The organism is Streptomyces changanensis, from assembly GCF_024600715.1.
In the GTDB taxonomy this organism is placed as follows: Bacteria; Actinomycetota; Actinomycetes; order Streptomycetales; family Streptomycetaceae; genus Streptomyces; species Streptomyces changanensis.
This window is the reverse complement of sequence record NZ_CP102332.1, coordinates 5,023,744-5,081,283: the sequence shown is the minus strand read 5'-3', so window position 1 is coordinate 5,081,283 and position 57,540 is coordinate 5,023,744. Positions and strand designations below refer to the sequence as shown.

General features: G+C 73.9%; 45 protein-coding genes and 1 pseudogene (1 of these 46 only partly in view). 20 read left to right on the top strand and 26 right to left on the bottom strand.

All coding sequences use genetic code 11. The annotated features are described in order from the left end of the window. Positions 1-95 precede the first annotated feature (95 nt). Positions 96-2,267 (top strand): RecQ family ATP-dependent DNA helicase, encoded by a 2,172-nt coding sequence (locus NRO40_RS22525; protein ID WP_058943275.1) that lies wholly within the window; start codon positions 96-98, stop codon positions 2,265-2,267. Positions 2,268-2,484: 217 nt separating this feature from the next. Continuing rightward, the gene (locus NRO40_RS22520) at positions 2,485-3,114 is read left to right on the top strand and encodes a hypothetical protein (protein WP_058943274.1); all 630 of its coding nucleotides are present in this window, start codon (positions 2,485-2,487) and stop codon (positions 3,112-3,114) included. Between the two features lie 165 nt (positions 3,115-3,279). Here NRO40_RS22520 and NRO40_RS22515 read toward each other — a convergent pair whose 3' ends face one another. The 4 genes from NRO40_RS22515 to NRO40_RS22500 form a co-directional block, all read right to left on the bottom strand. Then, positions 3,280-3,912, bottom strand: a complete 633-nt coding sequence (locus tag NRO40_RS22515; protein ID WP_058943273.1) for a hypothetical protein — start codon at positions 3,910-3,912, stop codon at positions 3,280-3,282. 91 nt (positions 3,913-4,003) lie between these two features. After that, on the bottom strand, positions 4,004-4,714 hold the full coding sequence (locus tag NRO40_RS22510) for a ribonuclease HII (RefSeq protein WP_058943272.1): 711 nt from the start codon (positions 4,712-4,714) through the stop codon (positions 4,004-4,006). Between the two features lie 369 nt (positions 4,715-5,083). Beyond that, complete coding sequence (locus tag NRO40_RS22505; protein WP_058943271.1) at positions 5,084-5,995, bottom strand: ADP-ribosylglycohydrolase family protein; 912 nt, start codon at positions 5,993-5,995, stop codon at positions 5,084-5,086. 41 nt (positions 5,996-6,036) lie between these two features. Further along, positions 6,037-7,644 carry an ABC-F family ATP-binding cassette domain-containing protein gene (locus NRO40_RS22500; RefSeq protein WP_058943270.1) on the bottom strand — a complete coding sequence of 536 codons (1,608 nt, stop codon included), beginning with the start codon at positions 7,642-7,644 and terminating at the stop codon, positions 6,037-6,039. 152 nt (positions 7,645-7,796) lie between these two features. On the opposite strand from NRO40_RS22500, the gene NRO40_RS22490 reads away from it, so the two are divergent. Beyond that, entirely contained in the window at positions 7,797-8,420 is a 624-nt protein-coding gene (locus tag NRO40_RS22490) for a TetR/AcrR family transcriptional regulator (RefSeq protein ID WP_058943288.1), read from the top strand. Positions 8,421-8,432: 12 nt separating this feature from the next. Here NRO40_RS22490 and NRO40_RS22485 read toward each other — a convergent pair whose 3' ends face one another. Next, positions 8,433-9,038, bottom strand: a complete 606-nt coding sequence (locus tag NRO40_RS22485; protein ID WP_058943287.1) for a YdbC family protein — start codon at positions 9,036-9,038, stop codon at positions 8,433-8,435. Positions 9,039-9,274: 236 nt separating this feature from the next. Between NRO40_RS22485 and NRO40_RS22480 the strand changes: the two genes are divergently transcribed. Beyond that, positions 9,275-9,802 (top strand): TerD family protein, encoded by a 528-nt coding sequence (locus NRO40_RS22480; protein ID WP_058943269.1) that lies wholly within the window; start codon positions 9,275-9,277, stop codon positions 9,800-9,802. Between the two features lie 194 nt (positions 9,803-9,996). On the opposite strand, the gene NRO40_RS22475 is transcribed toward NRO40_RS22480, so the two are convergent. Further along, positions 9,997-12,876: a vitamin B12-dependent ribonucleotide reductase gene (locus NRO40_RS22475; RefSeq protein WP_058943268.1), complete on the bottom strand. Its 2,880-nt coding sequence runs from the start codon at positions 12,874-12,876 to the stop codon at positions 9,997-9,999. A 154-nt stretch (positions 12,877-13,030) separates the two neighbouring features. Then, on the bottom strand, positions 13,031-13,543 hold the full coding sequence (gene nrdR / locus NRO40_RS22470) for a transcriptional regulator NrdR (RefSeq protein WP_058943267.1): 513 nt from the start codon (positions 13,541-13,543) through the stop codon (positions 13,031-13,033). Between the two features lie 692 nt (positions 13,544-14,235). Between nrdR and lexA the strand changes: the two genes are divergently transcribed. Then, positions 14,236-15,036 (top strand): transcriptional repressor LexA, encoded by an 801-nt coding sequence (gene lexA, locus NRO40_RS22465; RefSeq protein WP_058943266.1) that lies wholly within the window; start codon positions 14,236-14,238, stop codon positions 15,034-15,036. 309 nt (positions 15,037-15,345) lie between these two features. Here lexA and NRO40_RS22460 read toward each other — a convergent pair whose 3' ends face one another. Both NRO40_RS22460 and NRO40_RS22455 read right to left on the bottom strand, forming a co-directional pair. Beyond that, entirely contained in the window at positions 15,346-17,313 is a 1,968-nt protein-coding gene (locus tag NRO40_RS22460; protein ID WP_058943265.1) for an ATP-dependent DNA helicase, read from the bottom strand. Between the two features lie 219 nt (positions 17,314-17,532). After that, positions 17,533-18,879, bottom strand: a complete 1,347-nt coding sequence (locus tag NRO40_RS22455) for an aminotransferase class III-fold pyridoxal phosphate-dependent enzyme (protein WP_058943264.1) — start codon at positions 18,877-18,879, stop codon at positions 17,533-17,535. 449 nt (positions 18,880-19,328) lie between these two features. Between NRO40_RS22455 and NRO40_RS22450 the strand changes: the two genes are divergently transcribed. Next, positions 19,329-20,516, top strand: coding sequence for a trypsin-like serine peptidase (locus NRO40_RS22450; RefSeq protein ID WP_198549388.1), 1,188 nt, complete (start codon positions 19,329-19,331; stop codon positions 20,514-20,516). 126 nt (positions 20,517-20,642) lie between these two features. Here NRO40_RS22450 and hflX read toward each other — a convergent pair whose 3' ends face one another. The 6 genes from hflX to miaA form a co-directional block, all read right to left on the bottom strand. Further along, entirely contained in the window at positions 20,643-22,136 is a 1,494-nt protein-coding gene (gene hflX / locus NRO40_RS22445; protein WP_058943262.1) for a GTPase HflX, read from the bottom strand. 138 nt (positions 22,137-22,274) lie between these two features. Then, positions 22,275-23,735 carry a M1 family metallopeptidase gene (locus tag NRO40_RS22440; protein ID WP_058943261.1) on the bottom strand — a complete coding sequence of 487 codons (1,461 nt, stop codon included), beginning with the start codon at positions 23,733-23,735 and terminating at the stop codon, positions 22,275-22,277. 164 nt (positions 23,736-23,899) lie between these two features. Further along, positions 23,900-25,987 (bottom strand): RelA/SpoT family protein, encoded by a 2,088-nt coding sequence (locus NRO40_RS22435; protein ID WP_058943260.1) that lies wholly within the window; start codon positions 25,985-25,987, stop codon positions 23,900-23,902. Between the two features lie 291 nt (positions 25,988-26,278). Next, positions 26,279-27,151, bottom strand: coding sequence for a diaminopimelate epimerase (dapF, locus tag NRO40_RS22430; protein ID WP_058943259.1), 873 nt, complete (start codon positions 27,149-27,151; stop codon positions 26,279-26,281). A 207-nt stretch (positions 27,152-27,358) separates the two neighbouring features. Next, on the bottom strand, positions 27,359-27,829 hold the full coding sequence (locus NRO40_RS22425; protein WP_107115141.1) for a hypothetical protein: 471 nt from the start codon (positions 27,827-27,829) through the stop codon (positions 27,359-27,361). 106 nt (positions 27,830-27,935) lie between these two features. After that, positions 27,936-28,874 carry a tRNA (adenosine(37)-N6)-dimethylallyltransferase MiaA gene (gene miaA / locus NRO40_RS22420; protein ID WP_058943257.1) on the bottom strand — a complete coding sequence of 313 codons (939 nt, stop codon included), beginning with the start codon at positions 28,872-28,874 and terminating at the stop codon, positions 27,936-27,938. A gap of 183 nt (positions 28,875-29,057) precedes the next feature. Here miaA and NRO40_RS22415 point away from each other — a divergent pair, with 183 nt between their 5' ends. Both NRO40_RS22415 and NRO40_RS22410 read left to right on the top strand, forming a co-directional pair. Continuing rightward, positions 29,058-29,384 (top strand): hypothetical protein, encoded by a 327-nt coding sequence (locus NRO40_RS22415; RefSeq protein WP_058943256.1) that lies wholly within the window; start codon positions 29,058-29,060, stop codon positions 29,382-29,384. 41 nt (positions 29,385-29,425) lie between these two features. After that, positions 29,426-29,695 (top strand): antitoxin, encoded by a 270-nt coding sequence (locus tag NRO40_RS22410; protein ID WP_058943255.1) that lies wholly within the window; start codon positions 29,426-29,428, stop codon positions 29,693-29,695. A gap of 285 nt (positions 29,696-29,980) precedes the next feature. On the opposite strand, the gene NRO40_RS22405 is transcribed toward NRO40_RS22410, so the two are convergent. Next, complete coding sequence (locus NRO40_RS22405; RefSeq protein WP_058945172.1) at positions 29,981-30,739, bottom strand: class III extradiol dioxygenase subunit B-like domain-containing protein; 759 nt, start codon at positions 30,737-30,739, stop codon at positions 29,981-29,983. Between the two features lie 124 nt (positions 30,740-30,863). Next, the gene (miaB, locus tag NRO40_RS22400; RefSeq protein ID WP_058945173.1) at positions 30,864-32,381 is read right to left on the bottom strand and encodes a tRNA (N6-isopentenyl adenosine(37)-C2)-methylthiotransferase MiaB; all 1,518 of its coding nucleotides are present in this window, start codon (positions 32,379-32,381) and stop codon (positions 30,864-30,866) included. A gap of 217 nt (positions 32,382-32,598) precedes the next feature. Here miaB and NRO40_RS22395 point away from each other — a divergent pair, with 217 nt between their 5' ends. Further along, the gene (locus NRO40_RS22395; RefSeq protein ID WP_058945174.1) at positions 32,599-33,615 is read left to right on the top strand and encodes a TAXI family TRAP transporter solute-binding subunit; all 1,017 of its coding nucleotides are present in this window, start codon (positions 32,599-32,601) and stop codon (positions 33,613-33,615) included. Here the strand turns inward: NRO40_RS22395 and NRO40_RS22390 are convergent. Both NRO40_RS22390 and NRO40_RS22385 read right to left on the bottom strand, forming a co-directional pair. Beyond that, a complete protein-coding gene (locus tag NRO40_RS22390) occupies positions 33,594-35,018 on the bottom strand; it encodes a sensor histidine kinase (RefSeq protein ID WP_058945175.1) in 1,425 nt (474 codons plus the stop codon). The genes NRO40_RS22395 and NRO40_RS22390 overlap by 22 nt on opposite strands. A gap of 228 nt (positions 35,019-35,246) precedes the next feature. Further along, a pseudogene (locus NRO40_RS22385) lies at positions 35,247-35,963 on the bottom strand (response regulator transcription factor); the annotation flags it as partial. 412 nt (positions 35,964-36,375) lie between these two features. Here NRO40_RS22385 and NRO40_RS22380 point away from each other — a divergent pair. The 5 genes from NRO40_RS22380 to NRO40_RS22360 all read left to right on the top strand — a co-directional run bounded on the left by NRO40_RS22380 (position 36,376) and on the right by NRO40_RS22360 (position 41,831). After that, positions 36,376-37,161, top strand: coding sequence for an amino acid ABC transporter ATP-binding protein (locus NRO40_RS22380; protein ID WP_058945176.1), 786 nt, complete (start codon positions 36,376-36,378; stop codon positions 37,159-37,161). A gap of 53 nt (positions 37,162-37,214) precedes the next feature. Then, entirely contained in the window at positions 37,215-38,030 is an 816-nt protein-coding gene (locus NRO40_RS22375) for a glutamate ABC transporter substrate-binding protein (RefSeq protein WP_058945182.1), read from the top strand. A gap of 146 nt (positions 38,031-38,176) precedes the next feature. After that, positions 38,177-38,851 carry an amino acid ABC transporter permease gene (locus NRO40_RS22370; RefSeq protein ID WP_058945177.1) on the top strand — a complete coding sequence of 225 codons (675 nt, stop codon included), beginning with the start codon at positions 38,177-38,179 and terminating at the stop codon, positions 38,849-38,851. Beyond that, a complete protein-coding gene (locus NRO40_RS22365) occupies positions 38,848-39,768 on the top strand; it encodes an amino acid ABC transporter permease (protein ID WP_058945178.1) in 921 nt (306 codons plus the stop codon). The genes NRO40_RS22370 and NRO40_RS22365 overlap by 4 nt, the downstream gene beginning before the upstream one ends. Before the next feature lie 236 nt (positions 39,769-40,004). Next, positions 40,005-41,831, top strand: coding sequence for an FAD-dependent monooxygenase (locus NRO40_RS22360; protein ID WP_058945179.1), 1,827 nt, complete (start codon positions 40,005-40,007; stop codon positions 41,829-41,831). Between the two features lie 258 nt (positions 41,832-42,089). On the opposite strand, the gene recX is transcribed toward NRO40_RS22360, so the two are convergent. Both recX and recA read right to left on the bottom strand, forming a co-directional pair. Continuing rightward, positions 42,090-42,659 (bottom strand): recombination regulator RecX, encoded by a 570-nt coding sequence (gene recX, locus NRO40_RS22355; protein WP_058945180.1) that lies wholly within the window; start codon positions 42,657-42,659, stop codon positions 42,090-42,092. A gap of 3 nt (positions 42,660-42,662) precedes the next feature. Continuing rightward, positions 42,663-43,805, bottom strand: a complete 1,143-nt coding sequence (gene recA / locus NRO40_RS22350; protein ID WP_058945181.1) for a recombinase RecA — start codon at positions 43,803-43,805, stop codon at positions 42,663-42,665. Positions 43,806-44,169: 364 nt separating this feature from the next. Here recA and NRO40_RS22345 point away from each other — a divergent pair, with 364 nt between their 5' ends. From NRO40_RS22345 to NRO40_RS22330, 4 genes are all read left to right on the top strand, one after another. Continuing rightward, positions 44,170-45,447 carry a sensor histidine kinase gene (locus tag NRO40_RS22345; RefSeq protein WP_079047370.1) on the top strand — a complete coding sequence of 426 codons (1,278 nt, stop codon included), beginning with the start codon at positions 44,170-44,172 and terminating at the stop codon, positions 45,445-45,447. After that, complete coding sequence (locus NRO40_RS22340) at positions 45,444-46,109, top strand: response regulator (protein ID WP_058944295.1); 666 nt, start codon at positions 45,444-45,446, stop codon at positions 46,107-46,109. Before NRO40_RS22345 ends, NRO40_RS22340 begins: the two co-directional genes overlap by 4 nt. A gap of 255 nt (positions 46,110-46,364) precedes the next feature. Then, entirely contained in the window at positions 46,365-47,789 is a 1,425-nt protein-coding gene (locus NRO40_RS22335; protein ID WP_079047372.1) for a cytochrome ubiquinol oxidase subunit I, read from the top strand. Positions 47,790-47,811: 22 nt separating this feature from the next. Continuing rightward, positions 47,812-48,597 (top strand): cytochrome d ubiquinol oxidase subunit II, encoded by a 786-nt coding sequence (locus NRO40_RS22330; protein WP_058944294.1) that lies wholly within the window; start codon positions 47,812-47,814, stop codon positions 48,595-48,597. A gap of 34 nt (positions 48,598-48,631) precedes the next feature. On the opposite strand, the gene NRO40_RS22325 is transcribed toward NRO40_RS22330, so the two are convergent. Continuing rightward, entirely contained in the window at positions 48,632-49,768 is a 1,137-nt protein-coding gene (locus NRO40_RS22325; RefSeq protein ID WP_058944300.1) for an AI-2E family transporter, read from the bottom strand. Positions 49,769-50,291: 523 nt separating this feature from the next. Next, positions 50,292-50,486 carry a DUF3046 domain-containing protein gene (locus NRO40_RS22320; protein ID WP_058944293.1) on the bottom strand — a complete coding sequence of 65 codons (195 nt, stop codon included), beginning with the start codon at positions 50,484-50,486 and terminating at the stop codon, positions 50,292-50,294. A gap of 91 nt (positions 50,487-50,577) precedes the next feature. Here NRO40_RS22320 and NRO40_RS22315 point away from each other — a divergent pair, with 91 nt between their 5' ends. Further along, the gene (locus tag NRO40_RS22315; RefSeq protein WP_058944292.1) at positions 50,578-51,492 is read left to right on the top strand and encodes a hypothetical protein; all 915 of its coding nucleotides are present in this window, start codon (positions 50,578-50,580) and stop codon (positions 51,490-51,492) included. 106 nt (positions 51,493-51,598) lie between these two features. Here the strand turns inward: NRO40_RS22315 and NRO40_RS22310 are convergent, their stop codons facing one another. The 3 genes from NRO40_RS22310 to NRO40_RS22300 are packed head-to-tail and all read right to left on the bottom strand — an operon-like array spanning position 51,599 to position 53,647. Beyond that, complete coding sequence (locus NRO40_RS22310) at positions 51,599-51,916, bottom strand: AzlD domain-containing protein (protein WP_058944291.1); 318 nt, start codon at positions 51,914-51,916, stop codon at positions 51,599-51,601. Continuing rightward, complete coding sequence (locus NRO40_RS22305; protein ID WP_408057040.1) at positions 51,913-52,764, bottom strand: AzlC family ABC transporter permease; 852 nt, start codon at positions 52,762-52,764, stop codon at positions 51,913-51,915. Before NRO40_RS22305 ends, NRO40_RS22310 begins: the two co-directional genes overlap by 4 nt. Before the next feature lie 10 nt (positions 52,765-52,774). After that, the gene (locus tag NRO40_RS22300; RefSeq protein WP_058944290.1) at positions 52,775-53,647 is read right to left on the bottom strand and encodes an AraC family transcriptional regulator; all 873 of its coding nucleotides are present in this window, start codon (positions 53,645-53,647) and stop codon (positions 52,775-52,777) included. Positions 53,648-53,738: 91 nt separating this feature from the next. Here NRO40_RS22300 and NRO40_RS22295 point away from each other — a divergent pair, with 91 nt between their 5' ends. Beyond that, positions 53,739-57,540 carry the 5' portion of an Lhr family ATP-dependent helicase gene (locus NRO40_RS22295; protein ID WP_058944298.1) on the top strand. The gene runs 845 nt beyond the window's last position, so 3,802 of the gene's 4,647 nt are visible here — the first part of the coding sequence; it begins with the start codon at positions 53,739-53,741; its stop codon lies off the right edge, out of view.

Below are 57,540 nucleotides of genomic sequence, written 5' to 3'. Positions count from 1 at the left end.
CGGCCCGTCGATCCGTCGACCCCTGTGGATAACTTTGTCCACAGGCTTCCCGGTGCGTTCGCCGGTTGTCGGTGCGGTGCTGTTCCATGTGAGGCATGGAGCAGACGAACGACGAAGACCTGCGTTCCGCGGCCGACGCTGTGCTGGCCCGCCTGGTCGGTGACGCCACCGGCGCGGCGAGGCTGCGCGAGGACCAGTGGCGGGCCATCGAGGCGCTGGTCGCGCACGGCAGACGGGCGCTGGTCGTGCAGCGCACCGGCTGGGGCAAGTCCGCCGTCTACTTCGTGGCCACGGCGCTGCTGCGGGCGCGGGGTGCGGGGCCCACGGTGATCGTCTCGCCGCTGCTGGCGCTCATGCGGAACCAGGTGGACGCCGCGGCTCGGGCGGGCATCCACGCCCGGACGATCAATTCGTCGAACATGGAGGAGTGGCAGACGGTCCAGGAGGAGATCGCCGCAGGTCGGGTCGATGTGCTGCTGGTGTCGCCGGAGCGTCTGAACAACCCCGACTTCCGTGACGAGGTGCTGCCCGCGCTGGCGGCGGCGACGGGGCTGCTGGTGGTCGACGAGGCCCACTGCATTTCCGACTGGGGGCACGATTTCCGCCCGGACTACCGGCGGCTGCGCACGATGCTGGCGGAGCTGCCGTCCGGTGTCCCGGTGCTGGCGACGACGGCGACGGCGAACGCTCGGGTGACGGCGGACGTGGCCGAGCAGCTCGGCACGGCGGCGGGATCGGACGCGCTGGTGCTGCGTGGTGCGCTGGACCGCGAGAGCCTGCGGCTGGGTGTCGTGCGTCTCCCGGACGCGGCGCACCGGCTGGCCTGGCTCGCCGAGCACCTGGGGGAGCTGCCGGGTTCGGGGATCGTCTACACGCTCACGGTCGCGGCGGCCGAGGAGGTGGCGGCGCACCTCCGTCAGTGCGGTTACGAGGTGGCGTCCTACACGGGGCGCACGGAGAACGCCGACCGGCGGCAGGCCGAGGAGGACCTGCTGGCGAACCGGGTGAAGGCGCTAGTCGCCACGTCCGCGCTGGGCATGGGATTCGACAAGCCGGACCTCGGGTTCGTGGTGCACATGGGCTCCCCGTCGTCGCCGATCGCCTATTACCAGCAGGTGGGTCGCGCCGGGCGCGGTGTGGCGAGTGCGGAGGTGTTGCTCCTGCCCGGCCCGGAGGACGAGGCGATCTGGCAGTACTTCGCCTCGGTGGCCTTCCCGCCCGAGGAGCAGGTGCGGCGCACGCTCGACGTGCTGGCGCGCTCGGAGGGCCCGGTGTCCCTGCCCGCGCTGGAGCCTTTGGTGGAGCTGCGGCGCACCCGGCTGGAGACGATGTTGAAGGTCCTCGACGTGGACGGCGCGGTGCGCCGGGTGAAGGGCGGGTGGACGAGCACGGGGCGCCCGTGGACGTACGACACGGAGCGGTACGCGTGGGTGGCGCGGCAGCGGGCCGCGGAGCAGCAGGCCATGCGGGACTACGTGACGACGGCGGAGTGCCGCATGGAGTTCCTGCGGCGGCAGCTGGACGACGAGGAGGCGGCACCGTGCGGCCGCTGCGACAACTGCGCCGGGCCGCGCTTCGACGCCAAGGTGTCCGCCACGACCTTGGACGCGGCGCGGGGCGAGCTGAGCAGGCCGGGGGTGGAGGTCGAGCCGCGCAGGATGTGGCCGACCGGTCTGCCGGCGGTCGGTGTCGACCTCAAGGGCCGCATCCCGGCCGGGGAGCAGTCGGCCGCGGGACGGGCGTTGGGGCGCCTGTCGGATATCGGTTGGGGCAACCGGCTGCGGCCGATGCTGACGGATCGGGCGCCGGACGGGGCGGTGCCGGACGACGTGGTGGACGCCGTGGTGCGCGTGCTGGCCGACTGGGCGAAGGGTCCCGGGGGCTGGGCGTCCGGTGCGTCGGACGCGCCGCCCCGCCCGGCGGGTGTGGTGACGGTCGCCTCGCGGAGTCGTCCGCAGCTCGTGGGTTCGCTGGGCGCGCGGATCGCGGAGGTGGGGCGGATGCCGCTGCTCGGTTCCGTCGAGTACGCGCCGGAGGCGGTGGACACGCGCATCTCGCGGACCAACAGCGCGCAGCGGGTGTGCGGTCTGCACCGGGCCCTGACCGTCCCGGTCGGTCTGGCCGAGCGGCTGTCGTCGGCGGGCGGTCCGGTGCTGCTGGTCGACGATTTCTCGGACAGCGGATGGACGCTCGCGGTGGCGGCGCGGCTGCTTCGCCGCGCGGGAGCACCGGGGGTGTTTCCGCTGGTCCTCGCGGTGGCGGGTTGATCGGGTCGTCACGGGGAATTCTTGTGGTCGGGAATTGGGTGGCATAACAGCCCATTCCCGTCAGCGGTCCCAATTGCTCGTTGCCGCCTGCCCATGCCGCCCGCAAGAATTGGATCCCGCCCCAGCACGGCTCGTTCGCGGTCCGGAAGGGCCTTGCCGCGGCGCGCCCTCACCCGACCCTGCCCGCTCCTGTGGGCGCGTATGCGAAGGGAGGATCGTGACCTTCGGATTCGCTCCGTCCGCAGCCTCCTCGTTCACCACACCGGCCGCCTCCGCCAGCCGTCTCGCCCGCATGCTGGAACCCGCCGAGTGGGCGGAGGCCGGCATCCCCCTGTTGCGCAGTCCCCGTGACGTGGTCACGGGTCTGCACGCTCGTCACGCGCCGGGGCCGGCGACCGCCGTGGTCGCCGTGCTGGATCACGAGGAACGGCTGATCGCCAGTGCGTCGTTCACACCGAGACCGGTGCCGGCGGACGGCTGGGACTTCCGCAACGCGCTCCTGGCGCACCTGCGCCGGGTCATCCCGCACGACCTGCGACGCCGCAGCCCGGTACGTACGGCCGTCCTGCTCAACTGCCGCGAGGGCAGCGGGAAGTGGACGGAGGAGGACGGGGCGTGGATGTGGGGCCTCCGGGACGCGTGCACGCTGCACGGGCTCCGTTGCGGCGCCTACATCACGCTGACCCGCGACGGGTGGCAGGTGGCGGGTGACGACCGAGGTGGCCGGCATCCCCACTCGGCGTCACCGCCGTCGGACATATCCGGTGCCGACGGGCAGGACGCGCCGGCGCCACCACGCATGGTGAGCGGCTCGGGCGAGCCGCTGCGCCGTACGGCCGCCCGCTGACGACGAAGAGCGCGGCTCGGGGGAGCCGCCGCGCCGTTCGGCCCGCCCGCTGACGGCCCCGGCGGACCGGTGCCGGCCGGTGCGGGCCGCGCCGACTCGGGCGGCCCGTGGTGGCCGGTGGGCCGGACGGCGGTGCTGCCGTCCGGCCACCTGGCTGGCGTTCCGTCAGAGGGCGGTGCCCAGCACGCCGTTGATGCGGGCGGGGTCACCGCACACGATGAGCAGCGTGTCGGCGCGGTTCAAGGCGGCGGGCAGCGCCCGGGCGGTGACGGCGTCGTCGCCGCCGTTGACCGCGACGACGACCACGGGCCGGGCGGCGGCACGGTCCGCGGCGGACGCGGCGGCGAAGAACACGTCGTCGCGTGCGTCGTGCTGGGCCCAGTAGGCGGCCTCGCCGAAGGACAGCTCGTGGGCCGCCCAGGGGTGCTGCTCGCCGGTGGTCAGGACCAGGATGTCGCCGGGGGCGCGGCCGCTCTCCAGCAGGAGGTCGACCGCCTCTTCGGCGGCGTCGATCGCGCCGTCCAGCGGGGCCGGGATCAGCTGGATCCGCGGCGTGGTGCGGGCGTCAGCGGAACGATTCTCCTGCCGGGCCGCGGGCTGTCCGCCCGGGGTGTGCTGGCGGGGGGCCGGCGGTGCGGGCCTGGCGGGGCCGGGACCCGGGCGGCCGGGGCGGGGCGAGGCCGCGGTACGCGGGCCGGGTACGGGTCGGGGGGTCGGCGCGGGGCGGCCTGCGGCCGGCGTGACGCGGGGACCCTGGGCACTCTCGTGAATCTGAGGCTCCTCGGGTATGAGAGGCATAAGGGATGTGTATCAAACGCCGGTGCGATGGGCATCGGCGGGTGGCTCGTATGTGCGGTCCGCGACGGGCGGCCGCGCCCCGTTCGGGCGGTCAGAAGTCGAAGCCGAGCTGGCCCCCGCTTTCGAGTTCGGCCGCCTCCGGGGAGACGCGGTACTTCCTCAGGTGCCGCCACCGGGGCAGCGCGTCGAGGAAGGCCCAGGTCATGCGGTGGTGGGGGGTGGGGCCCCACTCGGCGAGAGCGGCCTTGTGCACCGGGGACGGGTAGCCGGCGTTGGCGGAGAAGCCGAACGGCGCGTACCTGTCGGACTGCGCCTCCAGTTCGCTCATCATCGCGTCCCGCCGGACCTTGGCGATCACCGACGCCGCCGCGACGGCGACGCAGGAACGATCCCCCTTGATCACCGTGCGGACCTGCCAGGGGTCTCCCAGGTAGTCGTGCTTGCCGTCGAGGATGACCGCGTCCGGTCGGACCGGCAGGGCCTCCAGAGCCCGTACGGCGGCCAGCCGCAGCGCCGCGGTCATGCCGAGCTCGTCTATCTCCTCGGGGCCGGCGTGCCCGAGCGCGTGGGCCGTGACCCACCGTTCGAGCTCCGCGGCGAGTTCGGTGCGGCGCCGGGGGGTGAGGAGCTTGGAGTCGGTGAGTCCGTCCGGCGGCCGACGCAGTCCGGTGACGGCCGCGCAGACGGTGACGGGCCCTGCCCACGCCCCGCGGCCGACTTCGTCGACTCCGGCGATGATCCTGGCGCCGGTTGTCGCTCGGATCGAGCGCTCGACGGTGTGTGTGGGTGCTTCGTACGGCATGGCGCCTGACAGGTTACGCCGCTTGTCCCCTCCGGCGACACCCGGATTGGCATCCCGTGCCATCTCCCTTCCGTTCGAAGGGCGGTGGCGGGACCTCCCGGGAGCCGCGGCGGCGGTGGTGCGGAGCCCTTCGGCGGCCTCCCACCTGCCCTACCGGGCCGCCGTCAGGGCCACCACCCACAAGCAGGGGCCGGTGTACGTGGGGGTGGCGTCCGCCGGGGACGGGGCACTGGAGGACACCCGGCCGGACAGGGCGGACGGGGCGGACAGGCCGCCAGGGCGGGCCCCGAGCGGACCCCTGCCCCGGCCCCGGCCGCGCGGCAGCCCGGCCGCGCGGCAGCCGGGGGCCGAGGGCCCGGGCCCTCGGGATCAGTGGGCGGCGCGCGCCGGGAGCCAGGCGGGCAGGTCCTCGGTGCGGGCGAGCCACTCGGCGGGCGGCGCGCCCGCCTGCGCGGCGGCGACCACGCCACCGACGATGGCGCAGGTGGTGTCGACGTCCCCGCCGGCCTGGGCGGTCGTCCAGAAGGCACGCTCGTAGTCGTCGAGGGAGCGGGCGGCGGACCACAGGGCGAACGGCACGGTGTCGTGCGCGCTCGTCCGCCGTCCGCAGCCGAGGACGGCGGCGACGGTCTGGGTGTCGCCGTAGTCGAGCATGTCGCGGGCGCGCCGCAGTCCCGCGCCGACGGCGCTGCGGGGGACGAGGGCGACGACCGCGTCGAGGAAGTCGGTGGCCTTGGGTGGTCCGTCCGGCGCCGCGGCGAGTGCGGCGGCGGCCGCGACCGCCATGCAGCCGACGACGGCCTCGCGGTGCTGGTGGGTCGTGTACGAGGAGATCTCGGCCTGGTGGGTGGCCTGCTCGGGGTCGTCTGCGTACCAGGCGCCGAGGGGCGCGATGCGCATGGCGGCGCCGTTGCCCCAGGAGCCCTGCCCCTGGAAGAGGCCGGCGGCCAGCTCCCGCCAGTCCCCGCCTTCCCGGATCAGCCGGAGCATCCGGTTGACCGCGGGGCCGTAGCCGCGGTCGAAGTCGTGGTGGTCGGCGAAGGAGCGGGCGAGGGCGTCCTGGTCGATGCGGCCGTGCGAGACGAGCACGGCCAGCACGGAGCAGGCCATCTCGGTGTCGTCGGTCCACTGCCAGGAGCCCGGTGGGAGCTCGCGCCGTTTCAGCAGGGGGTAGTGGGAGGGGACGAAGAACTGGGAGCCGAGGGCGTCGCCCACGGCCAGCCCGCGGAGGCTGGCGAGGGCGCGTTCGAAGCGCCGGTCGAGGGAGGAGTCAGCGGTCATCGCCCTGCCACTCTAACCGGTGGCGCCGCCCGTTTCCCGGGTCAGCCGACGAGGCGTCCGGCCTCCAGCCGGTGCGTCCGGCCGGTGAAGCGGCGACGCAGGAGCCGGTCGTGGGAGACGACGACGAGGGCGCCGGTCCAGCGGTCGAGCGCGGCCTCCAGCTCCTCCACGAGGCCGAGCGCGAGGTGGTTCGCCGGTTCGTCGAGGAGCAGGAGGTCGGCGGGGCGGGCGAGGAGCCGGGCGAGGGCGAGCCGGCGGCGCTGTCCGGCCGAGAGAGCGCCCACGGGGGTGTGGAGGTCGCGGGGGCGGAACAGTCCGTACGACAGGAGGAGTTCCTCGCGCTCGTCGTCGGTGAGCGGGAGGCCGCGGCCGAAGGCGGTGAGGAGCCGCTCCGCCGGGCGGTCGGCGGGTATCTCCTGGGCGAGGTGGCCGATGGCGCCCCGGCGGGTGACGGTCCCCGTGTCGGGTGCGAGGTGTCCTGCCATGACGCGCAGCAGGGTGGACTTGCCCGCGCCGTTGCCCCCGTGCACCAGGAGCTTCTCCCCCGCCGCGACGGTGAGGTGGTCGACGGCGAGCCTGTCCCCCACGCGCACGTCCGTGAGGGTCACGAGGTCGCCGTCGGTGGCGCCCGCGATCGGGCGGGCGGCGAAGGAGAGCGGTCGGGGCGGGCGGGGTACCGGGTCCTCCCGAAGCCTGCGGAGCCTTTCGCGCGCGCTGCGGACACGCCCGGCGACCGACGCCTGGACCCGGCCGCCGGCCCGGTCGTACGCCATCTTGTTGTTGTCCCTGATGGGGCGGCCGGCGACGCCGTGGGCGGCGGTCTCGGCGTACGCCTCCAGCCGGGACGTCTCGTCGCACCAGTCGGCGTAGGCCTGCTCCCAGCGGCGGCGCGCGGCCGCCCGCTCTTCGCGGTACCCGGCGTAGCCGTTCCCGTGGCGGACGACGGTGCGGCGGTCGGCGTCCACGTCGAGCACGGTGGTGGCGACGCGCTCCAGGAAAGTCCGGTCGTGGGACACGGCGACGACGGTGCCCCGGTGGGCGAGCAGCGCCTCCTCCAGCCAGCCGAGGGCCCCCTCGTCGAGGTGGTTGGTCGGTTCGTCCAGCAGCATGACCTCGGGGGCCGCGGCGATCAGGCAGGCGATGCCGAGTCGGGCCTGTTCACCGCCGGAGAGGCTGCCGAGGGTACGGGAGCGGCCGGTGCCGGCCAGTCCGAGAGCGTGGAGCGCCTTGTCGACCCGGGCGTCCGCCTCGTACCCGCCGCGCAGCTCGTAGGCGGTGAGCAGTTCGCCGTACTCGGCGAGGGTGGTGTCGTCGGCGTCGGCGAGCGTGGCTTCGAGGGCACGCAGGCGGGCCTCCATGGCGCGCAGTTCGTGCAGGGCGGTGTCGACGGCGTCGCCCACGGTGCGGTGCGGCGGGAGCTGCGGCGTCTGGGCGAGCAATCCCACACCGTGCTCGGCGACCGTCACGACATCGCCCTCGTCGGGCCGCTCGGTGCCGGCGAGGAGGTGCAGGAGCGTGGACTTGCCCGCGCCGTTCTCCCCCACGATGCCGATCCGTTCGCCCGGGCGCACGGTGAGGGAGACGTCGTCGAGGAGCAGTCGCTCGCCGCGGGCCTTGGTGACGTGACGGAGGGAGATCTGCGTGGGCAAGGGCGCCTCCGAGTGGGATCCCGAGGAGAGGGGTCGGGAGGAGAGAGGGGTCGGCAACGAACGCTCGATAACGCAACTTCCGTGGCGTTAAGGTGAGTGTGGCACACTCGTCCTGCCTAACGCAACAGGAGTAGCAATTGACCGAGAACCCGATGCCGGCGCCGTCCGACCCCGGACCCGGCTCCCGGCGTCCCGGCGGCCGCACGGCGCGAACCCGCGCGGCGGTGCGCGACGCCGTGCTGACCGGTCTGGCCGAACACGGCTACCCGGGCCTGACCGTCGAGTTCGTCGCCGAGCGGTCGGGGGTCCACAAGACGACGCTGTACCGCAGGTGGGGTGGGCTCGAAGGGCTCGTCGCGGACGCCCTCGACCTCGCGGGCGAGGACGGCTGGACCCCACCCGACACGGGCACACTGGCGGGTGACCTGCGGGCGCTCGCCCGGGAGGTGTGCGACTCGTTCGCCGACCCGGCGGCTGCCGCCGCGCCCACGGCGTTCGTCGCCGCCGCCTTCCAGTCGGAGCGCGCGGCGGACGCCCTGCGCGCCTTCTACGCGGAACGGTTCGGCCGGTGCGAGGCCGTGGTGGAGCGCGCGGTGGAGCGCGGCGAGGCACCGCCCGGCACGGACGCGGGCGCGGTGGTGCGCGCGGTCTCCGCCCCGCTGTTCCTCCGGCTCTTCGTGACGCGGGAACCGGTCGACGCGGAACTCGCCGACCAGGCGGCCGCGGCGGCCCTCGCGGCCGTCCACGCGGGCGCGTTCACCGGCGCGCGCCGCTGAGGACGACGCCTGTCAGACCGTCCAGGCCGGTTCCAGGTCGACGACGTCCCCCGTCAGGGCGACGACGTCCGCCGCGATCTGCGCGCGCAGGGCGAGCCGTTCGACCCGCTCCGTCCGGTACTTGCCGTGCTCGGCCGCCGACTTCCACATGGACAGCACCAGGAACTCGTTGCCCGGCGCCTCGCCGAACAGCCCCCGCAGCATGCCGGGGGATCCGGCCATCGCGGGGTTCCACACCTTCTCCTGCATCAGCGCGTAGTGCTCCACCCGGTCCTCGCGGATCCGGCTGTGGGCGACCCGCACCACGTCGGCGTCGGTGAAACGCGGCTCGAAGCCGGTCTTCACGTCGAAGCGGTAGTCGAAGAGCTTGACCTGTGCGCCCTTGAAGGTGCCGGCCTGCGCGGCGGCCAGTCTGGCGTGTGACCGCGCCATGAACGAATCGTAGAAGGGACGGCTCTCCCAGAAGGAGAACACGTGGGCCACACCGGGCCGCAGACGGCTCCACCCGCCGCCCTGCCCCCGGAAGCCGGGTTCCCCCGGCAGCCCCGCCCATTTCCGCTGCCCCCGCTCGAACCCGCGACGGTCCACGACGGTGCAGCGAATCCACTTGACCAGCACCGCGCCATCGTACGGCGCGGCGGCCCGGGCGGTGCCGGCCCGACGGAACCCGCTCCCGACCGCCGGGGGCACGCCCGGAGCACCCGGCGCGGGGACGGTCCCCACCCGGGCCCTCGGGCGCATTCCGCACGGACGCGCTGACGGTCCTGACGCTCCGTGACACCATGGTCGAGCAGGCGGGCACCGGAGGGGAGTTGCCTCCGGCCCCGTGCCAGTGGCGCAGAGAGGGGGAAAGGGTGAGCACGCTGAACAAGGGCGTGGCCAAGGTCGAGGTGGCCCTGAAGTGGGACCCGAGCACGGGTGGCGGCCCGGTGCACGACCTCGACATCATCGCCGCCGTCTATCCCACGGCGGACCCGTACGGCGAGCCGGTCTACCTCGTGCACTTCGACAGCCGGTCGCCCGACGGCACGATCACGCTCAACCGCGACAGCCGTACGGGACAGGGGTTCGGCATCGACGAGGCGATGACGCTGGAGCTGACCCGACTGTCCCCCGACTACGCGCGCGTGGTGGTGGGCATCGCCATACAGCAGAGCGGCGGGCCCGTGACCTTCGGGGACGTGCCCAACACGAAGGTACTGGTGCGAGAGGGCTACGAGGAACTGGACAACGACGACCTTGCGGGCGTGGCCGGCGCCACCGCGGCGACCATCGCCGAGTTCGTCCGCGAGGACGCCGACACCTGGCGGTACCGGCGGCTGCTGCACGGCTTCGACACCGACCCGCAGTCCTTCAGCCGTGTGATGGGCGCCCGCCGCTGAGCCGGCCGGCGTGATGGGCGTCCGCCGCCGGCGGTGGGCGTGATGGGCGCCCGCCGAGCCGTCCGCAGCGCCGCGGCACCCCGCCCCGTACGCGAGAGGTGGGGAGGTCTCCCGGGAGACCTCCCCACCTCAGCGGGTCACCGTGCCCGCCCCGCCGACCCCCACCCCGTCACCGGCGCGGGCGGTCGGGCGGTTCAGCTGCAGCCGCTGGTCGAGCCGCAGCCCTCGCAGATGTAGCAGGAACCGGCGCGCTGCATCTTCGTTCCGCAGGAGAAGCACAGCGGGGCGTCGGCCTGGATGCCGAGCTGCATCTCGACCAGTTCGGCCGAGGTGTGGGCCTGCTTGGGGGCCGGGAGCTCGACCGGCTCCGCCTTGGGGGCGGCGGCCTTCGGGGCCTCCTGCTGGCGCGGGGCCGACTGGGCGAGGCCCTCGACGTCCACGTCCTCGTCCTCGACGGACTGCTCGTACGAGCCGGTCTCCAGGTGCCGCTGGCGCTCCTCGGCGGAGTGGATGCCGAGCGCCGAGCGGGTCTCGAAGGGCAGGAAGTCCAGCGCCAGGCGGCGGAAGATGTAGTCGACGATCGACTGCGCCATCCGCACGTCCGGGTCGTCCGTCATGCCGGCCGGCTCGAAGCGCATGTTGGTGAACTTCGAGACGTACGTCTCCAGCGGGACGCCGTACTGCAGGCCGACGGAGACCGCGATGGAGAAGGCGTCCATCATGCCCGCGAGGGTCGAGCCCTGCTTGGACATCTTGAGGAAGACCTCGCCGAGACCGTCGTCCGGGTAGGAGTTGGCGGTCATGTACCCCTCGGCACCGCCCACCGTGAAGGAGGTGGTGATCCCGGGGCGGCCCTTGGGGAGCCGCTTGCGGACCGGGCGGTACTCGACGACCTTCTCGACCTTCGTCGGCTCGACCGCGGCCTTCTTCTCCTCCTCCTTCTTCTTGGCGGAGAGAGGCTGGCCGACCTTGCAGTTGTCGCGGTAGATGGCGAGCGCCTTGACGCCCATCTTCCACGCCTCGAAGTAGACCTCCTCGACGTCCTCGACGGTGGCCGTCTCGGGGAGGTTGACCGTCTTGGACAGCGCGCCGGAGATCCAGGGCTGGATGGCGGCCATCATGCGGACGTGGCCCATCGCGGAGATGGAACGCTCGCCCATGGCGCAGTCGAAGACCTCGTAGTGCTCCTGCTTGAGGCCGGGCGCGTCGATCACGTTGCCGTGCTCGGCGATGTGGGCGACGATCGCCTCGATCTGCTCCTCCTGGTAGCCCAGGCGGCGCAGGGCCTGCGGGACCGTGCCGTTGACGATCTGCATGGAGCCGCCGCCGACCAGCTTCTTGAACTTGACCAGGGCGAGGTCGGGCTCGAGGCCGGTGGTGTCACAGGACATCGCGAGACCGATGGTGCCGGTCGGGGCGATGACGGACGCCTGCGCGTTGCGGAAGCCGTTCTTCTCGCCGAGGCGGATCACGTCCTGCCAGGCCTCCGTGGCGGCGGCCCAGATCGGCGAGTCGAGGTCGTCCACGCGGACGGCGGCGGTGTTCGCGTCGGCGTGCTGCTTCATGACGCGGTTGTGCGCCCCGGCGTTGCGGGCGTAGCCATCGTACGGGCCGACGACCGCGGCGAGCTCGGCGGAGCGGCGGTAGGAGGTGCCCGTCATCAGCGAGGTGATGGCGCCGGCGAGGGCGCGACCGCCGTCGGAGTCGTACGCGTGGCCGGTGGCCATCAGCAGGGCGCCGAGGTTGGCGTAGCCGATGCCCAGCTGGCGGAAGGCGCGGGTGTTCTCACCGATCTTCTGGGTGGGGAAGTCGGCGAAGCAGATGGAGATGTCCATCGCGGTGATGACGAGCTCGACGACCTTCGCGAAGCGCTCGACCTCGAAGGACTGGTTGCCCTTGCCGTCGTCCTTCAAAAACTTCATCAGGTTCAGCGAGGCGAGGTTGCACGAGGTGTTGTCCAGGTGCATGTACTCGCTGCACGGGTTCGAGCCGTTGATCCGGCCGGACTCGGGGCAGGTGTGCCAGCGGTTGATGGTGTCGTCGTACTGGATGCCCGGGTCGGCGCAGGCCCAGGCGGCCTGGGCCATCTTGCGGAAGAGCGCCTTGGCGTCGACCTCCTCGATGACCTCACCGGTCATGCGGGCGCGCAGGCCGAACTTGCCGCCGGTCTCCACGGCCTTCATGAACTCGTCGTTCACGCGGACGGAGTTGTTGGCGTTCTGGTACTGGACGGACGTGATGTCGTCGCCGCCCAGGTCCATGTCGAAGCCCGCGTCGCGCAGGGCGCGGATCTTCTCCTCCTCCTTGACCTTCGTCTCGATGAAGTCCTCGATGTCGGGGTGGTCGACGTCGAGGATCACCATCTTGGCCGCGCGGCGGGTCGCGCCGCCCGACTTGATCGTCCCGGCGGAGGCGTCGGCGCCGCGCATGAAGGAGACGGGGCCGGAGGCGTTGCCACCGGAGGAGAGGAGCTCCTTGGAGGAGCGGATGCGGGAGAGGTTCAGGCCGGCGCCGGAGCCGCCCTTGAAGATCATGCCCTCTTCCTTGTACCAGTCGAGGATCGACTCCATGGAGTCGTCGACGGACAGGATGAAGCAGGCGGAGACCTGCTGGGGCTGCGGCGTGCCGACGTTGAACCACACCGGGGAGTTGAAGCTGAAGATCTGGTGCAGGAGGGCGTAGGCGAGCTCGTGCTCGAAGATCTCCGCGTCGGCGGGGGACGAGAAGTAGTTGTACTCCTCACCGGCCTTGCGGTAGGTCTTCACGATGCGGTCGATGAGCTGCTTCAGGCCCGTCTCGCGCTGCGGGGTGCCGACGGCGCCCCGGAAGTACTTGCTGGTGACGATGTTGACCGCGTTCACCGACCAGAAGTCGGGGAACTCGACGCCACGCTGCTCGAAGTTGACCGAGCCGTCACGCCAGTTGGTCATGACGACGTCACGGCGCTCCCAGACGACCTCGTCGTACGGGTGCACGCCCGGCGTCGTGTGGATGCGCTCGATGCGCAGGCCCTTGCCCGCCTTGGACCCCTTGGCTCGGGAGCCTCGTGCCGGGCCGCTCGTCGTCTCTGTCATGCCGCCTCCCATATACGGGCAAAAACGCCCTGATGTGCCCAGATCTTCCCAAGGCACGGTGTCTGTCTGTCGCCGCGGGCGCTGCGGGCAGCGCCCCCGGCTGGTCGATTGGCCGCCGCGCGGCCGGCAACCGGACCCCGGTCCGGCGGGCCGGTCAGTCGGCGGGGCCGGCGGGCACCGGGACCTCGGGGGTCGCACCGGTGCCGCCCTGGTCCACGGGGGGCCGCCGCTCGCGCAGCTCCGCGATGGCGGCCTCGAAGTCCTCCAGCGTGTCGAACGCCCGGTACACGGACGCGAAGCGCAGGTACGCGACGAGGTCGAGCTCCCGCAGCGGGCCGAGTATGGCGAGGCCGACGTCGTGCGTCGTGAGCTCGGCGCTGCCGGTGGCGCGCACGGCCTCCTCGACCCGCTGGCCCAGCTGCGCGAGGGCGTCCTCGGTGACGGGCCGCCCCTGGCATGCCTTGCGCACGCCGTTGATGACCTTGGTCCGACTGAACGGCTCGGTCACCCCGCTGCGCTTCACGACCATGAGGGAGCAGGTCTCCACGGTGGTGAAGCGGCGGGAGCAGTCGGGGCACTGACGGCGGCGTCGGATGGACGTCCCGTCGTCGGTGGTGCGACTGTCGACGACGCGGCTGTCGGGGTGCCTGCAGAAGGGGCAGTGCATGGTCCCAACCCTCCTTCACAAGCACGACTGAATAGCCTCGCCGCGTCCTCCCGGACCCGTGCGAAGCAGGCACCAGCATAGGCGATGGCCGCCCTCCCCACTGACCGGGGACCACAACTTCTGGGCGGCTGTGACCATGCAACCACTACATGTAGGGTCTGACGCCCATTCGCCCCGTGGCGCGTGTCGTGCCGCCCGCGGGCCTGCGGCCGACCGAGAGCCTACGGCACGGGCGGTCCGGGAGAGCGTCGGGGCACGGGCGCGACAGGCCGCCATGGGCGCACTTCCCGCACCGCGCGCCTACCCCGGGCTCCCCTCCGCACGCCCCCTCCGATCGCCTTTCGGACGTCGCCCGAGATCCCTCCGAGCTCCCCTCGGAGGCCTCCACACAGCTCCCCGGAAGACCCCTCGGGCGCCCCCTCGAGAACGCTCCGGCGCCGCCCCCGGCACCCGCGGACGCCTCGCAACCGTTCCGGGGAACGGCGGAGTGACCACCCCGGGCGCGATGGGCGCGACGGCGAGGGTTACCGTAATGGCCCGAATTGCCACGGCGCCGAAAAGGTCGCAGATACACCTAGGTTCACGCACACGTAAGTCATTCCTTGTTTTTTCACTCGAACGTGTGTTTGGCGCAACCTTTCGAAAGCAACTACCGTTGTGCCAGCCAGGGAGACCATTCGAGAGGGGCCGACGTGACCACCACCGCAGACAGCGCCACCATCACCGCCCAGGACCGCTCCCAGGGCCGATTCGAGCCGGTGCATGCCATGACCGTGAAGAACGTGAACGAGGCGAGCGCGACCCCCGAGCCTCCCAAGCCCGCACGCTCGCTGCCCGGCCGACCTCCCGGCATCCGCGCCGACAGCTCCGGCCTCACGGACCGCCAGCGGCGCGTGATCGAGGTGATCCGCGACTCGGTGCAGCGGCGGGGGTACCCGCCGTCGATGCGTGAGATCGGCCAGGCGGTGGGGCTGTCCAGCACGTCCTCCGTCGCCCACCAGCTGATGGCGCTGGAGCGGAAGGGCTTCCTGCGGCGGGACCCGCACCGGCCCCGCGCCTATGAGGTCCGCGGCTCCGACCAGCCGAGCACCCAGCCCGCCGACACCACGGGCAAGCCCGCGGCGTCGTACGTGCCGCTCGTCGGCCGGATCGCCGCCGGTGGCCCGATCCTCGCCGAGGAGTCCGTCGAGGACGTCTTCCCCCTCCCCCGGCAGCTCGTCGGCGACGGTGAGCTCTTCGTGCTGAAGGTCGTCGGCGACTCGATGATCGAGGCCGCGATCTGCGACGGCGACTGGGTCACCGTGCGCCGCCAGCCCGTCGCGGAGAACGGCGACATCGTGGCCGCCATGCTCGACGGCGAGGCCACCGTCAAGCGCTTCAAGCGGGAGGACGGCCACGTCTGGCTGCTCCCGCACAACGCCGCCTACCAACCCATCCCCGGTGACGAGGCGACCATCCTCGGCAAGGTGGTGGCGGTTCTGCGACGGGTGTGACGCTCACCCGCCGGCCCGAACCGGCCCCGGGACCTCTGCGCCGGTCCCGGGGCCTTGCTGTGCCACCGGGCCGCCGGGCCGCCGTGAAGACGGGCGGACGAGCCGGCCCGCGAGCAGGCAGGGCGAGGCGGCGGGACGGCTGAGCCCGGTGGGCCGAGCACCCCAGGCCCGAGCGACCTCCAGGACCGGGCGGCCCCAGACCGGCGACCCGAGACCGGGCGGCCCAGGCCGGAGCACCATCCAGGACCGGGCGCCCCCGGGACCGGGCGACCCGGAGAACCGAGCGCGCCGGTCCGGGTCGGAGCCCGCCTACCCCGCCGTCCGCGCCGCCGCGTCGATCGCCGCCAGGGAGCGGCGGACCTGGTTGCGGTCCGTCGTGTACCAGAAGTCGGGCAGGGAGGCCCGCAGGAAGCTGCCGTACCGGGCGTTCGCCAGCCGCGGGTCCAGGACGGCCACGACGCCCCGGTCCCCCGTCGCGCGCACCAGACGGCCCGCACCTTGGGCCATGAGCAGCGCCGCGTGCGTCGCGGCGACCGCCATGAAGCCGTTGCCGCCGGCCTCCTCCACGGCCTTCTGCCGGGCGCTCATCAGCGGGTCGTCCGGCCGCGGGAACGGGATGCGGTCCATGACCACCAGCTGGCAGTTCGGCCCCGGGACGTCCACGCCCTGCCACAGGGACAGCGTGCCGAAGAGGCAGGTGGCGGCATCCCCCGCGAACGTCTTGATCAGCTCGCCGAGGGTGTCCTCGCCCTGGAGCAGCACCGGCTGGTCGAGCCTGCCCCGCAGCTCCTCGGCGGCGGCCTGCGCGGCCCGCATCGAGGAGAAGAGGCCCAGCGTACGGCCCCCGGCCGCCTGGATCAGCTCCGCCAGCTCGTCCATCATGTCGTCCCGGCTGCCCTCGCGGCCCGGGGTGGCGAGGTGCCGAGCGACGTAGAGGATGCCCTGTTTGCGGTAGTCGAACGGGGAGCCGACGTCGATGCCCTTCCAGACCGGCAGGTCCTCGCCCTCGACGCCCTCCGCGGCCAGGCCGAGCGAGGCGCCCACGCCGTTGAAGTCGCCGCCGAGCTTGAGCGTCGCGGAGGTCAGGACGACCGACCGGTCGGCGAAGAGCTTCTCGCGCAGCAGCCCGGACACGGACAGCGGGGCCACCCGCAGGGACGCGCCGAACCGGTCGTGCCGCTCGTACCAGACCACGTCGTACTCGGAGCCGTTCGCGATGCGCTCCGCCACCGTGTGGACGTTCTCCACGGCGGCGAGGGCCTGCTTGCGGACGGCGTCCTCGTCCTGCACGGACCGGTCGCGGGTGCTGCCGATGGCCGTGATCACCGCACGGGCGGCGTCCCGCAGGGCCATCAACGCGTAGGCGAGGTCCTCGGGCAGCTCCTGGAGCCGGCCGGGCAGGGCCAGCTCCATCAGCTTCTCGAACCCCTCGGCGGCGGTCTGGAGCTGGTCGGCGGCCTTCTCGTCGACGAGCTTCGCCGCCCGGCGCACGGCGCGGTTGACCTGCCCGGGGGTGAGCTCGCCGGTGGCGACGCCCGTGACGCGGGAGACCAGCTCGTGGGCCTCGTCCACGATCAGCACGTCGTGCTGCGGGACGACCGGCGCGCCCTCGATGGCGTCGATCGCCAGCAGCGCGTGGTTGGTGACGACGACGTCGGCGAGCTTGGCCCGCTCGCGGGCCGCCTCGGCGAAGCACTCCGCGCCGTACGCGCACTTCGTCGCCCCGAGGCACTCCCGCGAGGTGACCGAGACCTGTCCCCAGGCGCGGTCGGAGACGCCCGGCGTCAGATCGTCACGGTCGCCCGTCTCCGTCTCGTCGGACCAGTCGCGCAGGCGCATGAGGTCCTGGCCGAGCTTGCTGGTGGGGGCCGCCGCCTCGAGCGGGTCGAAGAGCCCCTCCTCGTCGTCCTGCGGGACGCCCTCGTGCAGCCGGTGGAGGCACAGGTAGTTGGAGCGGCCCTTGAGCATCGCGAACTCCGGGCGCCGGCGCAGCAGCGGGTGCAGCGCCTCGACCGTGCGGGGCAGGTCCCGCTCGACGAGCTGCCGCTGGAGGGCGAGCGTGGCCGTCGCCACCACGACCCGGTCGCCGTGGGCCAAGGCGGGCACCAGGTAGCCGAGGGACTTGCCGGTGCCGGTGCCGGCCTGGACGAGCAGGTGCGTACCGTCGTCGATGGCCTGGCCGACGGCCTCGGCCATGGTGACCTGGCCGGGCCTTTCCGCGCCGCCGACGGCGGCGACGGCGGCGTGGAGGAGCTCGGGGAGGGATGGCTTCGTCATAGCCCGTCCACCCTAAGGGGCCCCACCGACAGTCGGTTCCCGTCGGAGTCACCCGCCGTCCGCTTCCGGCCGACGAGCGGGGTGGTCGTCCCCGGACCGGACCGCTCCCCACTCGTACGGGTGAGCCGCGCCGCGCGATGGACGCCGGTGGCCGGAGGGGGAAGCCGGCGGGCTCCGCGGGCTGCGGGTGCGGCCGGCCGGGGCGCGTTCGATGCGGACTCAGTGGGGCTGTGTCCGCTCGGTGGCGGCGACGGCGTCGGCGAAGCGGTCGAGGACGGCGGCGGCCTGCCCGTCGGTGAGCGTCAGCGGCGGCAGCAGCCGCACGACACCGGAGGCGCGCCCACCGGTGGTCACGATGAGGCCCCGGTCCAGGCACTCCCGCCGTACGGCCTCCGCGCGGTCGGCGGCGGTGCGCAGGAACGGGGTCGTCGCGCGCGGCGGCGTGTCGCCGGTAGGGGACGGAGCGGCCAGTTCCACCCCGATCATGAGGCCGCGGCCCCGCACGCCGGCCACGCAGGGGTGGGCGGCCGCCAGCCCCCGCAGGTCGGCGAGGAGTCGCGCGCCGAGGGTGGCGGCGCGTTCGGCGAGCCGGTTCCCGCGGACGTACGCGAGGGTGGCGGTACCGGCGGCCATGGCGAGCTGGTTGCCGCGCGGGGCGCCGGCGGGGCGGTCCCGCCGGCCGTGGTCGAGGCCCGCCCGGTAGACGATCACGGACAGCGGGAGCGAAGCGCCGAGGGCCTCCGGCATGACCATCACGTCGGGGACGACACCGCTGTGTCCGACCGCCCAGAACGACCCGGTACGGCCGAGTCCCGTCAGCCTCTCGTCGGCGATCAGCGGGACGGACGACTCCGCGGTGAGCCCGCGCACCCGCCGCAGCCAGTCGTCCGGCGCGGGCACCACGTCCCGGGCGCCCCGGACCGGTTCGACGATGACGGCCGCCGGCGTGGCGATCCCGCCTTCCGCGCCGCGCGGGCCGTGTGGTGCCCCGCCGTCGCCGTCCGGCGGGTGACGCCCGTCGCGCGGGTACGGCAGCCAGGTGACCGGTACGTCACCGTCCGGCCCTGGTCCCGCCGGTCGGCCGGGAGCGGCCGGGGCGTGGGGCCCGTAACCGGCGCAGGCGAGCACCCGAGAGCGGCCCGTGGCCGTGCGCGCGAGCGCGAGCGCGGCGGCGACGGCGTCCCCGGGGGCGGGCCCGCAGAACCGGACGCGGGCGTCGGCGGCGAGCGCGGCCGGCAGGGTGGTGAACAGTTCGGTCGTGAAGGCGTCCCGGACCGGGGTGGCGAGGCCGTGGACGTCCAGGGGCGCCCCCGAGTCGATGACCCGCTTGATCGCTTCCAGGACGACCGGGTGGTTGTGGCCGAGGACCAGGATGCCGGCGCCGGACGTGCAGTCCAGGTAGCGGCGGCCGTCGGCGCCCTCGATGGTGACCCCGCGGGCCCGTACCGGGACGACCGGCAGGGAGCGGGCGTAGGTGCGGGCGGCGGGTTCGCGCAGCGCCTGGCGGCGCATGATCCCCTCATGCCCGGCGGTCGGCCCCGCCGGGGCCGGTTCGGTCGCGGCCACGTCTCTGCTGTCCTCCCGGTGGCGAAGGCTGGTGGTGGGCGTGCGGGTACGTACGGCCCGAGCGCGGGGACCGAGGTGCGTGCGGTAGGCGGCGTACCCGTGCCGCCCATCGGTACGTCGCCCGTGCGTCCCGCGTTCGCCCCGCGCCGGGAGCGTGCCCGTCGCGTGTGGTCCGCCGCGCGTTCCGTCCCCGCCCGCGGGGTCCCCGCGCGTGGTGCTCCGCACGTACCAACGACGACATCTGCGGGCGATCACGGGCATGTCGAGGATCCTTGCGCCGGGGAACCGCGGACCTGCCGCACGCCGTCCCCCTCGGCACCGGCATAGTGGGGGCCGCACCGCGGCGCCCGAGGACGGGCACCGGCCCGGTGTGCCGGCGTCAGGAAGTACCGCGTCCGGAAGGCGTTTCCGCCGGAGCGCCCGGTCACGAAGTCCCAGGGGGATCACTCATGCGATCGTTTCGTCCGTTGCTCGCCCCGGCCGCCGTCGCGGCCGCGCTGGCGCTGACCGCCACGGGCTGCGGCCCGGGCGAGGACGCGCCGGGCGGCTCGCCGAGCGCCTCGGCGGCCCAGACCCCGGGCGGGGCCGGGGCCGGGAAGATAACCATCCCGGAGGACCTGAAGGGCCGGCTCAAGGAGCACGGGATCGACCTGGACAAGTGGCGCGGCGGCGAGTGGCGGAACTGGGACAAGGACAAGTGGCTGCGCGAGGCGCAGGACTTCGTCAACCCGATCATCGAGGACCTGTGGGACCCGGACCGCATGCGCGAGGCGGAGGAACCGGACCGTCCGGTCGACGACGGCGACCTCTCCGGTGACGAGGGCGTCACGGACCCGACGCCCCGGCGCGTCGAGGCCACGCGGGTCGCCACGCCGTACCACGGCAGTGCGCCGGAGGCGGGCAAGCTCCTCTTCGACGGGCCGAAGGGGTCGATGGTGTGCTCGGCGACCGTCGTGAAGGACCCGGCGCACCCGGGCAAGTCGAACCTCGTGTGGACGGCGGGCCACTGCGTCCACGCGGGCAAGAACGGCGGCTGGTACCGGAACATCGCGTTCGTCCCCTCGTACAACGACAAGGGCCTGTCGACGGACCGGTCGGAGGCGGCGACCCGTGAGGACGTCGCCCCCTACGGCGTGTGGTGGGGTGACTGGGCGCAGACCTCGGAGCAGTGGATCGACCAGGGCGCCCCGGTGGGCGGCCAGGGGGCGCCGTACGACTTCGCGGTCGTCCACGTGACGCCGGAGAAGGGCAGCGGCGGCAAGTCGCTGGAGGAGACGGTCGGTTCGGCGCTGCCGGTCGACTTCGCGGCGCCCGCGGCGGCGGGGATCGCGGAGATGGAGGCGACCGGGTACCCGGCGGCTCCGCCGTACGACGGGGAGAAGCTCTACCGGTGCGCGGACAAGCCGGGCCGGCTGTCGCTGAAGGCCGGGCAGCCGACGATGTACCGCATCGGTTGCAGCATGACCGGTGGGTCGTCGGGCGGTGGCTGGGTGGCCACCGGCGGCAACGGTGAGCCGGCTCTCGTCTCGAACACGTCGATCGGTCCCGTGACGGCGGGCTGGCTGGCCGGGCCGCGGCTCGGCGCGGAGGCGAAGGGCGTCTACACCGCGGTCAGCGAGAAGTTCGCCGGCCGGTAGGCGGGCGCACGTCGTCCCGGGCGCGCAAAACGGCGGGCGCCCCCATGGGGCGCCCGCCGCCGGAAACGCGGAAGCGGGTGGTCCCGGGCCGGAGCGCCCGGGACCACCCGCTTCCCCGTCGCGTCGTCAGGCCGTGACGGGACTGAACGGGGCGAGCAGCGCGGCGAGCTCGCTGTGCACCCGCGCCTTGATCAGCGTGCCGTCGGCGGTGTGCTCCTCGGAGAGGACCTCGCCCTCGGCATGCACCCGCGAGACCAGCCCGCCCTGGGTGTACGGCACGAGCGCCTCGATCTCGACCTCGGGGCGGGGCAGCTCGGCGTCGATCAACGCGAGCAGTTCCGCGATGCCCGCGCCGGTGCGCGCCGAGACGGCGATGGCGTGCTTCTCGACCCGCAGCAGCCGCTGGAGTACCAGCGGGTCGGCCGCGTCCGCCTTGTTGACCACGACGATCTCGCGCACGTTCGTCGCGCCCACGTCGCGGATCACCTCGCGCACGGCGGCCAACTGCTCCTCCGGGGCGGGGTGCGCGCCGTCCACCACGTGGAGGATCAGGTCGGACTCGCCGACCTCCTCCATGGTGGAGCGAAACGCCTCGACCAGATGGTGCGGCAGGTGCCGGACGAACCCGACCGTGTCCACCAGCGTGTACAGGCGGCCGCTCGGCGTCTCGGCCCGGCGGACCGTCGGGTCGAGGGTGGCGAACAGCGCGTTCTCCACCAGCACGCCCGCGCCGGTCAGACGGTTGAGCAGGGACGACTTGCCGGCGTTGGTGTACCCGGCGATGGCGACCGACGGCACCTTGTTGCGCCGGCGCTCCTGCCGCTTGATGTCGCGGCCGGTCTTCATCTCCGCGATCTCCCGGCGCATCTTCGCCATCTTCTCGCGGATCCGCCGCCGGTCCGTCTCGATCTTGGTCTCACCGGGACCGCGGGTGGCCATGCCGCCACCGCCGCCGCCACCCATCTGACGGGAGAGCGACTGGCCCCAGCCGCGCAGTCGCGGCAGCATGTACTGCATCTGCGCGAGGGCGACCTGTGCCTTGCCCTCCCGCGACTTGGCGTGCTGGGCGAAGATGTCGAGGATCAGGGCGGTCCGGTCGACCACCTTGACCTTGACGACGTCCTCGAGGTGGATCAGCTGGCCCGGGCTCAGCTCACCGTCGCAGACGACGGTGTCGGCACCGGTCTCCAGCACGATGTCCCGCAGTTCCTCGGCCTTGCCGGAACCGATGTAGGTGGCCGGGTCCGGCTTGTCACGGCGCTGGATGACTCCGTCCAGCACGAGCGCGCCCGCCGTCTCGGCGAGGGCGGCCAGCTCGGCGAGGGAGTTCTCCGCGTCCTGTACGGTCCCCGAGGTCCAGACGCCCACCAGCACGACGCGCTCCAGGCGCAGCTGCCGGTACTCGACCTCGGTGACGTCCTCGAGCTCGGTGGACAGGCCCGCGACGCGTCGGAGCGCCGCGCGCTCCGAGCGGTCGAGCTGCTCGCCGTCCCGCTCGCCGTCGATCTCGTAGCTCCAGGCGACGTCCTCTTCCATCAGGGCATCGGCCCGAAGGCTCTCGGCGCGGTTCAGCTCCGCGGAGCTCTGCTCGTCCTGGGAAGGGGAAGAAGAGGAGGTCATTTGATCCTTACGTCGATGGAAAAAAGCGGTACGTCGGTGACAACGCGTGCTCTCCCCGATTGATTCCCGGGAAGGCGGCGGGTGATGCCCCGGCCGCGCCGCCGACGTGACGATGGTCGCACGGGGTGGATGACCGCGTCACGCGGGTTTCGCGTTCGACGGGGCCTTGCTGCGCCAGTCGGGGTGGCCGGGCATGGCGGGGGTCCGCTCCCCGTACAGCCAGCCCCGCAGGAAGCGCGTCAGGTCGCGGCCCGCGACGTCGGAGGCGAGGCGGACGAAGTCGGAGGTACCGGCCGTGGCGTGCGCGTGCCGGGTGACCCAGCGGCGCTCCAGCTCGCGGAAGGCGGTGTCGCCGATCTCCTGGCGCAGGGCGTACAGGACGAGGGCGCTGCCGTCGTAGACGACCGGGCGGAACAGGCTGATCTTCTGTCCGGGCGCGGGCGGGCGGGGTGCGGCGGGAGGTCCGCCGGCGGCGCGCCACCGGTCGGAGGCGGTGTACGCCTCGCGCATCCGGCTCTCCAGGGTGCGGTGGCCGGCGTCCTCGGCCCACCGCGCCTCGTACCAGGTGGCGTGGCCCTCGTTGAGCCACAGGTCGGACCAGGCCCGGGGCGAGACGCTGTTGCCGAACCAGTGGTGCGCCAGCTCGTGCACCATGATCGACTCGATGTACCAGGCGGGGAGGTCGGGGTGGGTGAACAGGCCCCGCTCGAAGAGGGAGAGGGTCTGGGTCTCCAGCTCGAAGCCGGTGGCCGCGTCGGCCACGAGCACCCCGTACGTCTCGAAGGGGTAGCGGCCGATCTCGCGCTCCATCCACCGCAGGTGGTCCGGGGTCTTCGCCAGCCACGGCTCCATCCGCTCCCGGTCGGCGACCGGGACGACGTCGCGGACGGGCAGACCGTGCGGGCCGGTGCGGCGGACGACGGCGGAGCGGCCGATGGAGACCTGCGCCAGTTCGGTCGCCATGGGGTGGACGCCGCGGTAGGTCCAGGTGGCGGTGGGGCCGGCGACGCTCCGCGCGACCGGCAGCCCGTTGGCGACGGCGACGAGGTCCTTGGGGGCGGTGACGTGGAAGGTGAAGTACGCCTTGTCGGCGGGGTGGTCGTTGCAGGGGAACACCCGGTGGGCGGCGTCCGCCTGGTTGGCCATGGCGAGGCCGTCGGAGGTGCGGATCCAGCCGCCCGACGCCTTGGGCGCGGCGGGATCGCTCGTGTGGGCGACGGTGACGGTGAGCCTCGTGCCCGGCTCGACCGGCCGCCCGGTGTCGACGACCAGGTCCTCTCCGGTGCCGGTGAAGTCGGCGGGGCGGCCGTCGACGTGGACCGTCTTGACGGTGCCGTGGGAGAAGTCGAGGTTGAGGCGCTCCAGCCGCTGGGTGGCCCGGGCGTCGATCCGTGTGACGGCGTCCAGGGGTGTGCGGTTGTCACCGCCGTAGGTGAGGGCGATGTCGTAGGCGAGGACGTCGTAGCCGGGGTTGCCGAGGTGGGGGAAGAGCGGGTCGCCGATGCCGAGCGGCTCGGGTGCGGGCACGGCGGCCGCGATGAGCCCCGCGGACGCCGTGGCCACGAGCGCGGCGCGCAGGCGTGGAGAGGTGAGGGACATGGCCTCACCGCTACCAGCGCCCCCCCGCGCACACCCCGGCGGCGCGCACCCGGCGCACCCGAACGGACGGCCGCCGGGGGCACGCCTGTGCGCCGTACGGCCCCTTCCGGACGCCCCGGGGAGGCCGGCTCGGCGCGGGCGGCCCCGGGGGTGGGGCGCCTTTGCTAGGGGGCGCCCGCCGCGTGCTGGGCGCGGCTCACGTCGTACACGCCGCGCACGTCGCGCATGGCGCGCATGAGGGCGGGCAGGCCGGTCGCGTCGGGGAGCTGGAGGGTGTACGTGTGCCGGACTCGCTGCTCGCTGGGGGGTTCGACGGTGGCGGAGACGATCGCCGCCCCGGCGGTGGCGATGGCCTCGGTCAGGTCGGCCAGCAGACAGGGCCGGCCGAACGCCTCGGCGACCAGCGTGACGCGGCACTGCGCGGGTCCGCTCCAGCGCACGGTGACCGGCTGCCTGCCGAGGTTGCGCATGCGGAGCACGGCGTGGCACTCCGCGCGGTGCACCGTGACGGCCCCGCCGCGCACGGCGAAGCCGGTGATGGTGTCGGGCGGTACCGGCGTGCAGCAGCCGGCCAGGCGGACGCCGGTGTGCGGGGCGTCGACGACGGCGTTCGCCGTGGGCTGACGGTCGGCGACGACCGCGGAGGGCGGGCGCGGGTCGGCGGCGGGCGTGTCGGGGCCGTGGGGATGGGCGGTGAGCCAGCGGTCGATCGCGATGCGGGCGGTGGGGGTGCGGGCGTGTTCGAGCCAGTCGGGCGACGGGCCGGAGCCGCTGTCCGCGGCGAGCAGCGGTTGGACGGTGTCGCCGTCGCGCAGGACGGTGCCGAGGGTGGCGAGGCGTCCGTTGACGCGGGCGCCGACGCAGGTGTGGGCGGTGGTGCCGTACTGCTCGTAGGCGGCGTCCACGCAGGTCGCGCCGGCGGGCAGGGCGAGGGTGCCGCCGTCGGGGAGGAAAACGGTGATCTCGCCGTCCTGGGCGAGGTCGGCGCGCAGGGAGGTCCAGAAGGTGTCCGGGTCCGGCGTGGACTGCTGCCAGTCGAGGAGACGCGAGAGCCAGCCCGGGCGCGTGGGGTCGGCGCGCTCTCCGTCGTCGCCCGCGTCGGAGCCGTCGGCCGGGGCGGCGGCGTAGGGGTTGCCGAGGGCGACGACGCCGGCCTCGGCGACCTTGTGCATCTGGTGGGTGCGGATGAGGATCTCGGCGACGGCTCCGTCGGGTGCGGCGACGGCGGTGTGGAGCGACTGGTACAGGTTGAACTTGGGGGCGGCGATGAAGTCCTTGAATTCGGAGGTCACGGGCGTGAAGCAGGTGTGCAGCTCACCGAGGACGGCGTAGCAGTCGGCGTCCTCGCCGACGAGGACCAGCAGCCGTCCGAAGTCCGTGCCGCGCAGCTCGCCGCGTTTGCGGCTGACCCGATGGACGGAGACGAAGTGGCGGGGGCGGACGAGGACCTCGGCGGTGATGCCGGCCTCGCGCAGCACGGTCCGCACGTCGTCGGCGACCGTGGCGAGGGCGTCGCCGGCGGTGACGTTGTCGGCGATGAGGGCGCGGGTCCGCTCGTACTCGACGGGGTGGAGGATCGCGAAGACCAGGTCCTCCAGCTCGGTCTTGAGCGCCTGCACGCCGAGCCGTTCGGCGAGGGGGATGAGGACGTCCCGGGTGACCTTGGCGATGCGGGCCTGCTTCTCGGGGCGCATGACGCCGAGGGTGCGCATGTTGTGCAGCCGGTCGGCGAGTTTGATCGACATGACGCGGACGTCGTTGCCGGTGGCGACGAGCATCTTGCGGAACGTCTCGGGTTCGGCGGCGGCGCCGTAGTCCACCTTCTCCAGCTTGGTGACGCCGTCGACGAGGTAGGCCACCTCGTCGCCGAACTCCGCGCGGACCCGGTCGAGGGTGAGGTCGGTGTCCTCGACGGTGTCGTGGAGGAGGGAGGCGGTCAGGGTCGTGGTCTCGGCACCGAGCTCGGCGAGGATGAGCGTGACGGCCAGCGGGTGGGTGATGTAGGGCTCGCCGCTCTTGCGGAACTGACCGCGGTGGGAGGACTCGGCCAGTTCGTACGCGCGGCGCAGGACCGCGAGGTCGGCGTCGGGGTGGTGGGCGCGGTGGGCGTCGGCGACGTGGCCGATGGCGTCGGGGAGGCGGCCGCGGGCGGTGGGGCCGAGGAGCGCGGCACGGCCGAGCCGGCGCAGGTCGAGTCTGGGGCGGCCGCGCCTGCGGCTGGGGACACTGGGATTGGTGGCCTCTGCACACATGGGCACCTCCGGCGGCGTCGACCGGCGGTGGGTGGGGCACGGCGCCGGTGCTTGATGCTACCGAGCCCACCACGTGGCGCAGTCCCGCTCTCGCTCAGCGTGAAGGGGATCACCCATTCGAGCGACGTTTGGGCGGCCGTAGTTTCGCTCCGTGACCGGCGCGGGCGCCCGCGTGGGTGTCGACGCGCGCCAGGGGGCGACCGGGCCCGTCGGCGCGCGAGCGGGGCCGACCGGCCCCTCGGTGCGCGGGGACGGTCGGCCCCCCGGTACGCGGGGACGGCCGGCCGGGCGTCAGGCGGAGGCGCCGGCGAGCCAGACGGGGTCGATGTGGCCCTCGGCGACGATGACGGCGGGTCCGGTCATCTCGACCCGGCCGTCCGGCCGCTCGGTGATGAGGAGCGTGCCGCCGAGGACGTCGACGGTGTACGTGACGGGGGCGCCCGTCTCCGCCGGGTCCAGGCCGTCGCGGCGGGCCGTGGCCACGGCGACCGCGCAGGCGCCCGTGCCGCAGGAGCGGGTCTCGGCGGCGCCGCGCTCGTGGACGCGCATGGCGACGTGCCGGGGGCCGCGGTCGGCGACGAACTCGATGTTCACCCCGTCCGGGTAGACGGCCGCCGGGGTGTACGGGGGCTCGGTGTGGAGGGTGCCGGCATGGGCGAGGTCCTCGACGAAGGCCACCGCGTGGGGGTTGCCCATGTTGACGTTACGCGCGGGCCAGGAGCGGCCGTCGACGGTGACGGTGACGCCGTCACCGGACAGGACGGCGCGGCCCATGGAGACCGTGACGTCGCCGTCCTTGTCGAGGTGGGCCTGCTTGACGCCGGCGCGCGTGGCGACCGCGACGTCACCGGCCGTGATGTGGCCGGCGTGCTCCAGGTAGCGGACGAAGACGCGGACGCCGTTGCCGCACATCTCGGCTACGGAGCCGTCGGCGTTGCGGTAGTCCATGAACCACTCGGCCTCGTGGGCCATGTGGCGGGCGTCGGGGTGGGCGGCGGCGCGGACGACGTGCAGCACCCCGTCACCGCCGATCCCGGCGCGCCGGTCGCAGACCCGGGCCACCAGGGAGGCGGGCAGGTCGATGGCGTTGTCCGGGTCGGGCAGGATCACGAAGTCGTTCTCGGTGCCGTGGCCCTTGAGGAAGGCGAGGGGTGCGGTACTCACGCGATCAATCCTACGGGGCGGGTACGACACGGCGCCGAGCCGTCCGGCCGGCGCACCCACGCCGCGCGCGGGACGGCGCGGGTCGCGGACGGGACCGTCGGGTGGGCTCGCCCCGGAAGGGACCGTCGGGTCGGCTCGCCCCGGCTCCGCTCGGTCCGGATGGGGACCGTCGGGGCTCTTCTCCGGCTCCGCTCGCTCCGGGTGGCGTCAGCGGAGGCGGGCGACGCGCCAGACGGCGAGGACGACCAGCAGGGTGACCCCGGCCGCGTACAGGGCGATCACGCGCCAGTCGGGGCGCCCGCCCGAGCCGCGCGGGGGCAGGCCGGGCCAGGTGTACCCGACGCGGCGGGCGGCCATCATGCCCCAACCGGCCGCGCAGCCGCAGAGCAGGAGCCCGAGCATCGCGAGGACCGCGCCGCCGTCACCCGAGCCGAAGGCCAGGGGGAAGGCGAACATCAGGGAGCCCAGCGCGCCGAGGCCGACGATCGGGGCGAGCTGCCAGATGCGCAGCCGCCGCTGGGGGCGCAGCTCGACCTCGACCTCGTCGGGGACGATCTCCTGCACCCCGTCCTCGGTCAGCTCCGGGCCGTCCGGGGTGAGTCCCGGGGCCTCCGGAACCGACGCGTCGCCGCCGTCGGGTGCCTGAGCCGCTTCTCTGTCGCGAGGGCCGGCCTCCATCGCCACGCGCCCTCCCCACTCGGATCCACTGGTCGATCGATGCTCGATGATGGCACGCTCCCGGCCGCCTGCATGACGGACAGCGCGTCCCGATGCCATCACGTGATCAGGCTGTGACCGCTCGTTCGACCAACGTCAGCGCTCGGCCGGGGAGTTCCCCGCGGTCGGCGACCGCGCCGCTGAGCCAGTGGACCCGCGGGTCACGGCGGAACCAGGAGTCCTGGCGGCGCGCGAAGCGCTTGGTGGCGCGGACGGTCTCGTCGCGGGCCTCCTGCTCGGAGCACTCCCCCGCGAGCGCGGCGAGGACCTGCTGGTAGCCGAGGGCGCGGGAGGCGGTGCGGCCCTCGCGCAGGCCCCGCCCCTCCAGTGCGCGGACCTCGTCGACCAGTCCGGCGTCCCACATCCGGTCCACGCGCGCGGTGATGCGGGCGTCCAGCTCGGGACGCGCCACGTCCACGCCGATCTGCACGGTGTCGTAGACGGAGTCGTGGCCGGGGAGGTTGGCGGTGAAGGGCCGGCCGGTGATCTCGATGACCTCCAGGGCCCGCACCACGCGGCGGCCGTTGCTGGGCAGGATCACGCGCGCGGCCTCGGGGTCGGCGGCGGCGAGCCGGGCGTGCAGGACGCCGGAGCCCCGCTCCTCCAGCTCGGCCTCCAGACGGGCGCGGACGGCCGGGTCGGTCCCGGGGAACTCCAGGGCGTCGATGGCGCCGCGTACGTACAGGCCGGAGCCGCCCACGAGGACCGGGGTGCGCCCCTCGGCGAGCAACCGGTCGATCTCGGCGCGGGCCAGGCGCTGGTACTCGGCGACGCTGGCCGCCTCCGTGACGTCCCAGATGTCGAGGAGGTGGTGCGGAACGCCGCCGCGCTCCTCCGGCGTCAATTTGGCGGTGCCGATGTCCATCCCGCGGTACAGCTGCATGGAGTCGGCGTTGACGACCTCCCCGCCGAGCTCACGCGCCAGGTGGACGCCCAGATCGGACTTTCCTGCTGCGGTGGGGCCGACGACGGCGATGACGCGCGGGGCGGGGTTCGTGCTGCTCACCGCACCAGTGTCCCAAACGTCGGGGGGTGTCCCCGAACGAGTTACGTGACGGGGCGGGAGCGGCCTCGTTCCCAGTTGCGAGGTTCCGACCGCCGGTTCCAGGGACCGGCCTCGCCGGGCGCCGCAATGGGACGCTCCGGGCTGCGCGGGATTTCGCCCACACGAGTACGCTATGGAGTTGATATGGGCGTTTTTGCATGGTTTCGCCGGAAGGGTGAGAAGGGCGAGGAGACGGCCGGAGCCACCCCCGACGAGGCGACGGGCACCACGGTGACGGACGGGCCGGAGGAGCGGGCGGAGGAGCGCGCCGAGGGGTCGTCCGACGGGGCGGAGACCCCGGCAGCCGAGGCCGCGGGAGCGAAGGCCCCGGCGGAGCCGGCCTCCGATGAGGCGGCGTCCGCGTCCGGTGAGGCGGCGTCCGGTGAGGCGGCCGACGGCGTGGACATCCCGAAGCAGCAGTCCGCCGGGGAGGCGGCGGACAACGAAGCCGGCGAAGGCGCCCGCACGTAGGTGTGCCGGTGCGTCCGGCCCGTACGGAGGGAAGGTGGGCCATGAGCTTCCTGGACACGCTGAAGACCAAGTTCGGCCCGGCCAGGGGCAAGGTCTCGGACCTCGCCCATCAGCACGGCGACAAGATCGACCACGGCATCGAGAAGGCGGCCCGGATGGTCGACCAACGGACCAAGGGCAAGTACAGCGACAAGATCGAGTCCGGCACGGTCAAGGCCCGGAACGCGGTGGACCGGCTCGCGCACCGGGACGACGGCGACGCGGCGCCCCCGCCGCCGCCGCCACCGCCTCCCCCTCCGCCGACGGTCTGACCCCCGGGTCCGACGCCGGGCGGCGACACGGCGGGCGGCCGCGGAGCGTCATGCTCCGCGGCCGCCCGCCGTGTGTCGTGTCGCCGTCCCGGCGACGGCCGTCGTGAGGGCACCTGTCCACGGCGCCCACCTCAGGGCGGCGCACCGTGTCCGTCCGGGCACCGTGTCAGGGCGCCCGTCCCACGGTCCGCGTGACCCGGCGGCCACCCCGCCCGTGCCGAGGCCGCCCGTCACGAGGTCCGTGTCACGAGGTCCGTGTCGCGAGGGCCGTGGCACAAGGGCCTGTCACGACCAGGTCGCGACGGTGTAGCCGACGCCGTAGGGGGCGTCCTCGTACAGCAGGCGACCTTCCAGACCGCCCTCCACGCGCGCGGGGCCGTCGTCCCGGCCCGCCGCCGCCGCCGCGAGCACCTGCCACGGGGCGCGGCCGGCCGCCTTCAGCTCGTGGGCGAGGTCGGCGTCGAGCGCGGTCAGGGCGACCGCGTCGGCGGAGCCCAGCGCGCGCGTGGCGGCCGCGTCGAAGTCCTCGGCGCGCTCGTCGAGGTACCCGGGCGCCTTGACGCTGCGGCACGCGCTTCCGTCGCCCATCACCAGCAGCGCGACACGCGGCGCCCCCGCGGCGAGCTCCCGCCCGACCTCCGCGCAGCGCGCGGGTGCCAGCCGCTCGGCCACGCCGAGACCCTCGACGGGGGCGCCGGCCCAGTCGGCGCGCTGCAGCAGCCACGCGGCCACGGCCAGCGAGGCGGGCAGGGGGCGGGCGGCGGCGTCCCGGGGCTCGCCGGGCCCGAGCCGTACGTCGAGGTCCACGCCGAAGCAGCGGAGGTCGCCGGCGGCTCCGTGCGGGTAGGGCAGGGTGCCGCCCCGCGCGGGATCGGCGTGCGGGTCGGGGCCGACCACGACGAGCCGGTCGGGCCGCGAGGCGGCCAGGACGCCCAGGGCGTCGACACAGGCCGTGCGCGCGTCGTCCAGCTCGGGCGCGGCGCCGGCGGCGACGGCGGGGACGAGGAGCGGCGGACAGGGACAGACGGCTGCGGCGACAAGCATGATCCGCAGCGTAACGGCCCGGAGCGCCGAAGCGGCGCCGCCCGGCCCGTCGACGACGCGTCACGGCCACCCGCGCGCGGGTGGCCGTGAGGGTGGAGGACCGGGGGTCACCCGGACGGGCGGGTCAGTTGACGGCGCAGCCGTTCGTGGCGGGCGGCAGGGGGGCCGGGACGCCGATCCCGGGCAGGCCGAGCAGGACGCCCGACGGCGTGGGCGCCTGGGCGGTCGTACGACGCTCCCAGGCGTCGCCGGCCCTGGTGCGGCGCACCGCCGCGACCGGGCCCTCGGCGAGCAGGTGGTGCGGGGCCGCGTACGTGATCTCCACGGTCACCACGTCGCCCGGGCGGACCTCCTCGTCGGGGCGGGTGAAGTGGACGAGCCGGTTGTCGGCGGCGCGGCCCGACAGGCGGCGGGTGGCGTCGTCCTTGCGGCCCTCACCCTCCGCGACCATGACCTCCAGGGTGCGGCCGACCTGCTTCTTGTTCTCGTCCCAGGAGATCTCCTCCTGGAGGGCGACGAGCCGCTCGTAGCGCGCCTGGACGACCTCCTTGGGGATCTGGCCGTCCATCTCGGCCGCGGGGGTGCCGGGGCGCTTGGAGTACTGGAAGGTGAACGCCTGCGCGAAGCGGGCCTCGCGCACGACGTGCAGGGTCTGCTCGAAGTCCTCCTCCGTCTCGCCGGGGAAGCCCACGATGATGTCGGTGGAGATCGCCGCGTGCGGGATGGCGGCGCGGACCTTCTCGATGATGCCGAGGAAGCGCTCCTGGCGGTACGAGCGGCGCATCGCCTTGAGGACGGTGTCCGAGCCGGACTGGAGGGGCATGTGCAGCTGCGGCATCACGTTCGGCGTCTCGGCCATCGCCGCGATGACGTCGTCGGTGAAATCGCGCGGGTGGGGCGAGGTGAAGCGGACGCGCTCCAGCCCCTCGACGCGCCCGCAGGCCCGCAGCAGCTTGCCGAACGCCTCGCGGTCGCCGATGTCCGAGCCGTACGCGTTGACGTTCTGGCCGAGCAGCGTGATCTCGGAGACGCCCTCGGCGACGAGGGCCTCGACCTCGGCGAGGATGTCGCCGGGCCGGCGGTCCTTCTCCTTGCCGCGCAGCGCCGGGACGATGCAGAAGGTGCAGGTGTTGTTGCAGCCGACGGAGATGGAGACCCACGCGGCGTACGCCGACTCGCGGCGGGTGGGCAGGGTGGACGGGAACGCCTCCAGCGACTCCGCGATCTCGACCTGCGCCTCCTCCTGGACGCGGGCGCGCTCCAGCAGGACCGGCAGCTTGCCGATGTTGTGGGTGCCGAAGACGACGTCGACCCACGGCGCCCGCTTGACGATCGTGTCGCGGTCCTTCTGGGCGAGGCAGCCGCCGACGGCGATCTGCATGCCGGGCCGCCCGGCCTTCTTCGGGGCGAGCCGGCCGAGGTTGCCGTACAGCTTGTTGTCGGCGTTCTCCCGGACCGCGCACGTGTTGAAGACGACGACGTCGGCCTCGCCGTCGGCGCCCTCGGGCGCGCGGACGTAGCCGGCGTCCTCCAGCAGGCCGGAGAGACGCTCGGAGTCGTGGACGTTCATCTGGCACCCGTAGGTGCGCACTTCGTAGGTTCGCTTGACGTCCACTGCCTGGCTCCGGTCGCTGCTGGTCATGGGACAAGGGTAGGCGGTGCCGGGACAGCCTCCGCCCCGAGCCGGGGAACACCGGCGAAGGCGGGCACGGGGCTCCGGCCGGCCCGCCCCGGGGAACACCGGAGGCCGGACACGGACACGGACACGGGCACGGGCACGGGCACGGTCCGGCGGGTCGTCGCGGTCCGCACCCGTCCCTCGGTTCCCCCGGCGGGGGCGCGGCTGGCAGGATCGCCCCATGCCTGCCTCCCCGAACCGGTCCGCCCGCGTGCTCCGCGCCGGCCGCCGCCGCGCCCTGCCGCTCGCGGCGGCGCTGCTGGCGCTGGTCGGAGGGGTGCTGTGGTGGCTGCTGCCGCTCGGGCAGGAGCGGCCGAGCGGGGAGATCACCTTCAGCACGGGCGTGCGGACCGGGGTCTACCAGCGGTACGGCCAGCTTCTGAAGGAGGCGCTCGACCGGCGTCTGCCCGACGTGTCGACCACACTCCGCGACAGCGAGGGCTCCCAGCAGAACCTGTCGCGCGTGGCCTCCGGTGAGGCGCACTTCACCATCGCCACGGCCGACGCCGTCGCCACGTACGTCCAGGAGGGCCGGCCCGGCGCGGCCGACCTGCGCGGCTGCACCCGGCTGTACGACGACTACGTCCAGCTCGTCGTGCCCCGGGGCTCCGCCGTGCGGTCCGCGCGCGACCTGGCCGGGTTGCGGGTCGGCGTCGGGCAGCCTGGTTCCGGCGTGCGGCTGCTCGCGGACCGGCTGCTGGGCGCGGCGGGGCTGGACCCGGCGAAGGACATACGGGCCGTGTCGGCCGGCATCGACACCATGCCGGCGCTGATGGAGGGCGACCGGCTGGACGCGTTCTTCTGGTCGGGCGGCCTGCCCACCAACGCGGTCCTGCGGCTCTCGGAGCGCTTCCCGATCCGGCTGGTGCCGCTGGAGCAGGAGCTCGTCGACACGGTCCACGCGGAGGGCGGCCCGAGCCGGTACTACCGTTCCGCCGTGATCCCGGCAGACGCCTACCCGCTGGCCCAGGAGGGCGAGCCGGTGGCGACGGTGGCCGTGGCGAACCTGCTGGTGACGACCGAGCGCATGGACCCCGCGCTGACCGAGGGCGTCACCCGGACGGTCATCGGGAGCAGGGACCGGATCGGCCGGGAGGTGCACCCCGCGCAGGTCGTCGACCTGCGGACCGCGCTCTACACCGACCCGCTGCCCCTCCACGACGGCGCGCGGCGCTACTACCGGTCGGTCAAGCCGTAGGCGCCGGCGACGGCCGGGGGCTCGGTACGCGGCAGGGAGACCGTCACGCGCAGGCCGTGGGGGTCGTTGCGGGCGAAGTCGAGGGAGCCCCCACCGGCGGCGAGCAGCGCCCGGGTGATGGACAGGCCGAGTCCCGAGCCCTTGACGTTCTGGTGCCGGCCGCTGCGCCAGAAGCGGTCGCCGACACGGCCGAGCTCCTCGTCGGTGAGGCCCGGGCCGTTGTCGCTGACCACGACGGTGGTGGTGTCGCCCCTGGCGGCGACCTCGACCGTGACCTCCTCCCCGCGCGGGGTGAACTTCAGGGCGTTGTCGATCAGCGCGTCGAGCGCGCTCGACAGCGCGACGGGGTCGGCCCACGCGGTGACGGCCGGGCCCTTTCCCGTCAGCCGCACCCCCCGCTCGTCGGCGAGGGGCCGCCAGGCGGCGATCCGCTCGGCGGCCAGCTCCTTGATGTCGGTGAGCCGCAGGTCGGCGGAGGCGTGTTCGGCCAGCGCCAGACCCAGCAGGTCGTCGAGGACCTGGGCCAGGCGCTTGCCCTCCGCCTGGACCGAGGCGATCTCCTCGTTGCCCTCCGGCAGCTCCAGCGCGAGCAGCTCGATCCGCAGCAGCAGCGCGGCGAGCGGGTTGCGCAGCTGGTGCGAGGCGTCGGCGACGAAGGCGCGCTGCTGCTCCAGCACCTGCTCGACGTTGTCCGCCATCTCGTTGAAGGAGCGGGCCAGACGGCGGAGCTCCGGCGGTCCGCCGGCGGCGGCGACGCGGGAGTTGAGGCGGCCGGTGGCGATGTCGTGGGTGGCCGCGTCCAGGACGCGGACGGGCCGCAGCACCCAGCCGGTGAGCCGGAAGGCCGCGCCGACGGCGAGCAGCATGGCCGCGCACTCGCCGGCGGCGATGACCAGCCAACCGCGCAGGATCCGACCGCGCAGCTGCCCGGTCGGCGAGTCGGTGACCACCACCGCGACGACGTCCCCGTCCCGTACGACCGGTGAGGCGACCGCCAGGCGGGCGTCCGGCTGCCAGGGCCACACCTGGGGCGGGTCGTGCGAGCGCCGGCCGAGCCGGGCCTCGACGAGGGCGCGCCGCAGCTCGCCCTCGTCCGGTACGCGCCACCCCTCGGGGGCGGCGGCCATGGCGCCGCCGTCGCGGTAGAAGACGCCGGCGTGGATGCCGTACACGTCCTGGTAGCGCAGCAGCTCGCCCTGGAGGGTGGCCTTCCGCTCGTCGATGCCGGGGCCGCTCTCGGTGACGTACTGGGCGAGCGCCGCGAACCGTGCCGTGTCGTCGATGCGGTCGACGACGACGGTCTGCTGGTAGGCCGAGGCCATGCTCACGGCGAGCGGGAAGCCCAGGGCGAGCAGGACACCGGCCATGAGGACGATGAGGAGCGGAAGGAGTCGTGTGCGCACGGTCGCCCGTCGTTCCGGGGCCCGGCGCTAGACGCCCGGAGGCGCGGCGGGCGGCACGGGCGGGGGCGCGACGGGGGGCGCGGATGGGGCGGGCGGGGGCGCGTCGCCGGGCGCGGGCGGCACGGGCGGCGCGGTCGGGGGCATCGCGGGCGGCACGGGCGGAGGCGCGTCGCCGACGGGCGCTGAGGGCGTGACGGGCGCGGGCGGGGCGGCACCGGGGGGTGTCGTCGGGACGACGAGGCGGTAGCCGACGCCGCGCACGGTCTCGATGAGCGTCGGCATCCGCAGCTTCGCGCGCAGGGACGCCACGTGGACCTCCAGGGTCCGGCCCGTCCCCTCCCAGCTGGTGCGCCACACCTCGCTGATGATCTGCTCGCGGCGGAACACCACGCCGGGCCGCTGGGCGAGCAGGGCCAGCAGGTCGAACTCCTTGCGGGTGAGGGGGACGAGCGTGCCGTCGACGCTGACCCGGCGCGTGGGCAGCTCCACGACGACCGGGCCGAGGCGCAGCGGCTCGGCCGAACTCCCGATCACGGGCAGGGAGCCGGTGTCCTCGGGGTCGGCGCCGCCGGTGGCGCGCCGGCTGACGGCGTGGATGCGGGCCAGCAGCTCACCGGTGTCGTAGGGCTTGACGACGTAGTCGTCGGCGCCGAGGTTGAGGCCGTGGATGCGGGAGCGCACATCGGCCCGGGCGGTCACCATGATGACCGGCGTCGAGGTGAGCTTCCGGAGCTTGCCGCAGACCTGGTAGCCGTCCTGGTCGGGCAGGCCGAGGTCGAGGAGGATCACGCCGAAGGGGCTCCTGCCGGGCTCGTCGGAGGGGAGGACGGCCTTGAGGGCCTCCTCGCCGTTCCTGGCGTGCGTGACGGCGAAGCCGTGCTTCTTGAGGATGGCGGACAGGGCGGCGGCGACGTGGTCGTCGTCCTCGACCAGCAGCAGTCTCATTTCGGGCCCCCCTCCGGAAGCGGTCCTCTGGCGTACGGCGTGCGAGCGTACGCGCATACCGGCGCATACGCGTTCACTCGTGCGGGTGAGCCCGCGCGGGTGCCCGGCGGCGGACGGTCGGTGCGGTGTGTCGGGTGCAGCGTCGTCGGTGCACCTGAATGGTGCCAGGGCATGGCCGTGCCCGGGCGCCGTTTCGTACTCCGCATGAACTCCGATGGCGGAGCGCGAGTCAAGTGCGGCGCCGGGGGCCGCCGTGATCCGTTATGCAGCCGGTATTGCGACACCGCCCTGTTCACGCGGTGTGTCCGGTTGCGGCCGGATCGTTATGCTCAATTTCCGCTCAGATGTGATGACGCTGCTCGTGGGGCGTGCTTAATGTCCTCTGCAACCGAGCAGGACGGAGCGAGAGGCGATGAGCGGAGTGTCAGTCACCAAGGGCGCAGCGGACGCCGCACCGACGGCGGGCGACCTGGTCGTACTGAGCAACGTCAACAAGCACTTCGGCGCGCTGCACGTGCTCCAGGACATCGACCTGACGATCGCCCGCGGCGAGGTCGTGGTCGTCATCGGACCGTCCGGGTCCGGCAAGTCCACGCTGTGCCGCACCATCAACCGCCTGGAGACCATCGACTCCGGCGCGATCAGCATCGACGGCCGGCCGCTGCCCGACGAGGGCAAGGAGCTGGCGCGGCTGCGGGCCGACGTCGGCATGGTCTTCCAGTCCTTCAACCTCTTCGCGCACAAGACGGTGCTCGAGAACGTGATGCTGGGCCAGCTCAAGGTCCGCAAGACCGACAAGCAGGCCGCCGAGCAGAAGGCCCGGTCCCTGCTGGACCGGGTCGGCGTCGGCTCGCAGGCGGACAAGTACCCCGCGCAGCTCTCCGGCGGCCAGCAGCAGCGCGTCGCCATCGCGCGGGCGCTGGCCATGGACCCGAAGGTCATGCTCTTCGACGAGCCCACGTCGGCGCTCGACCCCGAGATGATCAACGAGGTCCTCGAGGTGATGCAGCAGCTGGCCCGCGAGGGGATGACGATGGTCGTCGTCACCCACGAGATGGGCTTCGCGCGGTCCGCCGCCAACCGGGTCGTCTTCATGGCCGACGGCAGGATCGTCGAGGAGGCGTCGCCGGAGGAGTTCTTCAGCAACCCGCGCAGCGACCGGGCCAAGGACTTCCTGTCGAAGATCCTCCACCACTGACCACCCCGATGCCGAACCACCACGGCCGGACCACGACACAAGGGATGTTCACCATGCAGTTCCGCAAGACCAGTGCGGCCCTCGCCGCGGTCGCCACCCTCTCGCTCACGGCGACCGCCTGTGGCTCCAGCAGTGGCGACGGCGACAAGATCGTCATCGGCATCAAGTACGACCAGCCCGGCCTCGGCCTGAAGACGCCGGACGGCAAGTACACCGGCTTCGACGTCGACGTCGCCACGTACGTCGCCAAGGAGCTCGGCTACGGCGCCGACAAGATCGAGTTCAAGCAGGCACCCAGCGCCGAGCGCGAGAACCTGATCCGCAACGGTGACGTGAAGTTCGTCGTCGCCAGCTACTCGATCAACGACAAGCGCAAGGCCGTGGTGGACTTCGCCGGTCCCTACTTCCTTGCCCACCAGGACCTGCTGGTCCGCGCGGACGACAACTCGATCAAGCAGGCGTCGGACCTCAACGCCAAGAAGCTCTGCTCGGTCACCGGCTCGACGTCGGCGCAGAACGTCAAGGAGAAGCTCGCTCCCAAGGCCGACCTCCAGGAGTTCGGCGGCTACTCCGAGTGCATCACCGGCCTGGAGAACGGCGCGGTCGACGCCCTGACCACGGACAACTCCATCCTGGCCGGCTACGCCGCCCAGAAGGAGCACCAGGGCAAGTTCAAGCTGGTCGGCCTGAAGCTGAGCGACGAGCACTACGGCATCGGCCTCAAGAAGGGCGACAAGGAGCTCCGCGACAAGATCAACGCCGCGCTCGAGAAGATGAAGTCGGACGGCTCGTGGGAGAAGGCCGTCAAGGCCAACTTCGGCCCGGCCAACTACAAGAACGAGCCCGCGCCGGCGATCACCGAGAAGTGATCCGGCCCCGCCGCGCCTGAGCGGCGGCGGTCCCGCCGCCCCGGGGCGGCGGGCGGAGCACAGCCAGCAGCAGCGGAGAGGCGCCGTCGGCCCCGGCCGGGCCGGCGGCGCCCTCACGATCCAACCAGGGGAGAGCGCGGGTCATCGTGTTCGACTTTCTAGATAATCCGCAGTACGACCTGCTCGGCGCGTTCTGGGTGACGGTCCAGCTCGCCCTCTACTCGGCGCTGGGGTCCCTGATCCTGGGCACGCTCCTGGTGGGGATGCGGGTCAGCCCCGTGCCGCTGATGCGGGGCTTCGCCACCACGTACGTCAACGCGGTGCGCAACACGCCGCTGACCATCGTGCTCATCGGCTGCTCGCTCGTGCTCTACCAGACACTGGGGATCACGCTCGCCGGAGGCGACTCCAAGACCATCGGGTTCCGCATGGCCGTCCTCGGCCTGGCTGCGTACACCGGCACCTTCGTCTGCGAGGCCCTGCGCTCCGGCATCAACACGGTGCCCGTGGGGCAGGCGGAGGCGGCGCGGGCACTGGGCCTCAGCTTCTTCCAGGTGCTGACGCTGATCGTGCTGCCGCAGGCGTTCCGCTCGGTGATCGCCCCGCTCGCCAACGTCCTGATCGCGCTGACGAAGAACACCACCGTCGCCGCGGCGATCGGTGTCGCGGAAGCCTCCCTCCTCATGAAGGAAATGGTCGAGAACGAGTCCGACTCGCTGCTCGCCGTGTTCGGCGTCATCGCCTTCGGGTTCGTCCTCCTCACCCTCCCCACCGGCCTGCTCCTCGGCTGGGTGGCCAAGCGCATGGCGGTGAAGCGATGAGCTCCGTGCTGTACGACACCCCGGGACCCCGGGCCAAGCGGCGGAACCTCCTCTACTCCGCGCTCTTCCTCGTCCTGCTGGCGGCCGGCGTCTGGTGGGCGCTGTCGATGATGGCCGAGAAGAACCAGCTGACCGCCGAGAAGTGGTCGCCGTTCGTCACCGACTCCGCCATCTGGACCACCTTCCTGTTCCCCGGCCTCGGGGAGACCCTCAAGGCGGCGGGGCTCGCGCTGGTCATCGCGCTTCCGCTGGGCGCCCTGCTCGGCATCGGGCGACTCTCCGACCACGCCTGGGTACGGGTGCCGATCGGCGCGGTGGTGGAGTTCTTCCGCGCCATCCCGGTCCTGGTGATGATGGTGTTCGCCAGCGCGATGTTCGTGCAGTTCACGACCATCGAGTCGGAGGTCCGGCCGCTGTACGCGGTGGTCACCGGGCTCGTCCTGTACAACGCCTCCGTCATCGCGGAGATCGTCCGCGCCGGCATCCTCTCCCTGCCGGCCGGACAGACGGACGCCGCCAAGGCGATCGGCATGCGCAAGGGCCAGACGATGCGGTACGTGCTCCTGCCGCAGGCCGTGACGGCGATGCTGCCGGCCCTGGTCAGCCAGCTCGTGGTCATCGTGAAGGACACCGCCCTCGGCGGCGCGGTCCTCGGTTTCTCGGAGCTGCTCTTCCAGATCCGCTCGATCACCGCCAACTACGGCGCCAACACGATCGCGGCGTTCACCGTCGTCGCGCTCATGTACATCGCCGTCAACGGCCTCCTCACCCGGTTCGCCGGCTGGCTTGAGCGCCGGCTGCGGCAGGGCGGGAAGAGCTCCGGCGCGACGGTCGACATCACGGACATCGACACGGAGCTCGGCGGCGGTGTCGCCGAGGAGGTGGCCGTCCGCAAGGGGCACGGCACCGGGACCTGACGGCCGGGGAGCGCCGACGGCGCGGGCGGGAGTCCGCGCCGTCACGTGAAGGGGTGGTGGCATACGGCCGCCGCCCCTTCACGCGTTCGTGCGCCACTGCCCCGTCACTTGACGCAAGCACGCGCAGTGGGTTGCATACGTTCTGTGATCAATCACCGGGTTCTCGTCGCACTCCCACGTGTTTCCCCTGCTCGTCGCATGACCACTGAGGTCGCAGGAGCCACAGGAGTCACGCCGTGGATCCGGTGATCGTCGTCGGCGCGGGGCCGGTCGGTCTCGCCCTGGCCCTCGCGCTCGCCGCGCAGGAGGTGCCGTCGGTCGTCCTGGACGAAGGCGCCGGGGCGGACGAGTACCGCCCGGCCAGGACCGCCGTGCTACGCCCGGACACCGCCGCTTTCGTCGAACGGCTGGGCTGCGCCGACACGCTGCGCGAGGAGGGCGCCCGCTGGTCGGGGTGGCGGTCGATGCGCCGCCGGCAGGTCGTACGGCACGTGGCCTTCGCCGACGCGCGGGGTGGCGGGGCGGGTGGCGTGGACGGCCGTGGGCCCGATGACGGGCTTGGTGAGGGGTACGACGAGAGGCGCGGCGGGACGACGGCCCGGGAGGCGCCGGGCAGGGGCGGACAGCAGCTCGGGCCGGGCGACGGACCGGCGTACGGATCGGGCGACGGGCAGGGGCCCGGGCTTGGCGACGGGGCGGCGTACGGGCCCGGCGACGAGCCGGGCGTGGAGTCGCCGCTGCACGTTCCGCAGCACGCGCTCACCCTCGCGCTCCGCCAGGCCATCGCGGCACCGCGGACCCGGGGCCTCGTGCGGATCGTCGGGGACAGCCGCCTGGACGCGCTCGACCAGGACGCGAGCGGTGTCTCCGCGCACACTCGCGGCCCGCGGTCGGCGTGGTGGCGGGGCAGCCATCTGGTGGGCTGCGACGGCGCCCGGTCCACGGTCCGCAAGCTGCTGGGGATCCGTTTCCCCGGGCGCACGGCCGTGGAGCGCCACGCGGTCGCCATGCTCCGCGCCGAACTGCCCTGGCCGGGCGAGGCCGTCCTGCACCGCCAGCCGCCGTGGCGCGGCGGCGGGGACGAGGTGACGGCGCGCCCCCTGCCGGCGGGCGGTTGGCGGTTGGACTGGTTGCTGCCGCCGCGCGGAGACCTGGTGACCCCCGAGGCGCTGGTGGGGCGGATCCGGGAGACCCTGGCCGGGTGGTGCGCGGAGGTCCCCCCATACGACCTGATCGACACCGGTGTGTACACGCTGCACCACCGGCTGGCGCGGAGCTGGCGCGTCGACCGGGCGTTCCTCGCCGGGGACGCGGCGCACCTGCTGGGCGCGCTGGGGACGCAGGGCCTGGACGAGGGGCTGCGCGACGTGGAGAACCTCGCGTGGAAACTGGCCGCGGCGTGCCACGACGGGCCGTCCGAGGTCCTGCTCGACAGTTACGAGGCGGAGCGGCGCACGGCGGTGGCCGCGCGGCTGCGGGCGGCGGACCAGTCGCTGCCGGTACTGCGCGGCGGGGGCGGGCTGCGGACGTACCTGGGCGGTTCGCGGCAGCACGACGCCCTGCTGACCGACGGGCACCTGGGTCTCGGCCCGCTGGGCGCCCCGCCGTCGTACGTCCACTCGCCGCTGGCACCGCTCGGTGCCGAGGCGCGGGTGGAGGTCGGTACGGAGTCGGGTGCGCCGGTCGACGACGTGCCGGTGACCTCGCCGGACGGCGCGACGGGACGGCTGCGGGACCGGTTGGGGCGGGGCGTGCTCGTGGTGCTGGTGGCCCCGGGGACCGGGGTGTGGAACCGGCGCCACTGGGTGAGCGCGGGGGTGATGCCCCGGCTGGCGGAGGCGGTACGGGCGCTGCCGGTGCGGGGCGAGCTGCTGGTGACCGAGGCGTACCCGGGGGCGGCCGCGCACACCGTGCTGCTGGTGCGGCCCGACGGGCACCTGGCGGCGGCCTTCGCGGGCGTGCGGCCGGCGGAGCTGCGCGCGGCGGCGGAGGCGCTGCGGGGCGGACCGGGGCGGGACGCGGACGGCGAGGTGCGCGCCGAGGAGACGGCGGACGTCCACTGACGGTCCCCCGCCGGGCTGCCTGACGCCCCACCATGGCGCCCGGCTGGCGAGGCCGCGTCGCGAAGCCCGCCGACGCACCTATCGGGACCGGCTGACACCTGACCGCGGCCCGCTGGCTCCCACCGCGGAGCCCCATGACGACCCACCGCGGAGCCCCTGACGAACGCAGCGCGGGGAACCCCGCCGACGTCCACCGCGAAACCCCTGGCGCCGGTGCGGACCGTGTGGCCCCGGCTCACCCGGCCGTGCGTCGGGGCGTCACATGGCGTCGAAGTCCAGGTCCCCGGTCTCCTCGCCCTCCTCCTCCAGCGCGCGGCGGACGACGCGGAGGGCCAGACCCTCCGGGTAGCCCTTCCGCGCGAGCATGCCTGCCAGGCGGCGGAGCCGGCGGTCGCGGTCGAGCCCCCGGGTGGAGCGGAGTTTGCGCTGGACGAGCTCGCGTGCGGTCTCCTCCTCCTGTTCGGCGTCGAGCCGGCCGACGGCCTCGTCGATCAGGGCGGAGTCGACCCCCTTGGTGCGCAGCTCGCGGGCCAGGGCGCGGCGGGCCAGACCGCGGCCGTGGTGCCGGGACTCCACCCACGCCCCGGCGAACGCGGCGTCGTCGATCAGACCGACGTCCTCGAAGCGGGAGAGGATCTCGTCGGCGATCTCCTCCGGGATCTCCTTCTTGCGCAGCGCGTCCGCGAGCTGCTTGCGGGTGCGCGGCGTCCCGGTGAGCAGGCGCAGGCAGATCGCCCGCGCCCGCTCAGCCGGATCTTGGGGCGGCAGCTCCTTCTCGGCCCTCGACGAGTCGGGGCTGCCGCCCGGCCATTCGGTGCGCCGGGCCATGGGTTACCCCTTGGCCGCCGCTGCGGCCTTGGTCGCCTTGGTGGTCTTGCTCACCGGGGCGGGGACCGACTTGGCCGCATCGGCCGCGACGTCCGCCGGGACCGCCGCCGCCGCGTCGACCGTGCCCGGCTCGGCCGCCGGGGTCTCCGGCCGGACGCCGACGCCCAGCTTCTCCTTGATCTTCCTCTCGATCTCGTTGGCGAGGTCGGGGTTGTCCTTGAGGAAGTTGCGGGCGTTCTCCTTGCCCTGGCCGAGCTGGTCGCCCTCGTACGTGTACCAGGCGCCCGCCTTGCGGATGAAGCCGTGCTCCACGCCCATGTCGATCAGGCCGCCCTCGCGGCTGATGCCCTCGCCGTAGAGGATGTCGAACTCGGCCTGCTTGAACGGCGGGGCGACCTTGTTCTTGACGACCTTGCACCGGGTGCGGTTGCCGACCGCGTCCGTGCCGTCCTTGAGGGTCTCGATACGGCGGATGTCGATGCGCACCGAGGCGTAGAACTTCAGAGCGCGGCCACCGGTCGTGGTCTCCGGCGAGCCGAACATCACGCCGATCTTCTCGCGGAGCTGGTTGATGAAGATCGCGGTGGTCTTGGACTGGTTGAGCGCGCTGGTGATCTTCCGGAGGGCCTGGCTCATCAGGCGGGCCTGGAGGCCCACGTGCGAGTCGCCCATCTCGCCCTCGATCTCCGCGCGCGGCACGAGCGCGGCGACGGAGTCGATGACGATCAGGTCGAGCGCGCCGGAGCGGACCAGCATGTCGACGATCTCCAGGGCCTGCTCGCCGTTGTCCGGCTGCGACAGGATCAGGTTGTCGATGTCGACGCCGAGCTTCTTGGCGTACTCGGGGTCGAGGGCGTGCTCCGCGTCGATGAAGGCGACCTGTCCGCCGGCCTTCTGCGCGTTGGCCACGGCGTGCAGGGTCAGGGTCGTCTTACCGGAGGACTCCGGACCGTAGACCTCCACCACTCGGCCGCGCGGCAGGCCACCGACGCCGAGCGCGACGTCGAGCGCGGTCGAACCGGTCGGGATGACCTCGATGGGCTCGTTCGTCCGGTCGCCCATGCGCATCACGGCGCCCTTGCCGAATTGCCGTTCAATCTGTGCGAGCGCGGCGTCGAGCGCCTTCTCGCGGTCGGTTCCTGCCATGGGTTCCACCCGATTTGCTTGAGTCGATCGCTTCACGTCAAAGACGCTAACCCCTGCCACTGACAACGCGCCCCGACGGACCTCCCGGCCTGTGGAAAACCTCCCGCCGCTGACGCGGAGGGCCAGGCCACGCCCCCATAAGAATGGATGTTCGATTTTGGTGTCAAGCGAGCCACACCGGCTGTGGACGAAGCCGCCAGGACGCCGGCCCGACACGGCCACGGCCTCGCCGTGCCCCCGCCACCACACCCGCACCCGCTGCACCAGCTACCCCGGCACACCCCGCGCCACCACCACACCGCCTGCCCCGGCACACCCGCGCCACCACCGCGCCACCTCCGCGGTGGCGCCTATCCTTCCTGGCATGTCCCTCCGCTCCCCCGTCCGCCGCGGTCGGACGTCCGTGCGGCCGGCCGCGCCGCCCGGCGCCGCGAGGGACGCCGCGGACGTCGCGCCGCCCGTCGTGCGGACGGCCGACCTGGTGCTGACCGCGGTCGTCACCCTTTTCGTCGTCGGGTGGACCGCCGTCTCCGTGGCCGCGGGCGAGGAGAGCGAGCCGTCGGGCCGTACGGCGCTCGGCTGGGCGCTCGTGGCGGTCGGCTGCGGGTCGCTCGTGCTCCGGCGCCGCGCGCCCGTCGCCGTCGCCGCGGTCACCCTCGCCGTCTGCGCGGTCTACTACCCGACGAGCACGTACGACGGCCCGCTCCTGGTCACCTTCGCGCTGGCCCTGTACACGACCGCCGCCGAGGGCCGGTTCGCCGCCGCCGTCGCGCTGGCCTCCGTCACACTGCTCGCCGTCGGGGTCGGTGAGATCCGCCAGGGTCCCGGCCGCCGACAGATCGACGACACGTCCCTCGTGATGCTCGCGGGCTGGCTGATCAGCCTGGTCGCCGTGGGCCGCGCGCAGCGCACCCGGCTGGCGTACCTCCACGAGGTGGAGCAGCGGGCGCTGGCGGCCGAGCGGGAGCAGGAGGCCAGGGCCCGGCAGAGCGCCACGGAGGAGCGGCTGCGCATCGCGCGCGAGGTGCACGACGTCCTCGGCCACAGCATCTCGCTGATCAACGTCCAGTCCAGCGCCGCCCTGCACCGGCTGGCCAAGGGGCCCGATCCCGCCGAGGCGCTGCCCGCCGCCACGGAGGCCCTGGAGGCCGTCAAGGCGACCAGCAAGGACGCCTTGCGGGAGCTGCGCGGCACCCTCGTCGCGCTGCGCCGGCCCGACGAGCCGGCGCCGACCGCACCCGTGTCCGGACTGGACCGGCTCGGAGAACTGGCCGAGCGGGCCCGTGCCGCCGGGCTGACGGTCGTGACCCGCACCGAGGGCGCCGCACGGCCGCTGCCACCGGCCCTGGACCTGGCGGCGTACCGCATCGTGCAGGAGTCGCTGACGAACGTGACCCGGCACGCCCGCGCGAGCACCGTGGTGGTGACCCTGGCGTGGACCCCGGAGGAGCTGCGTCTGCGCGTCGAGGACGACGGCGGGGGCTCGCCCGACGGGCCGTCCCCGGGCAGCGGCGTCCAGGGCATGGCCGAGCGCGCCAGGGCCTTCGGGGGCGAGCTCACGGTGGGCAACACCGACCGGGGGTTCCGGGTCTCGGCCCGGCTGCCGCTCACCACCGGCACCACCACCAGGGGGACCGCATGATCCGCGTCGTGCTCGCCGACGACCAGACGCTCGTACGGGCCGGGTTCCGGTCGATCCTCGACGGCGAGGCGGACATCGAGGTCGTGGGCGAGGCCGCGGACGGCGACCAGGCCGTCGCCCTCGCGCGCGAGCTGCGCCCGGACGTCGTCCTGATGGACATCCGGATGCCGGGCACGGACGGCCTGGAGGCCACACGTCGCATCACCGGCGACCCGCGCCTGACGGACGTGCGCGTGGTCATCCTGACCACCTTCGACGTCGACGACCACGTGTACGGGGCGCTGCGCGCGGGAGCGTCCGGTTTCCTGGTGAAGGACACCGAGCCGATGGAGCTCCTGCACGGCGTGCGCGTGGTGGCGCGCGGCGACGCGCTGATCGCGCCCGCCGTGACCCGCCGCCTGATCGCCGAGTTCGCGGGCCGGGCCCGGCAACCGGACCCGAGCCCGCGGCTGAACGCGCTGACCGAGCGGGAGCGGGAGGTCATGGGCCTGGTCGGCGCCGGCCTGTCGAACGACGAGATCGCCCGGCGGCTGGTCCTCTCGCCCGCCACCGCCAAGACGCACGTCAGCCGGATCATGACGAAGCTCGCCGTCCGCGACCGGGCACAGCTGGTGGTCCTCGCCTACGAGTCGGGGATGATCACGCCCGGCTGGCTCGCCTGACGCCTGTTCGATGTCCACTGCCCGTTGTCCCTGATCAGCGTCAGGGGTAAAGGGTCAGGGGCCAGGAGTCCGAGTCCAGGAGTCGGGGTCCATGAAACCCCTGATCCTGCTCACGGACCCATCCCGCGCGCGGGATGCCCGTGCGGGCCGCAACCAGGGGGGTACGCGCGCGGGGCCGGGCGCAACCGGTGGGGTACGGCGACCGACGACCGGGGGGTGACGACCGGGCCCCGGTCGTACACCGAGGCTGGCGGTGTGGAACCAGACGCCTCGGAAGTCCTCGACCTCGCCCGGCTGCAGTTCGCGCTCACGGCCGGCGGCCACTTCCTGTTCGTCGCCCTCACGCTGGGCCTCGCGACCGTCGTCGCGTGCCTGCAGACGAAGGCGACGCTCGGGGGCCGGGCGCTGGACGCGCGCCTGGTGCGGTTCTGGGGGCAGCTGTACGTCGTCAACTACGCCGTCGGGATCGTCACGGGCATCGTGATGGAGTTCCAGTTCGGGTTGAGCTGGAGCGGTCTGACGCACCACGCGGGCAACGTCCTCGGGGCGGCGCTGGCGGTGGAGACGATCGTCGCGTTCTTCGTCGAGTCGACCTTCCTCGGCCTGTGGATCTTCGGCTGGCACCGGCTGGGCCGCTGGGCGCACCTCGCGGCGATCTGGATCGTCACCCTCACCGCGTACGCCTCGGCCTACTGGATCCTCGTCACGAACGGCTTCCTCAACAACCCGGTGGGACACCGCGTGGAGGGCGGGCGGCTGGTCCTCGACGACCCGGTCGCGGTGCTGACCAACCCGAGCGCGCTGCTGGCCTTCGGCCACATCGCGGCCGGGGCACTGCTCACGGCGGGCTTCTTCATGGCGGGGGTGAGCGCGTACCACCTGTTCCGGCGGACGGCCGAGTGGGAGTTCTTCGGCCGCAGCCTGCGCGTCGGGGTGTTCCTGTCCTTCCCCGCCCTGCTGGCCACGGCGGTGTTCGGCGGCCTCCAGCTGTCCTCGCTCGCCACGGTCCAGCCGGTGAAGGCGGCGGTGTTCGAGGGCGAGCGGGCAAAGATCGCCCGGTTGCAGGCGGAGTTGACGGCGGCCTTCGGGCCGGGCGACTACGTCCCGTCGGAGGCGTGGACCCGGGGCGGCGCCCTGGTGATGCTGATCGTCTTCGCGCTGATGCTGTACTTCACGTTCGCCGGGTTCGTGCTGGCGTTCTTCCGGACGGTCGTGTTCCGGTTCCGGCTGTGGCACGTGGCGCTCATCGCGGCGGTGCCCCTGCCGTACGTGGCGATGACCAGCGGCTGGGTGTTCCGCGAGGCGGGCCGACAGCCGTGGGTGGTGTACGGGCTGCTGAAGACGGAGGACGCGGTCTCCGACCTCTCCCCCACCGCGATGCGTGCCTCCCTGCTCCTCTTCACCGGCCTCTTCGCGCTGCTCACCGCCGTCAACGCCTGGCTGCTGGTGCGGCTCGCCCGGCGCGGACCGGTGGACATGGGCCTGGGCCGCGACGAGCGCGCCGTCGCCGCCCGGGGCGCGGGCGCGGCCCCGGACGGCACCCCGGGCGGACCGGACGGCACCTCCGGCGGACCGGACGGCCGGCCGGGCGGGCCGGGCGGCGGGAGGGGACCGGGCGGCGGGGGCGGTCCGGGTGACTCCGACGACCCCGCCGACGCCCTGCCCGCGCCGCGCTACTGACCCCGACCCCGAGGAGTTGTCCGTGGACACCCTGGCCATCACCCTGCTCGGCCTCTACGCCGCCGGGTACTTCGTCCTCGCCGGTGCGGACATCGGCACCGGGATGCTCCTGCCCCACCTGGGCCGCTCGGACGACGAGCGCCGACTGGTCGTCGCGTCCTTCGCGCCGTTCCTCCTCGGCAACGAGGTGTGGCTGGTCGCCACCGCGGGCGTGTTCATCGGCTGCTTCCCGATGCTGGAGGGCGAGGTGCTCAGCGGCCAGTTCACGGTGGTCGTCCCGCTGCTGGCCGGCTGGATGGTCCGGGACGCGGGGCTGTGGTCGCGCGGGCGCGTGACGGGCCGGGCGGGGCCCCTCTGGCGGACCCTGTGCGACGGCGCGACGGTGTGCGGCAGCTGGGTGGTGGCCCTGTCCTGGGGCCGGCTGCTGGCCGGGCTGCTCACCGGTACGCCCCACGTGCCCGCGAACGGCGCGGCGGCGCTGGTCGCGGCCTTCGCCGTGGCCGCGCTGTTCGCGGCGCACGGGGCCGGCTTCGCGGCCGTCCGCCTGACCGGCTCGCCGTTCGAACGGGCCCGGCGGCTCGTCGGCCGGGCCCGCCCCTGGCAGTCGTTCGCGCTCACGGCCGCCCTCATGGCGGCGCTGCCGGTCGCCGCCGGGTCGTCGCTGCCGCTGGCCCGGTCGGCGGCGGACGGCGCCACGCTCGCCCTGCTCGTCCCCGCCCTGGTCGCGGTCACGCCGCTGCTCGTCGCCGTCCAGGCGTGGACCTGGTACGCCTTCCGCCGGCGCGTGACCGGGCCGTCGTACCTGTGACGCCGGTGGGCCGCACCGCGGCAGGCGGAACGGGTCAGGCGCCGCCCGGCGGCGTCCCGTCCCGGCCGCTGGCGCGCAGCGCCCGCTGCACCCGTGCCAGGACCATCTCGCCGTGTCTGCGGTGCCCGTGGACACGCGGGTCCTCCGTCACGGCGTACCGCTTGACGTAGGCGCCGAGGAACGCCTGCAGGGTGGCGACCGCGGGGATCGCGATCAGCGCGCCGACGGCCCCCAGGAGTGCGGTGCCCGCCACGACGGAGCCGAAGGCGACCGCCGGGTGGATGTCCACCGTCCTCGCGGTGAGCTTCGGCTGCAGCAGGTAGTTCTCGAACTGCTGGTACACGACGACGAACGCCAGCACCCACAGGGCGTACCAGGGGGCGACGGTGAACGCGATGAGCATCGGCAGGGCGCCCGCCAGGTAGGTGCCGATGGTCGGCAGGAACTGCGAGACGAGGCCGACCCACACGGCGAGCGCCGGCGCGTAGGGCACGCCGAGGAACTCCAGCAGGACGAAGTGGGCCAGGCCGGAGAAGAGCGCCATCAGCCCGCGCGAGTAGATGTAGCCGCCGGTCTTGTCGACGGCGATCTCCCAGGCGCGCAGGACCTCCGCCTGCTTCGCCGGGGGCAGTACGGAGCACAGGGCGCGGCGCAGCCGGGGGCCGTCGGCGGCGAAGTAGAACGAGAACAAGAAGATCGTCAGGAGCTTGAAGAGGCCCCCGAGGACGGTGGTGGAGACGTCCAGCACACCACTCGCGCTGTTCTCCACGTACTTCCGCAGCCACTCCGAGCGCAGCAGGCTGTCCTGGACGGCGACCCTGGACAGCTTGGTGTCGAAGGTCTGGTTGCTCCAGTTGATCAGCGAGTCGAGGTACTTGGGCAGGTCGTCGACCATGCTGACGATCTGGCCCGCGAGCATCGACCCCAGCAGGACGACGAAGCCCACGCCCACCACGAGGACGCCCAGGAACACCAGCATCGTGGCCAGGCCCCGGCGCATCCCCCGGGCCGCCATACGGCCCACGGCGGGCTCGACCGCGAGGGCGAGGAAGAACGCGATCAGGATGTTGACGAGCAGCCCGATGAGCTGGTGGAAGGCCCAGCTGCCCAACTGGAAGCAGGCGTAGAGGGCCAACCCGAGCACCATGGCGCGGGGCAGCCAGCGGGGCATGCGCGCCGGGATGACCGGTGCCCCGGTCGGACCCGCCGACCCGGCCGGGGCACCGGTGGTCCCGGCGCCGGCCGTCGTACCGGCCGCCGCGGGGGCCGGTGAGGCTGCGCTCCGCACGGCCTTGGTCCCGCCGACACCGGCGGCCGCGGGGTCGTCGGCGGCCGTGGGGGCCGCTGCCGCCGCGGTGGCGGCCGGGCCGGCGGCGGCGTCGACGGTGGGATCGGGTCGGGGAGCCCCGTGGGAGGACGGTTCGGGGTCGGGGCTGGGGTTCTGGGTCTCGTCAGTCGGGGCCACGGGGCAAGTGTCGCTCACCGCTGCGACAACCCGCCGGGGCCCTGTGGACAACCGGCCACGGACGGCCGGTGGACGGTCGGCGGACGGCTGGTGGACGGACCGGGTGACCGACGGACGGACCCGGGCCGACCGGACGGCCGGGGCCCGAGGCCCGGGGGCGGGGGAAGGCCGGACGCCCTGGGCCGGGGGCTCGGCGGGGCCGGGGGCGGACCGGACGCCGGAGCTCCGGTCAGCGCTTGTCGGCGGGGACGCCCACGGCCGCGCACACGGCGCGCCACACGTCCTTCGCCTCCCAGCCGGCGTCCAGCGCCTCGTACACCGTCCGGCCGCCCAGTTCGGACATCACGTGGTCACGGGCGAAGGACTCGGCGTACGCCGCGCCGAAGTGGTCCGCCATCCGCTCCCAGAAAATCGTCAACCGCATGCGTCCAGTATCGCGCTCCTGAGAGTGCCGCCCGGTCCCCACGCCCCGACGGCAGTCGTTCACGCCCTACGGTCGGGACATGGGTCGACACATGGCTGGAACTCCCCTTGCGCGAGCCGAGCGGTTCATCTGGCTCACGGCTCGCGTCCTCGAACAGCACCGGTTCGCCTACCACTTCCTCGGCGGGAGTGCCGACGCCGTCGAGGCCGCCCTCGCCCCGTACGCCAACGACGACGGCGGCTACGGGTACGCCCTGGAACCGGACGTACGGGGGCCGGTCAGCCAACCGCTGCACACCGCCCACGCGCTGCGGGTCCTCGACTCGATCGGCCGGTGCGGCGGGCGGCGCGTGGAGCGCGTCTGCCGGTACCTGACCTCCGTGTCGACGTACGACGGGGCGCTGCCCGCCGTCCACCCGTCCGTCCGTGGCTATCCCGTCGCGCCGTTCGTCCCGGTCGTCGACGACCCGCCCAGCGACCTGCTGGCCACGGGCCCCGTGGTGGGGCTGCTCCACCGCAACCAGGTGTGGCACGCGTGGCTGTTCCGGGCGACCGACTTCTGCTGGGCGGCGGTGGGTTCGATCATCGAGGAGGGGCGGTCCCACCCGTACGAGGTGGAGGCGGCCGTGGCGTTCCTCGACGGCGTCCCGGACCGCACCCGGGCCGAGGCCGCGGCGGACCGGCTCGGACGCGTGGTGCGGGAGCGGCGGCTCGCGGTGCTGGAGCCGGACCGCGTCGACGCGTACCCGACGGCACCCGGGTACGCACCGGGCGAGCACCACTTCCCGCACGACTACGCGCGCGTGCCGGACTCCCTCGCCCGGGGCTGGTTCACCGACGCGGAGATGGCCCGGTCCCTGGACCACCTGGCGGCCCGGCAGGACGAGGACGGCGGATGGCCGGTCACCTGGCGCCAGTGGGCCCCCGGTACGGCCCTGGAAGCCCGCCCGGTCGTCACGATCGAGGCCCTGCGCACCCTGCGGGCCCACGGCCGCACCGTCGACTGACCGGCCCCGGCACCGGCACGGGCCCGCCGCCCCGCCCGTGCCGTGCCGTACCCGGGCCGGCGCGGCACGCCCGACCGGCACCACCGGCAGCGCGCGGCGCGGACGGTCAGCCGCCCAGCGCCCGGACCCCCGCCGTCACCACCACGGCCGCGGCGACGACCACCAGGAACGGCGCGCGCAGCAGCAGGGCGAGGGCGGCCGCCGCGATACCGGCCGCGCGCGCGTCGAGGACCAGCGCACCCCCGGAGGCGAACGTCTGCTGGGCGGTGAGCGCGGCGAGCAGGGCCACCGGCAGCAGCCCCGACAGGCGCCGTACCAGCGGGCGCTCCAGCGTCTCGGCCGGCACCAGCAGTCCGCCGAGCTTGAGCAGATAGCAGCCGACGGCCGTCAGGCCGACAGCGATCCAGATCCCGGTCCCGTTCATCGTCCGGCCTCCCCGCGTCCCTTGAGCCACAGCACGGCGGGTGCGGCCAGTGCCGCCACGAGCACGGGCACTCCGGCGGGCAGCACCGGCAGGAAGCCGAGCCCGAGGAGGACCGCGAGTCCGGCGACGGCCCGCTCCGTGGCCGTACGCAGCATGGGGGCGAGCAGGGCGAGGAAGACCGCGGGCCCGGCCGCGTCCAGGCCCCAGGCGGCGGTGTCGCCGATGGCCTCGGCGCCGAGCGCGCCGAGGAGCGTGGTGAGGTTCCACAGCACGTAGAGGGTCAGGCCGGTGACCGTGAAGCCGATCCGCGCGGCGCGGCGGTCCGGCTGGGCGAGGGACACCGCGGCGGTCTCGTCGATCACCCAGTGCGCGGCGAACGGGCGCACCGCGCGCGGGAGCGCCAGCAGCTGCGACAGGCGCAGTCCGTAGAAGGCGTTGCGCGTGCCGAGGAAGAAGGCTCCAGCGGCGGCGGTGAAGGGGTTGCCTCCGGCGGCGAGCGCGCCGACGAGGGCGAACTGTGAGGCGCCGGTGAAGACGAGCAGGCTGAGGGCGCAGGTCTGGAGGAGGTCGAGGCCCGCGCCGACCGAGGTCACGCCGAAGGCGAAGCCGGAGAGTCCGACGGCGACACCCACGCCGAGGGAGTCCCGCACGACGGCCCTGTCCGGCTTCCCCGTCCCCGGCTCCACCCCGTCCGAGCCGACCACACGCGATCCCGCCGTGTCCGGCCCCGTCACGCGCGAGCCCACCGTGTCCCGCCCCACCGGGCGCGGCTCCGTACCGCTCGGCCCGGCGGGCGGTGCACCGGGCGGACCGGCGGGATGTGCTGCTGCTGTGTTTCGTTCTGCCACGCCCGGGACGCTACGGCGGCCCCTGCCGACCGGTCTTGTACGTTCTTGCGCGCTCACGCTGGTACGCGCCGGGCGGCACCCCCACGATCCGGGTGAAGTGCCGGTTCAGGTGCGGCTGGTCGCTGAAACCGACCGCCGCGGCCGCCGCGGCAGGCGCCGTACCGTCCTCCAGGAGGCGGCGGGCGGCCCGTACGCGCGCGTTGGTGAGCCATGTGTGGGGCGGCATCCCGTACGCCGCCTTGAAGGCCCGCAGCAGCGCGAAGGGGCTGGTGTCCAGCTCCCGGGCGAGCTCCTCCAGGGAGGGCGGTGCGGCCATGCGGTCGAGGAGCACCTCGCGCGCGGTGGCGGCGGCGCGGGCCCCGGCGACGAGGGGCGCGCGGGGCGGGGCGCTGCGGCCGTGGCGGCGCAGGAGGCGGGCGACGGCGACGCGCAGGACGGTGTCGGCGGCCAGGGCGTTGCCCTCCTCGGCGGCCCGGTGCACGGCCCGCACCAGCCGCGCCGTGCTCTCGTCCTCGACGATCGTCTCGGTGAACGCGACGGTGCCGCGCAGGGTGGTCTCCTCCTCGGCGATGCCCGCGACCAGCCGCGACGAGGGGTAGAGCGTGGCGTACGACCAGCCCTCGGGCACCCCGGCGTGCGCGGAGTGCGGCACCTCCGGGTTGATCATCACGACCGTGCCGGGGCGGGCCTGGATCGTGCCGTCCGGCAGCACCACGTCCTCGACGCCCCGGCGGACCGCGCCGAGGACGTACCCCTCGTGGCTGTGGCGGGAGAAGGCGTGGCGGATGTAGCGGGCGCGCAGCAGGTCGAGCCCGGGCACGCCCGGGTACTGCCAGTGCCTGGCCCACTCGTCGGCCCGGTCGCCGCCCGGATTACTCCCCATGACTCCATTCTGCGTCCCGGCCCACCCTTCCTGACCTGCGTGTCCGCCCCGTGGACGGCCTTTGTCAGTGGCGCGGTGCACGATGGTGGACATGGCCGGGACCGCACTCGACTCCTTCTCCCCCGCGACCCGCGGCTGGTTCACGGGGGCGTTCGACGCGCCCACGCCCGCCCAGGAGGGCGCCTGGCGGGCGATCGGCGCCGGGTCGGACGTGCTGGTCGTGGCGCCGACCGGCTCCGGCAAGACGCTCGCCGCCTTCCTGGCGGCCCTGGACCGGCTCGCGTCGACGCCGCCGCCCGCCGACGCGAAGAAGCGCTGCCGCGTCCTGTACGTGTCGCCGCTCAAGGCCCTCGCCGTCGACGTCGAGCGGAACCTCCGCAGTCCGCTGACGGGCATCCGGCAGGAGGCCGTGCGGCGGGGGCTGCCGGAGCCGGAGGTGCGGGTCGGCATCCGCTCGGGCGACACCCCGGCCGCCGAGCGGCGCTCGCTGGCGACGCGCCCCCCGGACATCCTGATCACCACGCCCGAGTCGCTCTTCCTCATGCTCACCTCGGCCACCCGGGACGCGCTGGCGGGAGTGGAGACGGTCATCCTCGACGAGGTGCACGCCGTCGCCGGCACCAAGCGCGGCGCCCACCTCGCGCTCTCCCTGGAGCGGCTGGACGAGCTCCTGCCCCGGCCCGCGCGCCGCATCGGCCTGTCGGCGACGGTCCGGCCGGTGGACGAGGTCGCGCGGTTCCTGTCGCCGCAGCGGCGGGTCGAGGTGGTCCAGCCCCCCTCGGGCAAGGAGTTCGACCTGTCCGTGGTCGTTCCCGTCGAGGACCTCGGCGAGCTCGGCGGCGCCCCCGCCGCCGACAGCGGTGGCGGGGGCGGGCCGGCCGAGAAGGCGTCCATCTGGCCGCACGTGGAGGAACGGATCGCGGACCTGGTCCAGGCGCACCGCTCGACGATCGTCTTCGCCAACTCCCGGCGGCTCGCGGAGCGCCTGTGCAACCGGCTCAACGAGATCGCGTACGAGCGGGCGACGGGCGAGCCGCTGCCCGCCGACGCCTCCCCGGCGGAGCTGATGGCCCAGTCCGGTGCCGCGAAGGGCGCTCCCGCGCTGCTGGCGCGGGCGCACCACGGCTCGGTCTCCAAGGAGCAGCGGGCCCTGGTCGAGGAGGACCTGAAGGCGGGCCGGCTGCCGGCGGTGGTGGCGACGTCCAGTCTGGAGCTGGGCATCGACATGGGCGCGGTCGACCTCGTCGTCCAGGTGGAGTCGCCGCCGTCGGTCGCGTCCGGGCTGCAGCGCGTGGGCCGGGCCGGGCACCAGGTGGGCGCCGTGTCGCGGGGCGTGGTGTTCCCGAAGTACCGGGGCGACCTGGTGCAGTCGGCCGTGGTGACGGAGCGGATGCGCCAGGGCGCCATCGAGTCGCTGCGGGTCCCCGCCAACCCGCTGGACGTGCTCGCCCAGCAGCTGGTCGCGATGGTCGCGCTGGACACGTGGAGCTACGACGACTTGCTGGCCCTGGTGCGGCGGGCCGCCCCCTTCGCCTCGCTGCCCGAGTCGGCGTTCACGGCCGTCCTCGACATGCTCGCCGGCCGTTACCCGTCGGACGCGTTCGCGGAGCTTCGGCCGCGTGTGGTGTGGGACCGGATCACCGGCGCGATCACCGGGCGCCCGGGCGCCCAGCGGCTCGCCGTCACCTCCGGCGGCACCATCCCCGACCGGGGCCTGTTCGGCGTGTTCCTGGCCGGCGCCGACCCCAAGCGGGGCGGCGGCCGCGTCGGTGAGCTCGACGAGGAGATGGTGTACGAGTCGCGCGTCGGTGACGTGTTCACGCTCGGCACGTCGTCGTGGCGGATCGAGGACATCACCCGCGACCGGGTGCTGGTGTCGCCCGCGCCGGGCGTGCCGGGCCGGCTGCCGTTCTGGAAGGGCGACCAGCTGGGCCGCCCGCTCGAACTGGGCCGGGCCCTCGGGGCGTTCCTGCGCGAGATCGGCTCGCTGACGCCGCAGGACGCGCGACTGCGGCTGACCGCCGCGGGGCTCGACGCGTGGGCCGCGGAGAACGTCCTGGGATACCTCGACGAGCAGCGCCGTGCCTGCGGGCACGTCCCCGACGACCGGACGATCCTGGTGGAGCGGTTCCGTGACGAGCTGGGCGACTGGCGCGTCGTCGTGCACTCGCCGTTCGGGGCGCAGGTGCACGCCCCGTGGGCGCTCGCGCTCGGCGCCCGCCTCGCCGAGCGGTACGGCATGGACGCGCAGGTCATGCACGCCGACGACGGCATCGTGCTGCGCCTGCCGGACGCCGACCTGATGGGCCTGGACTTCCTCGACCAGGACCCGGCCGCGCCCGCCGCGCCGGGCGGCGGACTGGAGTACGACAGCGAGCAGTCCCCGATCGGCGCCGCCGACGTCGTCTTCGACCGCGCCGAGGTCGACCGGATCGTCACCGAACAGGTCGGCGGTTCGGCGCTGTTCGCGTCCCGTTTCCGGGAGTGCGCGGCCCGTGCGCTGCTGCTCCCCCGGCGCACCCCGGGCCGGCGCACGCCCCTGTGGCAGCAGCGCCAGCGCGCGGCGCAACTCCTCGAGGTCGCCAGCGAGTTCGGTTCGTTCCCCATCGTCCTGGAGGCCGTCCGGGAGTGCCTGCAGGACGTGTTCGACGTGCCGGGCCTGAAGGAGCTGATGGGCGACCTGGAGGCGCGGCGCGTGCGGCTGGTGGAGGTGACGACGCCGGAGCCGTCGCCGTTCGCCCGCTCGCTCCTCTTCGGATACGTGGCGCAGTTCCTGTACGAGGGCGACTCGCCGCTCGCCGAGCGCCGCGCCGCCGCCCTGTCGCTGGACTCGCGGCTGCTGTCGGAGCTGCTGGGCCAGGCGGAGCTGCGCGAGCTGCTCGACCCCGAGGTCCTGGCCGAGCTGGAGCGGGAGTTGCAGTGGCGCACGGACGACCGGCGGCTGAAGGACGCCGAGGCGGTCGCGGACGCCCTGCGCGTACTCGGCCCGCTCACCGACGCCGAGCTGACGGAGCGGGGCGCCGACCCGGCGTGGGCGCGGGAGCTCGCGGCGACCCGCCGGACGATTCGGGTGCGGATCACGGGCGCCGACCACTGGGCCGCCGTGGAGGACGCGGGACGGCTGCGCGACGCTCTCGGCACGGCCCTGCCGGTCGGTGTCCCCGAGGCGTTCACCGAACCGGTGAAGGACCCGCTGGGCGACCTCCTGGCGCGCTTCGCCCGCACGCACGGCCCGTTCACCTCAGCGGACGCCGCCGCACGGTTCGGTCTCGGCACGGCCGTCACCGACGGGGCCCTGCACCGGCTCGCCGCGGGCGGCCGCGTCGTACAGGGCGAGTTCCATCCCTCCGGTATCGGCCAGGAGTGGTGCGACGCCACCGTCCTGCGCCGGCTGCGGCGCCGCTCCCTGGCCGCGCTGCGCCAGGAGCTGGAGCCGGTGGCGCCCGCCGCCCTCGCCGCGTTCCTGCCCCAGTGGCAGCACGTGGGCGGCAGCAGCCTGCGCGGCCTCGACGGCCTGGCCCGGGCGGTCGAGCAGTTGCAGGGTGCTCCCGTGCCCGCGTCGGCGCTGGAGCGGCTGGTCCTGCCGTCCCGCGTCCGCGACTACACCCCCACCCTCCTCGACGAGCTCACGACCACCGGCGAGGTCGTCTGGGCGGGCGCGGGCGCCCTGCCCGGCAAGGACGGCTGGGTGTCGTTGTACCTCGCCGACGCCGCGCCCCTGCTCCTCCCGCCGCCCCACCCGCTGGAGCTGACCGCGCTGCACGAGTCGGTGCTCACGGCCCTGTCCGGCGGGTACGGGCTGTTCTTCCGCCAGATCGCCGACCAGGTCCGCGCCACCACACACCCGGAGGCGACGGACCCCGCCCTGGCCGACGCCGTGTGGGACCTGGCCT

Excerpts from the sequence above, each read along its gene's own strand:
- hflX (WP_058943262.1), bottom strand. The coding sequence starts at position 22,136 with ATGACCTCCTCTTCTTCCCCTTCCCAGGACGAGCAGAGCTCCGCGGAG.
- NRO40_RS22435 (WP_058943260.1), bottom strand. The coding sequence starts at position 25,987 with ATGTGTGCAGAGGCCACCAATCCCAGTGTCCCCAGCCGCAGGCGCGGC.
- NRO40_RS22345 (WP_079047370.1), top strand. The coding sequence starts at position 44,170 with ATGTCCCTCCGCTCCCCCGTCCGCCGCGGTCGGACGTCCGTGCGGCCG.
- recA (WP_058945181.1), bottom strand. The coding sequence starts at position 43,805 with ATGGCAGGAACCGACCGCGAGAAGGCGCTCGACGCCGCGCTCGCACAG.
- miaB (WP_058945173.1), bottom strand. The coding sequence starts at position 32,381 with ATGACCAGCAGCGACCGGAGCCAGGCAGTGGACGTCAAGCGAACCTAC.
- NRO40_RS22300 (WP_058944290.1), bottom strand. The coding sequence starts at position 53,647 with ATGGGGAGTAATCCGGGCGGCGACCGGGCCGACGAGTGGGCCAGGCAC.
- NRO40_RS22525 (WP_058943275.1), top strand. The coding sequence starts at position 96 with ATGGAGCAGACGAACGACGAAGACCTGCGTTCCGCGGCCGACGCTGTG.
- NRO40_RS22475 (WP_058943268.1), bottom strand. The coding sequence starts at position 12,876 with ATGACAGAGACGACGAGCGGCCCGGCACGAGGCTCCCGAGCCAAGGGG.
- recX (WP_058945180.1), bottom strand. The coding sequence starts at position 42,659 with ATGGCCCGGCGCACCGAATGGCCGGGCGGCAGCCCCGACTCGTCGAGG.
- NRO40_RS22325 (WP_058944300.1), bottom strand. The coding sequence starts at position 49,768 with ATGCCCCGCTGGCTGCCCCGCGCCATGGTGCTCGGGTTGGCCCTCTAC.
- NRO40_RS22425 (WP_107115141.1), bottom strand. The coding sequence starts at position 27,829 with ATGGAGGCCGGCCCTCGCGACAGAGAAGCGGCTCAGGCACCCGACGGC.
- NRO40_RS22410 (WP_058943255.1), top strand. The coding sequence starts at position 29,426 with ATGAGCTTCCTGGACACGCTGAAGACCAAGTTCGGCCCGGCCAGGGGC.
- NRO40_RS22460 (WP_058943265.1), bottom strand. The coding sequence starts at position 17,313 with ATGACGAAGCCATCCCTCCCCGAGCTCCTCCACGCCGCCGTCGCCGCC.
- NRO40_RS22490 (WP_058943288.1), top strand. The coding sequence starts at position 7,797 with ATGCCGGCGCCGTCCGACCCCGGACCCGGCTCCCGGCGTCCCGGCGGC.
- NRO40_RS22405 (WP_058945172.1), bottom strand. The coding sequence starts at position 30,739 with ATGCTTGTCGCCGCAGCCGTCTGTCCCTGTCCGCCGCTCCTCGTCCCC.
- NRO40_RS22320 (WP_058944293.1), bottom strand. The coding sequence starts at position 50,486 with ATGCGGTTGACGATTTTCTGGGAGCGGATGGCGGACCACTTCGGCGCG.
- nrdR (WP_058943267.1), bottom strand. The coding sequence starts at position 13,543 with ATGCACTGCCCCTTCTGCAGGCACCCCGACAGCCGCGTCGTCGACAGT.
- NRO40_RS22365 (WP_058945178.1), top strand. The coding sequence starts at position 38,848 with ATGAGCTCCGTGCTGTACGACACCCCGGGACCCCGGGCCAAGCGGCGG.
- NRO40_RS22450 (WP_198549388.1), top strand. The coding sequence starts at position 19,329 with ATGCGATCGTTTCGTCCGTTGCTCGCCCCGGCCGCCGTCGCGGCCGCG.
- NRO40_RS22440 (WP_058943261.1), bottom strand. The coding sequence starts at position 23,735 with ATGTCCCTCACCTCTCCACGCCTGCGCGCCGCGCTCGTGGCCACGGCG.
- NRO40_RS22315 (WP_058944292.1), top strand. The coding sequence starts at position 50,578 with ATGGCTGGAACTCCCCTTGCGCGAGCCGAGCGGTTCATCTGGCTCACG.
- NRO40_RS22380 (WP_058945176.1), top strand. The coding sequence starts at position 36,376 with ATGAGCGGAGTGTCAGTCACCAAGGGCGCAGCGGACGCCGCACCGACG.
- NRO40_RS22415 (WP_058943256.1), top strand. The coding sequence starts at position 29,058 with ATGGGCGTTTTTGCATGGTTTCGCCGGAAGGGTGAGAAGGGCGAGGAG.
- NRO40_RS22375 (WP_058945182.1), top strand. The coding sequence starts at position 37,215 with ATGCAGTTCCGCAAGACCAGTGCGGCCCTCGCCGCGGTCGCCACCCTC.
- NRO40_RS22505 (WP_058943271.1), bottom strand. The coding sequence starts at position 5,995 with ATGACCGCTGACTCCTCCCTCGACCGGCGCTTCGAACGCGCCCTCGCC.
- NRO40_RS22340 (WP_058944295.1), top strand. The coding sequence starts at position 45,444 with ATGATCCGCGTCGTGCTCGCCGACGACCAGACGCTCGTACGGGCCGGG.
- NRO40_RS22510 (WP_058943272.1), bottom strand. The coding sequence starts at position 4,714 with ATGCCGTACGAAGCACCCACACACACCGTCGAGCGCTCGATCCGAGCG.
- NRO40_RS22395 (WP_058945174.1), top strand. The coding sequence starts at position 32,599 with ATGCCTGCCTCCCCGAACCGGTCCGCCCGCGTGCTCCGCGCCGGCCGC.
- NRO40_RS22310 (WP_058944291.1), bottom strand. The coding sequence starts at position 51,916 with ATGAACGGGACCGGGATCTGGATCGCTGTCGGCCTGACGGCCGTCGGC.
- NRO40_RS22515 (WP_058943273.1), bottom strand. The coding sequence starts at position 3,912 with ATGCCTCTCATACCCGAGGAGCCTCAGATTCACGAGAGTGCCCAGGGT.